The organism is Cellulomonas sp. ATA003, from assembly GCF_031582905.1.
Classification (GTDB): Bacteria; Actinomycetota; Actinomycetes; order Actinomycetales; family Cellulomonadaceae; genus Pengzhenrongella.
On sequence record NZ_CP133990.1, the window covers coordinates 1 to 56307 of the forward strand.

A 56307-nucleotide genomic window follows, 5' to 3' on the forward strand; every position below is an offset into this window, starting at 1 on the left:
GGTGAGAGTGACAGCCTGATGTGGCCCCACTTGGGGCCGTAGTGATGGCTTGATTTGGCCCCACCCCGACCTGCCTGTCCCTACGTTCGTGACGTCGACCAAGACGATCACGAGGGGCGTAGGTGGAAGCGAGATCGAGGGTGGAGATGTTCGAACGTATCCGCAGAGACCATCGAGTTGAAGGGTTGTCGATCCGTGCGTTGGCGGATCGGCACGAGGTGCACCGGCGCACGGTGCGGCAGGCGCTGGCCGACGCGACACCGCCGCCGCGCAAGGTCCCAGTCCGGCAGTCGCCGGTGCTCGGGGCGCACGAGGCGCAGATCCGGGCGTGGCTGGTCGAGGACCTGACCGCGCCGCGTAAGCAGCGCCACACGGCCCGGCGGGTGTGGCAGCGGCTGCGTGATGAGCACGGTGCGCAGCTGGCGGAGTCGACTGTGCGCGGCTTGGTCGGGCAGATCCGGGGAGATCGCGGCGAGCACCCGGGTGGTGCCGATCGCCCAGGAGCACCCGGCCGGGGTCGAGGCGGAGGTGGACTTCGGGGAGTTCATGGCCTGGATCGACGGTGTCTACGTGAAGCTGTGGATGTTCGCGCTGCGGTTGTCGCACTCCGGGCGGGCGGTGCATGTGGCGTACGCGAACCAGGCGCAGGAGTCGTTCCTGGATGGCCACGTGCACGCTTTCGCGGTGCTGGGTGGGGTGCCGACCGGGCAGATCCGGTACGACAACCTGCGCCCGGCGGTGGTGCGGGTGCTGCTGGGCCGGGAGCGGCTGGAGAACGAGCGGTTCATCGCGTTGCGCTCGCACTACGGGTACGACTCGTTCTTCTGCGAGCCCGGCATCGGCGGGGCGCACGAGAAGGGCGGGGTCGAGGGAGAGATCGGCCGGTTCCGCCGCCGGCACCTGACCCCGGTCCCCCGAGCGGGGAGTCTGGCGGAGTTGAACGCACAGCTCGCCGCCGCCGACCTGCTGGATCAGGACCGGCACATCGCCGCCCGGGTCGAGACCGTCGGGCAGGCCGCGGCCCGCGAGCAGGTGACGCTGCGGGCGTTGCCGGGCGAGCCGTTCGACGTCGCGACCGCGCTGACGTGCCACGTCGATGCGAAGGCGCGGATCTGCGTGCGCCAGTCGTACTACTCCGTCCCGGCGCACCTGGCCGGCGCGCGGGTGTCAGTCGCGTTGGGGGCGCGGTCGTTCACCGTCCGCGACGCCCGACCTGGCCGGCCGGCGGTGGTGGTCGCCGAGCACGTGCGCAGCCTGCACAAGAACACCCAGACCCTGGTGCTGGACCACTACCTGGAGGTCCTGGCCCGCCGTCCCGGGGCGCTGCCGGCCGCGACTGCCCTGGCCGGTGCACGGGCGGCGGGGTTGTTCACACCGGGCCACGACGAGTTCTGGGCCGCCGCCCGCCGCGCCCACGGCGACGCCGTCGGCACCCGGGAGCTCATCGGGGTGCTGCTGCTGCACCGCCGGCTGCCGAGCGAAGCGGTCCTGGCCGCGATGGCCACCGCGGTGAGGCTGGGACGGCTCGAGGCCGACCTCGTCGCGGTCGAGGCCCGCCGACACCTCGAACCCACCCGGCTCGCCCCCGACACCCCCGACACCCCCGACACCCCCGACACCCCCGACACTGTCCGGGACGCGGCTGAGCTCCTTCGCCCGGTCCCGACGCTGGGCGGCTACGACAGCCTGCTGGCACCGTTGGCGGCCACAGCATGAGCGCCGCCACGAGCGTCCCGGACGCCGACCAGCGGCCGGTCACTGCGCGGTCGGAGCAGGCCGCCGACCTGGCAATCGCGGCCGGGGCAGCAGCGCTGCACCTGCCCACGATCCGCACCGAAGCGACCCGGATCGCGGCCGCCGCGGTCAAGGAGCGCCTCACCCACAAGGCGTTCCTCGCCGAGGTCCTCACCGCCGAACTCGACGACCGCGACGCCCGCCGCCGCACCAGACGGATCCACGAGGCGAAGTTCCCCCGCCTGAAACGCCTCGAGGACCTGGACCTGCGTCAGCTGCCCGGCCTACCGGCGCCGCTGCTGGCCGCGCTGTCCGCGGGGGCGTGGATCGACCGCGGCGAACCCGTCGTGCTCCTGGGCGACTCGGGCACCGGCAAGACGCACCTGCTCATCGGCCTGGGCGTCGCGGCCGCCGAAGCCGGCCGCAGGGTCCGCTACGTGACCACCGCCGCACTGGTCAACGAGCTCGTCGAGGCCGCCGACGCCAAACAGCTGTCCCGCGTCGTGGGCCGCTACGCCCGCCTGGACCTGCTGTGCCTGGACGAGCTCGGCTACGTCCACCTCGACCCCCTCGGCGCCGAGCTGCAGTTCCAGATCATCACCGAACGCGAAGAGAAAGCGTCCATCGCCTGCGCGAGCAACGCCCCATTCAGCGAGTGGGGCACCACCTTCACCGACCCCCGACTGGCCGCCGCGATCGTCGACCGGCTCACGTTCAACGCCCACATCATCGCCACCGGCACCGACTCCTACCGGCTGCGATCCAGCCGCGCAGCGCGCGAAGGAGCCGCCCCTGGCTGACCCCCACAGCGACGTCCCGCACGCGTCACCCGAAGTGACGCTGCAGGACCGTGGCACACCGCAGATGACCGCGGGGGTGGGGCCAAATCAGGCCATCACAGTGGGGCCAAATGGGGTTGTCATTCTCATCCACGGCGAATCGGGTGGTCGACCGCCCGCCAGCGCCGTCGTACTCCATGGGTCTGTCCGAGTAACGGTGTAAGTGCTGTCCGGCCTGACACGCCGAGCGTGGGCTTGGCGGGAAGGCAGCATGATGACCGAGACGATTGATCCTGTGACGACGACGCACACGGTGATGGACGAGGACGCTCAGCGTGAGCTGGCGGTACGGATGGTGGAGCAGGCCCGCGCGGCCGGCATCGACCTGGTCGGCCCGACTGGTCTGTTGACGGGGCTGACGAAGCAGGTGCTCGAGACGGCTCTGGAGGAGGAGCTGTCCGAGCACCTGGGCTACGACAAACACGACCCGGTGGGACGCAACGGGGAGAACTCCCGCAACGGCACCCGCGCCAAGACGGTGCTGACCGAGATCGGTCCGGTGGAGATCGAGGTCCCGCGCGACCGGGACGGCACGTTCGAGCCGGTGATCGTCAAGAAGCGGCAGCGCCGGCTGGACGGTGTGGATCAGATCGTGCTGTCCCTGACCGCCCGGGGCCTGACGACCGGGGAGGTGGCGGCGCACTTCGCCGACGTGTACGGCGCCACGGTCAGCAAGGACACCATCAGCCGGATCACCGAGAAGGTGGTCGGGGAGCTGGCGGAGTGGCAGAACCGGCCGTTGGACCGGGTGTACCCGGTGATCTTCATCGACGCGATCGTGGTCAAGGTCCGCGACGGGCAGGTCACGAACAAGCCGTTCTACGTGGTCATCGGCGTCACCACCGCCGGTGAACGCGACATCCTGGGGATCTGGGCCGGTGACGGCGGGGAGGGCGCCAAGTACTGGCTGAGCGTGCTGACCGAGATCAAGAACCGCGGCGTTGCCGACGTGTGCATCGTGGTGTGTGACGGCCTGAAGGGGCTGCCGGACGCGCTCACCACCACATGGGAGCTGGCGGCGGTGCAGACCTGTGTGATCCACCTGATCCGTAACACCTTCCGGTACTCCGCCCGGCAGGACTGGGATCAGATGGCCAAGGACCTGCGCCCGGTGTACACGGCGGTCAACGCCGACCAGGCGCAAGCACGGATGGACGACTTCGCCGAGAAGTGGCAGGGCAAGTACCCGGCCGCGGTCAACTTGTGGCGGTCCGCCTGGAACGAGTTCATCCCGTTCCTGGACTACGACGTGGAGATCCGCAAGATCATCTGCACGACCAACGCGATCGAGTCCCTCAACGCCCGCTACCGGCGCGCGGTCCGAGCCCGGGGGCACTTCCCGAACGATGCCGCGGCGCTGAAGTGTCTGTATCTGGTGACCCGGTCCCTGGACCCCACCGGGCGCGGTCGGGCACGCTGGGTCATCCGATGGAAGGCCGCCCTCAACGCCTTTGCCATCACCTTCGACGGGCGCATCAACCCGTCGATCAACTAGAACGCCGGACGGCACTTACACCGGAAATCTGACAGTCCCACGCTCGGCACAAGAAGAATTAAGAAAAGACCACCCGATTGGCCGCAGGAAGCCGGATGCGGCACACCCGCTACAACGAAATCCGCGTCCGGCCGGGCGAGAATGAGCGCTATATCCCATTCGTTCCGCGCGGCGAGTATGGGCGGAGGTGACATCTGGTCGTGCGGTTCTGAGGCAAGTCGCCGGGGCTTGTTTTGGATCTGGCGGCGAAGGTCACCCGAGCCAGGCTTACTCAAGGCCTTCGTGGTCGGCCTGACGTGTGCCGGGCAGGCAGCGTTGGTAGCGGTGGAGGAAGGGCAGTGCAGGCAGGTCGGGGAGGTAAGGGCAGGGCTGGTCCGCGGCGAGTTGGGTGTAGAGGGTGGCGGTGTGGTCGGCCCATCGGTCGGCGGTTGGTGGGTCGAGTGCGCCGGGTTGGCCGGTGCGGCGGGTGAGGACGGTGCGCGCGGCGTCGGCGGGGTCGTGTCCGGGTGGGAGGTGGTCGGGCAGGGTGAGGACGGCGTGGGCGACGACGAGGCCCTGGGCGGCGATCTCGAGGGTGGGGCCGTGGGGCGGGGTGGGCTGGTAGCTGAACCCGCCGGCGCTTCAAGGGGGCCGCCAGGTCAGGGGTTTGCCCAGGCGTAGGGGGCTGGAGCGGTCGAGGATCTGGAACGCGGCGTCGAACTGCTCGGTGTAGGCGGCGTCTGTGTCACCGCGCTGCTGCGCCCAGTGGGGGTATTGGTCGGCGCTGATGTTGAGGGGCTCGGGGGCGTAGGTGGCGTCGCCGCCGGTGAACAGCTCCCAGAAGCGCCGCCGGGCGTCGATGCGCGTTGGGCCGGGGTGGGCGGTGGTCAGGGCCTGGTCGAGGAGGTCGAGGTCGTCGGCGAGGACGCGCCGGTTGCGGTAGTCGATCCAGGGCGGGTTGGCGCGCAGGTGCTCCAGGACGTGGTCGAGCTTGGTCAGGAGTTGTGGCCAGGTGCCGTCGGAGCGCCGGGCTCGGGTGCGGGCGACGATCTTCGCGTGGAACGCGTGGGGTAGGCCGAGCTCGACGGTAAGTATCGACCAGGGCCGGGTGGTGCCGAGGTGGGCCAGGAGCAGCGCCACCTCGGCGCGTGCGATGGGGTCCTCGCCGAGGTCGGGGACGGTGCCGGGCCACAGGACCTGCGGGATCCATGCTGCTGAGGGGATGGGGAGGTCGGGGCGGTGCTCGGGCAGCTGCAGGTGCCGGCGGGTGGCCGGGGACTGGCCGGCTTGGAGGGGGTACTGAGCGTGGTGGGCGCTGGTGCGGAAGGTGAGCTGGCTGGTGGCGGTCATGGCGTGACGGTGGTGGTCGAGCTGCAGGGCGCCGAGCAGCGGGTTCTTGGGCGGCGGGGTCAGGGCGGCGGCGATGGTGCCGGGTGCCTTGCGGCTGGTGGGCAGCAGCAGGCCCTGCAGGTGGTGCCCGGCCCGGTCCGGTGAGGTCGCGTCCAAGACGTCGAGGGTGTCGGCCAGGGCGGTGGCGATCTCGTCCGGTGGTTCTGCGAGGTCGAGGAACCCTGCACCGCGGGAGTGCAGGGGGCCGGTGGTGAGCTCGACCATGGCGTCGAAGGCGATGCGTCTGGTGGCGGTGATCCCGCACACCTCGAACGTCTCGTCGGGCCTGCGGGCGAGGTCGAGCAGGAGTCGTTGGGCACGCGACTGGGCGGGTGTGGCGTGCTGGGTGGGGGCGGTGCGCAGGTCCTGGCTGCACCAGGGGCGGACCTGGCGGCGAGGCGAGTGCGCGGGGGTCGTGCGGGCGGCGCAGCGCCACGGCTCGATGGGGGCGGCGAGCCATGTCGGGCTGGCGTAAGGGGCGGCGTCGCAGACGGGGCACCGGTCGAGCAGGAGGACGTCGTGGTCGGGGCACAGGGCGAGCAGGGGGTTGGCCCAGTCCTTGGCCCAGTAGGGCTCGGTGCCGGCCAGGCACGCCGGGCAGTAGCGGCTCGTGGTGGCTGCCTCCCAGTCGTCGGGCCGCTGGTAGAGGCGGGCGTAGGCGCGCAGCGCCGTCCCGAGCGGGGTCGGTGCGCGCAGGGTCGCCTGGTCGTCGTCGGACAGGCCCAAGCGGGTTGTGAAGCCGTTGTGGGGGGACAGCGTGCGGGTGATGGCGGCTCGGGTGGAGGTGATCTGGCGTACGGCGCCGCCCTCGCGCAGGACGTCGCGGGGGCTGATCTGGTAGCGGACGGCAGTGCGCCGCAGCCAGGAGACCGGGCTCTCGGCGGGGATGGGGGCGACGTGGATCGGCGGGGTGTCGAGGTCGTACCCGCCGGGGATGCCCCGCAGCGAGGCCAACCATGGCGGGGGCGGGTCAGACGGAGCTGGCGAGGGTCTGCGCGGCATTGTCGGTCGTGACCTGGGTGATGAGCTCGGTGGTGATGGTCTCGGCGCCGGTGGCGATCGCGAGGTAGCAGACTCGGTCCAGGAGGTTGGTCAGGGAGCCGATGCACCCTTGGGTGCGCCGGTGGAGCTGGGTGGCGTGGTCGGTGAGCATGCCCGGGCGGGGCTCGGCGAGCAGGACGTGCTGCTCGAGCGCGGCCAGGAGCGCGGTCCAGGCCCGCGCGCCGGCAGTGGTGTGGATGGCGAACGGGGCGACCTCGCAGCGGGTGGCGCGCCGTGAGGTCTGGGCGTAGGCGGCATCCTGGCCGAGGAGTCCTTCGTCGAAGAACTTCTTCTCCCGCAGGCGGACCCCGACGTAGATGAACGTCACGGGCATCTCGTTGGCCAGGCCCTTGAGGTGGTTGGAGACCTCGTGGCCGTTGCGGTGCTTGAAGTCGATGAAGTGCAGGTCGTCGATGACGATGACCTGGGTCTGGCAGGACTGCACGCAGTCCACCGCCAGGGCGCCGAGCTCGCCGCGGGTGGCCCGGGTCGCCGCGGGGTGGCCGTAGAAGCGCAGCAGCTTGAGGTTCAGGTCTTTGAGGGTGGTACCGGCGTTGAGGGGCACGTAGACCACGGGCAGGCGCTGGTGGCCGTCAGGTGTGCGGTTACCCAGTCGCCGGATGGTCTTGCGGTGGAAGTCGCGGGCGTAGCGGGTGGCGATGGTCGTCTTGCCCAGTGCGGGCGCGGCGTCGATCACGACCGCGCCGCGCAGCTTGTCGCTGTCGCGGCGGTTGGAGGCCATGACCTGGTCGATCACGCCGTAGGCGCGGGTGAGCTGGGCGGTCTGCACGGTCGGGGGTTGGCGTTCCACAGGCCCCTGGCGTCGTTGTAGTCCTCGAGCTCGTACGTGCTCAGCCGGGTCATCTCGGCGCGGTTGAGCTGCTGCAGGGGTGTGCGCGCGGCGGTGTGCACGAACGCGTCCCATCCCTGCTTGGTGGCCAGGTTGTACCGGGTCGGTTCGTTGTGGCGAAGCCACACCGCCCACGGGTTGCTCGCCGCGGTCACTCGTCGAACACCTCGAAGGCCGCTTCGTCGGGATGCTCGGCGTAGTAGCGCTCGAACACGTCCACGTCGTCGCTGACCTGCGGCTCGTGACGGCGCCGCTCGAGGTGGGCGAGCAGGTCGATCACCCCGGCGTGGACGCGGCGTCCGGGGCTGTGGTGGCCGTGGCGAGGTCGTTGGTGGGCCTCGCGGCGAGGCGGCGGGCGATGTTCTGGTCGCGCCGGCTGGTGACCGCGCCCTTGCTGTACCGCTCCAGCAGGTCTGCCAGCGCCGCCCCGGGGTCGACGTGCCGGTCGTTGTCCACGCTCAGCCGGCGGGTGTAGTCGGCCGCCTCGGCGCTGAACGGGGCGTCCAGGCCTGCGGCGTGCTCCCAGACCAGGTCGTGCCAGGACCGGGTGTCGGGGTCCTGGAAGAAGACGGTGCGCACGTCGTCGCGGTCGACCATGATCGGCCACCGGCCCGGGTGGGCGCCCCCGTAGGAGGACTTGGTGCCGCGGTGCAGGTTCAGGCCCGGCCCGTCGTAGCGGCGCCCGTCGATCTCGACGCCGTAGTGCTGGATGGTGCGCCAGGCGACGTCGAGGAACTCCATGCGCAGGTCCTGGGTCGCCGGCAGCCGCAGGACGCCTGCGACGGCCATGCCGCGGGCGAACATCTCTGCCGGGGACAGCTCCGCTTCGGGGAGCCGTGGGTCGCACAACCCCTGGTGGGGGTGTGGTGGTAGATCCCGACCCACTCGCGGATGATCGCCTCGAGCTCGGTGACGTAGTAGAACGCGCCCTTCTCCACGTCCTTGCGACGTGAGTAGATGTCCGGGCCCTTGTAGGCGGGCAGGTGCTCAAGGAGCTGCTGGCGCAAGGTGCGGAAGAACCGCTCGATCGTGGGCTTGTCCGTCGGCTTGTGCGGGGTCGCGGGCTGGAGGTTGATCCCCAGGCGGTGGCAGACGGCTTTGGTGTGGTTGGCGAGGTAGACCTTGCCGTGGTCGACCACGATCGTGTCGGGCAGCGCCCCGGTCTGTGAGGTGATCAGGTTCTGCGGTACGCCGACGTACGGCGCGGGGACCTCGTCGTCGACGGCCGGTCCCCAGTGCTGGGCGGTGACCATCTGGAACAGGACCGCCGCGACGTCTTGAGCCGTGGTGGACACCGCGCGCAGGGCCAGGCCGAGGACGCATCGTGAGTACAGGTCCATCGCGACCGTCAGCTCGGTGTTCAGCCACCGGCCGGTCACCGGTTCCATCGCGAACACGTCCAGCCGGGTGGTGTCCAGCACGACGTACTGACCGGGCCGGTCGGCGCGCAGACGCCCCAGCACGCCCTCGGGTCGCTCCGCCACCGACCGTCGCTGCTTGGCCGCACCGAAGGTGTATCGGCCCTTATCCAGCTCGCGAACACGACGGTAAGCGACCGCCCGGGAGGGGAGGACCCTCTGAGGATGCCGGGTGAGGTAGAGGGCGTTCGCCTTGCTCAGCACCGACTTCATCGTCGGGTTCGACGCGTCTCGATAGCTCCGGAGAACCTCCAAGCACGCAGCGTCCCACTCCGGGGCGACGGTGGGCCGGCGGGGCTGGATCCGGCGCGTGTCGACCAGTCCGACGAGTCCCTTGTCCGCGTACCGCTGCCCGCGGCGGTAGGCGGTGCGAAGGAGATCCCAAGCTTGTCTGCCGCGGCTTGGTACCGGTCATTGGCTGGCGTCTCAGTCTCGGAGGGGGCCAGGACGAGTTCGTCGAACACTCTCGCCTGCTGCTCGATCTCTGCTCGCTGCTTCGGACTCAGGGCGGCGAGAAGGATCGCGTCCAGCTCCGTATCCGCGTCTTCAACGGGATGATCGTCGAGCGGCTCGGCGACGCCGACCAACGAGGGGGCGTGAACCACCTTGAAGTGCTCACCGGAGCGAAGTGTCACGCCGGCGCCATCGTGCTCGACCACGGTCCATACCGCTCCCTGGTGCCAGAGCCGGGCACCGACGGAGACGTCCAGGGTTTCCACCTTCATGCCGCTACTCCCGTCGAGGGGCTCAGGATCGTCTCCGCGCTCAGGGCTTGTCGGGGATCGAAGGCGGTCTCCCAGGACCACAGGCAGGCCAGGACCGCCACGCGCCAGGAACTCTCGTCGCAGGCCACAGGCTTGTGGGCAAGGACCTCGCCCAGGGCGACCTTGCCCTTGCCCAGAGCGGCTCTCGCCTGGTCGAGTTGGCCCGGTGGCAATCGCCCGGGGCGGCGGCCAGTAGCCAAGAACTTGATGTTGCGCAGCACCGTGGCATCGGCGCCGGAGAAGACCTCGTACTGCCACCCCTTGACTCGGCACAACCCGCGCGTCCAGTCGAACTGGGCCCGGACCGCTGGCTTCTTCAGGAAGGCGGCCGGCTTCACGTCGACCAGCGTGACGCGCCGGTCCGCGTGGACCAGCAGGACGTCGGGCACATGCGAGCGCTGGGCGGCGCCGTCGCGACCGGTGATCTGGAACGGCTGGGTGGCGATGCCGGTGACCGTCGGGTCGAAGTCGGCCAACCACAGCCGGTCCAGCTCGAGCAGGCTCTCGTACACCAGCGTGCGGCAGTTCGTCGCGGTCCAGAACAGCCCCGGATAGCTCCGCTGGCCCTGGTAGGTCGGAGGGATTCGGATCGGGAGGCCGTCGATGATCAGATCAGCGCGCGCCTGCTCCCACGTCGTCGTGACCACGTCGCCGGCGACGTTGCAGTACTGAAGAGTGACGCCGCATCCGCCCACGTGGCCATCGTCGCCCACTGACAGATAGATGAGACTACTGACACGCCGCTGTCAGATAGGTGAGACCACTGCCAACTTCGCGAGAACCTACAGCGGGAGACAGCCGGGCGTGCCCTCCCGGCGGGAATGTCACCGTCCGCTGCGAGGTTGAGCCATGCAGACTCAAGTTGACCCGTCCGAACTTGCGCACAGCGGCTCGGCCGCGCAGACTTGAGCCAGCAAGACTCAACACGAGGCGCCCGCGTCGCCACGAACGGCGTCGGGCACATCACCGGTACGGAAAGAGGCATCCCCATGGCACGAGCAGTCGGCATCGACCTCGGCACCACCAACTCCGTCGTCTCCGTCCTCGAGGGCGGCGAGCCCACGGTCATCGCGAACGCCGAGGGCGCCCGGACGACGCCGTCGGTCGTCGCGTTCTCCAAGACGGGTGAGGTGCTCGTCGGCGAGGTCGCCAAGCGCCAGGCCGTCACGAACGTCGACCGCACCATCAGCTCGGTCAAGCGCCACATGGGCACCGACTGGAAGGTCGGCATCGACGACAACAGCTACTCCGCGCAGGAGATCTCCGCGCGCATCCTCGGCAAGCTCAAGCGCGACGCCGAGGAGTACCTGGGCGAGCCCGTCACCGACGCGGTCATCACCGTCCCCGCGTACTTCAACGACGCCGAGCGCCAGGCCACGAAGGACGCCGGTCAGATCGCCGGCATGAACGTCCTGCGCATCGTCAACGAGCCGACCGCGGCGGCCCTGGCCTACGGCCTGGAGAAGGGCAAGGAGGACGAGCTCATCCTCGTCTTCGACCTCGGCGGTGGCACGTTCGACGTCTCCCTCCTCGAGGTGGGCAAGGACGAGGACCAGTTCTCGACCATCCAGGTCCGTGCGACCTCGGGTGACAACCGCCTCGGCGGCGACGACTGGGACAACCGCATCGTCGAGTTCCTCATCAAGCAGGTGAAGAACAACAACGGCGTCGACCTCTCCAAGGACAAGATCGCCCTCCAGCGCCTGCGCGAGGCGGCCGAGCAGGCCAAGAAGGAGCTCTCGTCCGCGACGAGCACCAACATCTCGATGCAGTACCTGTCGATGAGCGAGAACGGCCCGATCCACCTCGACGAGAAGATCACCCGGGCGCAGTTCCAGCAGATGACGTCCGACCTGCTCGACCGCACCAAGGCGCCGTTCCACGCGGTCATCCGCGACGCCGGCATCTCGGTCAACGACATCGACCACATCGTGATGGTCGGTGGCTCCACGCGGATGCCGGCCGTGGCCGACGTGGTGCGTGAGCTCACCGGGGGCAAGGAGCCCAACAAGGGCGTCAACCCGGACGAGGTCGTCGCCGTCGGCGCCGCGCTCCAGGCGGGCGTCATCAAGGGTGAGCGCAAGGACGTCCTGCTCATCGACGTCACACCCCTGAGCCTCGGCATCGAGACCAAGGGCGGCGTGATGACCAAGCTCATCGAGCGCAACACGGCCATCCCGACCAAGCGCAGCGAGATCTTCTCGACGGCGGACGACAACCAGCCGTCGGTGCTGATCCAGGTGTTCCAGGGTGAGCGCGAGTTCGCCCGGGACAACAAGCCGCTGGGCACCTTCGAGCTGACCGGCATCGCCCCCGCCCCGCGCGGCGTGCCGCAGATCGAGGTCACCTTCGACATCGACGCGAACGGCATCGTGCACGTGTCCGCCAAGGACCGCGGCACGAACAAGGAGCAGTCGATGACGATCACCGGTGGCTCCGCGCTGCCGAAGGACGAGATCGACCGCATGGTCAAGGAGGCCGAGGCGCACGCCGCCGAGGACAAGGCCCGCCGCGAGGAGGCCGAGACGCGCAACTCCGCCGAGCAGCTCGTCTACTCGACCGAGAAGCTCCTGACGGACAACGCCGACAAGCTCCCCGAGGACGTCACCACCGACGTCCGCACGGCCGTCACCGAGCTCCGCGAGGCGCTCGAGGGCACCGACGTCGAGCAGGTCAAGGCCAAGCAGGCGGCCCTGGTGACCGTCAGCCAGCGCATCGGTGAGGCGCTCTACTCCGCGCAGGCCGCGGACGGTGCGCCCGCCGACGGCGGCGCCGACGGCAGCGCCTCGTCCAACGGCACGCCGTCCGGCGCGGCCGACGACGACATCGTCGACGCCGAGATCGTGGAGGAGGACGAGGCCAAGTGACGGACACCCCGACGGGCGCCGCGGCTCCCGACCCCACGGGCGATCCGGCAGGGGAGCCGCGTTTCACCGACAAGCGACGGATCGACCCCGAGACCGGCGCGGTGCGCGAGAGCGCACCGGCCGGGACCGGTGGCGAGGGCGCACAGGAGGCGAGCACCGTGCAGGACAGCAGCGCGAACGAGAGCAGCGCGGCCGGCGACGCCGACCCGTTGGCCGGCCTCGACTTCGAGCCGTCGACCGACGACGCCGAGCTGATCGCCGCCCAGACGACGGCGGCCGAGCGGCTCGAGGACCTGCAGCGTCTGCAGGCCGAGTACGTCAACTACCGCAAGCGCGTCGACCGGGACCGCTCGGTCGCCCGTGACCAGGCGGTGGCCGGCGTCCTCGAGGCGCTGGTCCCCGTGCTCGACGACGTCGAGCTGGCACGCCAGCACGGCGAGCTGGAGGGGACGCCGTTCGCGGCGATCGCCGACAAGCTCGAGACGACGCTCGGCCGCTTCGGCTGGGAGCGGTTCGGGGCGGTCGGCGAGGCGTTCGACCCGCAGGTGCACGAGGCCCTCATGCACCAGCACTCCGGTGACGTCACCGAGCCGACCGTCTCGATGGTCATGCAGCCGGGGCACCGGGTGGCCGGCCGTGTCGTGCGGGCAGCCCGGGTCGGCGTCACCAGCCCCGACGCCTAGCCCGGTACCACCCGGACGCCGTCCGCCCGCGCCCGTCGGGGCGGACGGCGTCCGGAACCACCGGCGACGCACACGGCCGACGGTGACGGCCGACGCGTCCGGTGGACCGGCCAGCAGATCGACGGCCTGCACTGCCCGACAGCTCGCACCACCCACACGACCCGTACCGAGAGGAGGCGTCATGACCGGCCAGGACTGGTTGGAGAAGGACTTCTACGCCGTGCTCGGCGTCTCCAAGACCGCCGACGCGGCGGAGATCAAGAAGGCGTACCGCAAGCTCGCCCGCACGCTGCACCCCGACCACAACCCCGGGGACGCGCGCTCGGAGTCGCGGTTCAAGGAGGTCGGCGAGGCCTACGCCGTGCTCTCCGACCCCGAGCAGCGCCGCCAGTACGACCAGCTGCGCGCGATGGCAGGCGGCGCACGGTTCTCGGCCGGCAGCGGCGGCGCAGGTGCCGGCGGGGCCGGGTTCGAGGACCTGTTCGGCGGGATGTTCGGCGGGGCCGGCGCCGGGGCCGGGCCGCGGATGCGGTACCAGTCGACCGGCGGGGGCGGGCCCCGCGGCGGCGCTGGACCGGCCGGGTTCGAGGACATCCTCGGTGGTCTGTTCGGCCAGGGGGGCGGCGGTTTCCGCCAGCCCCAGCCCGGCATCGACCTGTCCGCGACGGCCACGCTGGCATTCCGGCAGGCGGTCGAGGGGTCCACGGTGACGCTGTCCGTCGACGGGCAGAACCTCACCGTCCGCATCCCGGCCGGGGTGCACGACGGCCAGAAGATCCGCATGCGGGGCAAGGGGCGCGCCGCCGAGCCCGGCGGCCAGCCCGGCGACCTCATCGTCACCGTCACGGTGCAGCCCCACCCGGTGTTCTCCCTCGAGGGCAACGACCTGCGCGTCACCGTGCCGGTGACCTTCCCCGAGGCAGCGCTGGGGGCGACGGTCGACGTCCCGACCCTGGACGGCTCGACCGTCCGCATGCGCGTCCCGGCGGGCACGCCGTCCGGCCGGGTGCTGCGTGCCCGCGGCAAGGGCGTCACCACCACCAAGGGCACCGGGGACCTCCTGGTCACGGTGCAGGTCGCGGTGCCGCAGCGGCTCGACGGCGCCGCGCGTGAGGCCGTCGAGGCCTTCGCGACCGCGACCGCGGGCCAGGACCCGCGCGCCGAGATGGCGGCCCGCGCCCGGGAGTGACGACCGACGAGACCTGACGACGGCCCGACGGCGGCCCGACGGCGGGCCGACGGCGGGCCGACGACAGGGAAGGTGGAGGGCATGCAGGACGACGCGCAGGTCTTCGTCATCTCGGTCGCGGCCGAGCTCGCCGGCATGCACCCGCAGACGTTGCGGCAGTACGACCGCCTCGGCCTCGTCTCACCCAGCCGGGCCCGCGGGCGCGGCCGGCGCTACTCGCTGCGGGACATCGCGACCCTGCGCGAGGTGCAGCGGCTCTCCCAGGAGGAGGGCATCAACCTGGCCGGCATCAAGCGGATCCTGCGCCTGCAGCAGCAGGTGGAGCGGCTCGAGGCGCAGGTCGAGGCGCTGCGCGCCTTCGCCGAGCCCGGCCATCGCGTCTTCACGGCCGGCCCGGGCGGTGAGGTCGTCGCCGTCCCGCGCGGCACCCGCCGACGTCGCGACGAGCGGTCGACCGCCGGAGCCCTGGTGCTGTGGCGGCCGAGCGGCCGGTAGCCCGGCGCGCTCGGGCCGCAGGCCGGCCGGCCGCTGGCCGCACAGCGGCGGGTCAGCCGCGCACGCCGCCGTCGGGCACCGCTCCGTCGTGGGGCACCGCTCCGCCGTCGGGCACCCGGCCCGCGAGCCGCTGCCACAGGAACGTGTAGGCGAGCGCGGTCATGTGCGCCGCCTGCGCGTTCGTGGCCGCGCCGCCGTGCCCGCCCTCGATGTTCTCGAAGTACGTGACGTCCTTGCCGAGCTCGAGCAGCCGGGCGGTCATCTTGCGTGCGTGACCGGGGTGCACGCGGTCGTCCCGGGTCGACGTCGTCAGCAGCACCGGCGGATACGCCCGTTCGGCGTCGACGAGGTGGTACGGGGAGAAGGTCCGGATGAACCCCCACTGCGCGGGGTCGTCCGGGTCGCCGTACTCGGCCATCCACGACGCGCCGGCGAGCAGGTGGCTGTAGCGCTGCATGTCGAGCAGCGGCACCTGGATCACCGCGGCGCCGATCAGCTCGGGGTAGCGCACCAGCATGTTGCCCGTCAGCAGCCCACCGTTGCTGCCGCCCTGCACGCCGATCCGTGCGGGGAGGTGACGCCGGTCGCGACGAGGTCGCGCGCGACCGCGGCGAAGTCCTCGTACGCGCGGTGCCGGTTCTCCTTGAGGGCGAGCTGGTGCCAGCGCGGCCCGTACTCACCCCGCCGCGGATGTTCGCCACGGCGTACACGCCACCGCGCGCGAGCCAGCCGCGCCCCAGCCCGCCGGAGTACGACGGCGTCAGCGAGATCTCGAACCCGCCGTACCCGTACAGCAGGGTGGGTGCGGTCCCGTCCAGGGGGAGGTCCGTCGGCCTGACGAGGAAGTACGGGACGCGGGTGCCGTCGTCCGACGTCGCCATGTGCTGGCTCACGGTGTGCGTGGCGGCGTCGAAGAAGGTCGGCGTCGACTTGAGCGCCTCGGGCTCGCCGCCGACCGTGACCAGCGACAGCGTCGTGGGCGTCAGGTAGCCGGTGGTGGTCATCCACAGGTCGTCGAGCTCGTCCGGGTCGACGCCGCTCACGGACACCGTGGTGAGCTCCGGCACCCCAGGCAGGTCCGACGACGCCCACCCCGCCTCACCGGGCGTGAGCACCCGGAGCCGGTGCCGGACGTCGTCGAGCAGGGTCAGCACGAGGTGCGACCGCGTCCAGGTGACGCCGGCGAGCGACGTCGTCGGCGTCGGGTCGAAGAGGACCTCCAGGTCGCGCGACCCGGCGAGGAAGTCGTCGAGTCGGATCGCCAGCAGGGACCCGGCCGGGTAGCTGTGCCCCTCGACCACCCACTCCTCGCGCGGCTCGACGAGCAGCCACTCGCGCTTGAGGGTCACCTCGGCGCTCTCGGGCACGTCGATGAGGGTCAGGGCGTCGTCGTCGCCGAGCAGGAAGACCTGCTGCCGGTAGAACGCGATGGCGCGGACCACGAGGTCGCGCTCGAAGCCCGGCGTCCGGTCGTGGTGGGCGGAGATGTACAGGTCGTCCGGCTCGCCCTCGAAGACGACGGGCGCGTCGGCCAGCGCGGTCCCGCGCGTCCACCGGCGCACCGTGCGGGGGTAGCCGGACGTCGTCATGGTCCCCGGGCCCAGGTCGGTGTAGACGAACACCGTGTCCGGGTCGACCCAGCCGAGGCCGCCCTTGGCCTCCGGGCGGACGAAGCCGTCGGTCACCCACTCGAGCGTCTCGAGGTCGAGCTCGCGCGTGACGTCGGCGTCCGAGCCGCCGCGGGAGAGCGACACCAGCGCCCGGCGGAAGTCCGGCCGCCGCACCTGCGCGCCGTGCCACACCCAGCTCTCGCCCTCGGTGGCGCTCAGCGCGTCGAGGTCGAGCAGCGTCTCCCACGCGGGGTCGTCGGTGCGGTACTCCTCGAGCGTGGTGCGTCGCCACAGCCCGCGCTCGTGCTCGGCGTCGCGCCAGAAGTTGTACAGGTGGTCGCCGGCGCGGCCGACCATCGGGATCTTGGCGTCGGAGTCGAGGACCTCGAGCACCTCCCCGCGGATCTCGGCGAAGCCGGGGCTCTCGGCGAGGCGGTCCAGGGCGTCGGCGTTGCGCTCGCGCACCCAGGCCAGCGCGTCCGCGCCCTCGACGTCCTCGAGCCATGCATAGGGGTCGGTGTCCACGCCCCGCATCATTCGTGGGCCGGGACGCAGGGGCAAACGCCCGCGCGTCGCGGCGCGGGGCTTGCCCGCCCCCCGGCGGTCCCGACGCCGCCCGACGCCGCCTGACGCCGCCCGACGCCCCCGCAACCGCCCGACGCCGCTGCGCCGCGGCGACTACCGCGGCAGCGCCGCGGCGAAGACCTCGGCCACCTTGCGGTGCCCCTGACCATTCGGGTGCAGGCAGTCCGCCCCGCCGACGAAGTCCCCGGCGCCGAGCGAGCCGAACGTATCCACCGCGGTGGCGCCGTACCTCGCCGAGACGTCGCGCACCACGTCGTTGAACCCGTCGACCATCGGCCCCAGCCCGATGTCCCCGCCCTCGAGCACGAAGTCCCCGATCGCCGTCGCGCCGGCCGGGTCGGCGGCGCCCAGGACGCAGAACGGGAGCGGGTTGTCGTACGTCGTGGTGAGGATCGGCACGTCGGGCCCGGCCGCCTCGCGCAGGCCGGCGAGGATCCGGTCGTACCGCGCGGCGACGTCGGCGAAGGTCGTCGTCAGCGTGGGCACGCACGCGGCCGTGGCGGGGACGCAGGCGGCCACGGCCGGACCGAAGATGTCGTTCCCGCCGACGGTCAGCGAGACCACCTCGACGTCGTTGCGCGGCGACGCGTCGCCGTTGCGCTCGGTGAGGATCGCCACGGCACGGTCCAGCTGGTCGCCGGGCTGCAGGACGGTCGCGGTGGTGACGCCGCCCGCAACACCCGGGATGCCGGTCCGGGAGAGGTTCACGACCTGGAGCCGGCGGCAGCCCTCGCGCGGGTTTCGAGGTCGCTCGGGGCCGCAGTCCAGGCGGTCGCGCAGCACGTCGTGGAACTGCGCGACGAAGCCGAACCGCTTCCAGCGCGTCGTCGTGCTCACGTACCCACCCGTCGCCGGCACGGACGCCTGACCCGCGGCGAGCGAGTCGCCGAGCGCGAGGTAGACGGGACGGTTGGAGGGCGCGTCCGGCGGAGCCGCGGACGCCGGGGACCCGGTGAGCCCGACGGCGACGGCGAGGGCGACGGCTGCCGCGGTGGAGGTGGCGATCGACACGATGCGCTTCACGGTGGGTCCGTCCCTCGTGGGTGGGCGGCGTCGTCGCCGCCCACGCGTGACCGTACGCCCGGGCGCTCCGGGTGCGGAAGGGCCACGGAGCACGGCTGCCGCGCCTGGTCGTGGCCCGCCGCGCCGGGGCGACACGCGGCCCGGTGGACCGGTCGACGGCTCTTCCGGCGGCGTGCGCCGATGGGACGGGCCTGTGGGTCCGCCTGTGCGTGTACCGGGGTGGGCCTGGGGACGGCCGGGCGCCGGTGGCATCGGTGCAGCGGTGATCCTGCAGGTGAGCGGCCTGCGGTCCGCTGTCCCCAGGCTGGGGACGGGCCCGTCCACAGTGACCACTACACCTAGTGGTCGAGGGGGCGGCCGACCCCCAGGTCTGGTGTTGCACCGTTGTGATTACCCGGGAGTCGGGCTAGGGTGGAGGCATCGCGGGACCTGCCGCGCACACCGATTCCGTGGGGGAAGACGATGAGCATCACCGTGTACAGCAAGCCCGCTTGCGTCCAGTGCAACGCGACCTACCGCGCGCTGGACAAGGCCGGCCTGGACTACACGATCGTGGACATCAGCACCGACCCCTCCGCCCGTGAGTACGTCATGTCGCTCGGGCACATGCAGGCCCCCGTCGTCGTCGCCGGCGCCGACCACTGGTCGGGCTACCGCCCCGACCGGATCCGGTCGCTGGTCGAGGGCGCGGCCGTCGCCGTCGCCTGACCCGCCGTCCGCGCCGGAGCTGCTGACGCGCTCGCCGTCGCGCTCCGGCCGCCCCTCGAGGGGCACCCGTCGTCACGAGGAGAGGGGCTCGCCATGGGCTCGCTGGTGTACTTCTCGAGCGCGTCGGAGAACACGCACCGCTTCATGCAGAAGCTCGGGCTCCCCGCGCAGCGCATCCCGCTGCTCCCCAAGGACCCACCGCTACACGTCACCGAGCCGTACGTGCTCGTCGTCCCCACCTACGGCGGGGGCAACGGCGCCGGCGCGGTCCCCCGCCAGGTCATCAAGTTCTTGAACGACGAGGCGAACCGTTCGCTGATCCGCGGCGTCATCGCGGCCGGCAACACCAACTTCGGCGAGGCCTACTGCCTCGCCGGTCGAATCATCTCCGCCAAGTGCTCGGTGCCGTACCTCTACGGCTTCGAGGTCATGGGCACACGTGAGGACGTCACCCGCGTCCGCGAAGGATTGGGACACCTGTGGCAACAACGACAGCAGATACCGGCGTAGACGCGGGGCTCGACTACCACGCGCTCAACGCGATGCTGAACCTCTATGGCCCGAACGGTGAGATCCAGTTCGACAAGGACCGTGCGGCGGCTCGCCAGTACTTCCTGCAGCACGTGAACCAGAACACCGTCTTCTTCCACAACCTGCAGGAGAAGCTCGAGTACCTGGTCGAGAACAAGTACTACGAGCCGGAGATCCTCGCGAAGTACGACTTCGCGTTCGTCAAGACCCTCTTCGAGTACGCCTACTCCAAGAAGTTCCGGTTCCAGACGTTCCTCGGCGCGTTCAAGTACTACACCTCGTACACGCTGAAGACGTTCGACGGGAAGCGTTACCTCGAGCGCTTCGAGGACCGCGTGTGCATGGTCGCGCTCACCCTGGCCGACGGCGACCAGGACTTCGCGGTCAGCATGGTCGACGAGATCATCGCGGGTCGCTTCCAGCCGGCGACGCCGACGTTCCTCAACTCCGGCAAGGCGCAGCGTGGCGAGGCCGTCTCGTGCTTCCTGCTGCGCATCGAGGACAACATGGAGTCGATCGCACGCGGCATCAACTCCGCTCTGCAGCTGTCCAAGCGTGGCGGCGGTGTGGCCCTCCTGCTGTCGAACATCCGTGAGCACGGCGCGCCGATCAAGCACATCGAGAACCAGTCCTCCGGCGTCATCCCCGTGATGAAGCTGCTCGAGGACTCCTTCTCCTACGCCAACCAGCTCGGTGCCCGCCAGGGCGCTGGTGCGGTGTACCTGCACGCCCACCACCCGGACATCCTGCGGTTCCTGGACACCAAGCGTGAGAACGCGGACGAGAAGATCCGCATCAAGACGCTCTCCCTCGGCGTCGTCATCCCGGACATCACGTTCGAGCTGGCCAAGCGGAACGAGGACATGTACCTGTTCTCGCCGTACGACGTCGAGCGCGTCTACGGCAAGCCGTTCGCGGACATCTCGGTGAGCGAGAAGTACCACGAGATGGTCGACGACCGTCGCATCCGCAAGACGAAGATCAAGGCGCGCGAGTTCTTCCAGACTCTCGCCGAGATCCAGTTCGAGTCCGGCTACCCGTACCTCATGTTCGAGGACACGGTGAACAAGGCGAACCCGATCGCCGGCCGAGTGACGCACTCCAACCTGTGCTCGGAGATCCTCCAGGTCTCCACGCCGTCGGAGTACAACGAGGACCTGTCCTACAGCCACATCGGCAAGGACATCTCGTGCAACCTCGGCTCGATGAACATCGCCCTCGCGATGGACTCGCCCGACCTCGGGGCCACCGTCGAGGTCGCCATCCGTGCGCTCACCGCGGTGTCCGACCAGACGAGCATCGAGTCGGTGCCGTCGGTCAAGCGCGCGAACGACGCCGGTCACGCGATCGGCCTCGGGCAGATGAACCTGCACGGCTACCTCGCCCGCGAGCGGGTCCACTACGGGTCGGCCGAGGGCCTGGACTTCACGAACATCTACTTCTACACGGTCGCCTACCACGCGATCCGGGCGTCCAACCGCCTGGCGATCGAGCGCGGTCGCGCGTTCGAGGGCTTCGAGGACTCCGCGTACGCGAGCGGCGAGTACTTCGCGAAGTACATCGACCGTACGTGGGAGCCCGAGACCGAGCGGGTGCGCCAGCTGTTCGCCGAGGCCGAGGTGCACATCCCGACGCAGGACGACTGGCGCGCACTGGCCGAGTCGGTCCAGCAGTTCGGCATCTACAACATGTACCTGCAGGCCGTGCCGCCGACCGGGTCGATCTCGTACATCAACAACTCGACGTCGTCGATCCACCCGGTCGCGTCGAAGATCGAGATCCGCAAGGAGGGCAAGATCGGGCGCGTCTACTACCCGGCGCCCTTCCTGACGAACGACAACCTGGAGTACTACCAGGACGCGTACGAGATCGGCTACGAAAAGATCATCGACACCTACGCGGCGGCGACCCAGCACGTCGACCAGGGACTGTCGCTGACGCTGTTCTTCAAGGACACCGCCACCACGCGTGACATCAACAAGGCGCAGATCTACGCCTGGCGCAAGGGCATCAAGACGCTCTACTACATCCGGCTGCGGCAGATGGCGCTCGAGGGCACCGAGGTCGAGGGCTGCGTGTCGTGCATGCTCTGAGCCGTTCCCTGGTGGGGTCCGCGAGCCGGCGGCGGCCTCGACTCTGCCCGGCGCCTCCTTCGTCGGCGCTTGACGCCCACCACACCGGAGCCGAGCCCGCCGCCGGCTCGCTCGTGCAGGTGTCGCCCTCGCGCCCCGCACCCCTCGACTCGATGGAAGTTGGACTGTCATGACGGAGAAGCTCAAGCTGGTCAGCCGGGTCTCGGCGATCAACTGGAACCGGGTCGAGGACGAGAAGGACTCCGAGGTCTGGGACCGGCTGGTCGGGAACTTCTGGCTCCCCGAGAAGATCCCGGTCTCCAACGACATCCAGTCGTGGAACACCCTCACGATGGACGAGAAGGTGCTCACCAGCCGGGTCTTCACCGGCCTGACGCTGCTGGACACCATCCAGGGGACCGTCGGCGCGGTGTCGCTGATCCCGGACGCGCTCACGCCGCACGAGGAGGCGGTGTACACGAACATCGCGTTCATGGAGTCGGTGCACGCCAAGTCGTACTCGTCGATCTTCTCGACGCTGAACACGACGGCGGAGATCGACGACGCCTTCCGCTGGTCGGAGGAGAACCCGAACCTGCAGCGCAAGGCCGCGATCGTCATGGACTACTACCACGGTGACGACGCGCTCAAGCGCAAGGTCGCGAGCACGCTGCTCGAGTCGTTCCTGTTCTACTCGGGCTTCTACCTGCCGATGTACTGGTCCTCGCGGGCGAAGCTGACGAACACGGCCGACCTCATCCGTCTGATCATCCGTGACGAGGCCGTGCACGGGTACTACATCGGCTACAAGTACCAGAAGGGCCTCGAGCGGGTGGACGCCACCCGTCGCCAGGAGCTCAAGGACTACACGTACGAGCTGCTGTTCGAGCTGTACGACAACGAGGTGGAGTACACCCAGGACCTCTACGACGGCGTCGGGCTCACCGAGGACGTCAAGAAGTTCCTGCGCTACAACGCCAACAAGGCGCTGATGAACCTCGGGTACGAGGCGCTCTTCCCGCGGGACGAGACCGACGTCAACCCGGCGATCCTCTCGGCCCTGTCGCCCAACGCGGACGAGAACCACGACTTCTTCTCCGGCTCCGGCTCGTCGTACGTCATCGGCAAGGCCGTGAACACCGAGGACGAGGACTGGGAGTTCTGACCGGAGCGTCCCGACGCGGATGACACGACGCAGCGCCCCCGCTCTCGACGAGAGCGGGGGCGCTGCGTCGTGTCGGGGGTGGCGGCGCGGTCACGCGGCGCGGTGCGGCCGCCCGGTCAGACGGTCAGATCGAGCAGAAGTGCCGCACGAGCTCGGCAGCGGGTGCGACGAGCGCGGTCTCGCCCGGCACGATCGACGGGTCGTCGAAGCGGATCCGCGCGGCCGCCTCGAGGTGGGGGACCGGATCGCCGTCGGCGGCGGCGAGGAAGGCGGCGAGCAGCGCACGCGCCGCCTTGGAGTACTCGACGTCGTCCTCGTCGACGGCGACCTCGGCGATGATCACCGCGGTGACCGCGACGTCGAGCGCCGCGGGACCGGTGCGGGCGGTCGCCCAGTCGATGAGGACAGGGCCACCGTGGCGCTCGCTGAGGATGACGTTCGCCGGGTGCAGGGCCAGGTGGACGACGACGTCGTCGCCCGCGCCCTCGGGCGGTGGCACCGCGTGCAGACGCTGGTGCAGGTCCGCGAGGAGCTGACCCGCCTCGGGGATGCCGGTCTCGCCGGCGGCCAGGGACTGCAGGAGCGTCGGGCCGTGCAGCCGCTCCATCTCCAGGTCGAGGCCCTCGCCGGAGTAGGCCTGCGGGACGGGGAAGTCGTGCGCGCGCAGGTGCTGCATGATCGCCACCTCGCGGGAGAGGTCGTGCTGCTCGCGGTATCGGCGCAGGACGCGATCGTCGTCCAGCAGGTAGATCACGGCCGTCGTGCCCACCGTGAGCACCGGCCCGGGGCCGGTGTCGGTCTCTGCGGCTTCCGGTGACGTCATGTCACGACCGTAGTACGGGCGCCCGACGTTGTCCGGTCAGCGCCCGAGGTGCTCGAGCAGCTCCACGGCCCGCAGGCGGGACTCCGGCAGGGGCTCGAGCCACACCCGGGGTGGCTGTCGGACGAGGTCCTGGGCGCCGTGCGAGCGCGCGTGGTCGGCCAGACGGGTGCGCAGCTCGAGCGCCTGCGCCCCCAGCTCGTCGGTGCGCTCGACCAGGATCGCGAAGACACCGCGCCCGAGCGCGGCCATCGGGTGCCCCTCGCCGTAGAGGAGCGAGAGCCCCTCGCCGACGATCGCCGACCGCACGATCCGCGACCACGGCGCGAGCGGTTGCGCCTCGACGTCGACGACGAGCAGCGCGTGCGTGTCCACCGCGCGGACGCCGGCGCGGTCGGCCCGGCCGTAGGTCTCGCCCAGCCGGACGCCGAGGTACTCGACGGTGGGCAACCCCGAGTCGGGGTCGATGCAGTGGGTGAGCACCGGCGCGGCGGCGTGCTCCGCCGCCCAGCCCTCGCAGAGCGCCCGGACGAGCTCGAGCGGCGGCACCTGCGCCCCCAGCTCCGTGAACAGGCACGCGAGGTCGTCGATCGCCTCGCTGATCCCGACGCCCGCGGCGGCGCGGGCGGCGCCGAGCCGCTCGGCAGCGGGAACGGGGTCGGCGCCGTCGAGGACGGCCTCGACGAGGGCGTCCACCGCGGGGTGGTACCAGTCGGTCGGGCGCAGCCAGACGGACGCGGCGCTGCTGGACTGCCAGCGGTCGCGGACGTGGGGCGGCGGATCAGCCGACCGGTAGGTGGTCGTCACAGGGGATGAGAGTGTCCGAGCGGTCCGGTATGACGCGACTTGGAGGCCGAGATTTCACCATGTAGGCGCATCGCCACCAGGAGCGGTTCCATGGCACCCTGACGGGTGACGTGCCCGGCTGGGGTGGACGGGGCGGAAGGGCGGCAAGGGTGAGCGAGACAGCCGCGGTGTGGGGGGACGACTCCTCCGACGCCGAGCTCATCACCGCTGCCCGCGGAGGCGATTCCGAGGCGTTCGGCGCGCTCTACACCCGCCACGCCGGTGCCGCCCGGACGGTCGCCCGGCAGTACACGCGGTCGAGCGCCGACGCCGAGGACGTCGTCGGCGACGCCTTCGCCAAGGTCTACGCGGTCGTACGCGGCGGCGGCGGACCCGATGTCGCGTTCCGCGCGTATCTCTTCACCGTGGTCCGCCGGCTCGCCCACGTGCGCGCCGAGGGTGGGCGGCGGGTCCAGCCGACCGATGACATGGCCACCTTCGAGACGGCGTTCGGCCCCGTCAGCGGCGTCGACGACCCGGCGCTGGCCGGATTCGAGCGAGGCGTCGTCGCCCGGGCCTACGGATCGCTCCCGGAGCGGTGGCAGGCCGTGCTCTGGTACACGGAGATCGAGCGCCTTCCCCCGGCCCAGATCGCGCCGCTGCTGGGCCTCACGGCGAACGGCGTGGCGGCCCTGGCGTACCGGGCGCGTGAGGGACTGCGGGAGGCGTACCTGCAGCAGCACCTCGTCGGCGCCCCGACCGAGGCGTGCCGTGCGGTCAACGGCAAGCTCGGCGCGTACGTGCGCGGTGGCCTCGCGAAGCGTGAGACGGCTCAGGTCCGCTCGCACCTCGAGACGTGCGCCGACTGCCGGGACCTCGTGCTCGAGCTCGGCGACGTCAACCACGGCCTGCGCGGGATCATCGCTCCGCTCGTGCTCGGCGTCGCGGGCCTGGGGGTGCTCAACGCGCCGCTCCCGGTCGGAGTGCTGGGCGCGGTGGGGGCTGCAGGCCTGGGTTCGACCGCCGCGGGGTCCGGGGCCGCCGCCGGTGCGGGTGCCGGAGCGGGTACGGGCGGTGCCGTCGCCGGATCGGCTGCGGGTGGTGGTGCCGCGGGTGGTGGTGCGGCCGGTGGCGGGGTGGCCGCGGGCTCCACGACGGCGGCGGCCGGGACCTCGGGCGCGGCCGCCGGGTCCCTCACGGGCGTCGGAGGAGCGGGCGTCGGTGGAGCGGGCGCGACAGGCTCCGTGGTCGGAAGCGGCGCGACCGCTGGGGCGGCCGCCGGTGGGGCCGGTGCCTCGGGTGCCGTGGCCGGTGGCGCCGCCGGGACCGCGGGCGCCGCTGCAGGCACGACGGCTGCGGGTGCGACTGCTGCCGGCACGACGGCTGCAGGTGCGACGGCTGCGGGTGCGACGGCTGCGGGCACGACGGGTGCCGCCGCATCGGTCGCTGGGACAGCGGGTGCGGCGTCGGCCGTGGGGGGCGCCGGCGTGGCCGCCGGTTCCGCGGGCGCGGGCGCTCTGGCGGGCGGTGCCGGGACGGCCGTGGGTGCGGGTGCCGCGCTCGGTGCGACCGCGGGCGGAGCGACCGCGGTCGGCGCCGGCGCCGTGGGTGCAGGCGCGGCGGGGATGACGGCCGCCGGGGCAGGAGCGGCCGGCGCTGCGGTGGTCGGTGCCGTGGGTGCGACGGCGGCCGGTGCGACTGCTGCGGGGGCGACAGCTGCCGGGGCGACGGCGGCTGGTGTGACGGCGGCGGGGGCGACGGCGGCCGGTGCGACTGCCGTGGGCGCGGGCGCAAGCGCCGGCGCTCTCGCCGGTAGCGGTGTCGGTGCGCTCGTCGCGGCCCTCCCGGGTGGAGTGGCCGGAGCGGTGACCGCGGGTGTCGTCGGTGTCTCGCTCGCCGTGGGCGGGGCGGTCGCGACCGAACCTGTGCCGCGGCCTGCGGTGAGCACGTCCCAGGGGGCGGCGCAGGGATCCGGCCAGGGCTCGGGCGGCCGGGGCTCGGGCGACCAGGGGAGCGGGCAGGGCTCGTCCCAGGGGACGATGCCCGCACCGGGCGCCACCACGCCTCCGAAGGACGAGTCCGCTCCAGGGCGGGCGGAACCGAGCACCCCGACCCCCGTGCCGGCGCCCCTCGTCCCGCCCGTGGTGCCCACGCCTGCGCCCGCCCCGGCGCCCACGCAGGCGGCCCCGGCCCCGGAGGTCGTCCCTCCTGTCGACGTGGCGCCGAACCCCGCCCCCGATCCCCAGCCCGAGCCGCAGCCCGAGCCCGCCCCCGATCCCCAGCCCGAGCCGCAGCCCGAGCCCGAGCCCCAGCCGGAACCGCAGCCCGAGCCCGAGCCGGAGCCCGTCCCCGAGCCGGAGCCCGTGGTGGGGAGCCTGGTCCTCGCCGGGTCGACCGAGTCCGTCGTCCTGGTCCCGGGTTCGTCGCAGCGGGTCCGGGTGACGGTCACGAACACCGGCTCAGGCGGTGCGACCGACCTGCGCGCCGCGCTCGAGGTCCCCGCAGGCATCCGGGTGGACGGCGCGACCTCCGGCGGGACGGACGGCTGGGCCCCGTGCGCGGACGACGCGCCCGGTGGGTCGGTGGACTTCTGCCTCCCCGAGCTCGACGCGGGTGAGGTCACGGTGCTGACGGCCGTGGTGCGACCGCGCGACGGCGCGACGCTCGAGCCGGGGGCGGCGATCGGTGTGCGGGTGCACGGTGTCGGCGTGACGCCCGCGCAGGCGTCGGTCGCCACCGGGCTCGTCTCGCCCGCGTTCAGATTGTCCGGGCTGGACCCGGTGGCGATGGTGGTGAACGAGCCGGGGGCGGTCCGGTTCGCGGTGGCGAACACCGGCGACGCTGCTGGTCGCGACGTGGTGGCCACCGTGACGCTTCCCGACGGCGTGCGGTGGTCCGGGTCGGCGGACGAGTCGCCGCCGTGGCGGTGCAGCTCGGACGGACAGCGGGTGCTGTGCCGTCTGGACGCGCTGGGCGCACCGGGGCAGGCCGTGTCCTCGGTCGATCTGCGGCTGACCCTCGTCGCCGAGCCGCAGGCCGTCGGGAGCGCGGGCATCGTCCTCACCGTGAGCGACGCGAGCGGGGCGTCCGTCGCCGGGCACCTGCCGGTCTCCGTCACCGCGCGCGATGTGGCCGCCGCGACCGACCCCGAGGGGTCGGGGACGTCCTCCGTCCCGGATCCCGCAGGGACTCCGGGCTGAACCCGACGGGCCGGGCCACCGCCCGGCCGCGACGCGCGTCGCGGCACGGCCGACGCCGGTGACTCAGGCTCCGGCGTTGCCCGTCCCGTGGGTGCGCACGAGGTCCGCCACGGCGGCGTCGGCGGGCCAGTCACCGCCGACGAGCTCCAGCACGAGGCCCGCGGTCCGTGGCTCCTCCAGGAGGTGCGTCAGGACGAGCGCGACGTCGTCGCGGGGGATCTCACCCTGCGGGACGCTCGGCTGCAGGCGCACGCGGTCGGCGCCGGCGTCGTCGGTCAGGCCGCCCGGTCGCAGGACCGTCCAGTCCAGGTCCCGCGCACGCAGGTCCTCCTCCGCTGCCGTCTTCGCGTCCAGGTAGGCGACGAAGGTCTCGTCGGTCCCGGCGGGCGGCTCGCTCCCCGCGCCCATCGAGGACACGAGCACGTAGCGCCGCGCGCCCGCGATCTCGGCCGCGTCGGCGAGCAGGACGGCGCCGCCGCGATCGACGGTGTCCTTGCGCTCCGGTCCGCTGCCCGGCCCGGCGCCCGCGGCGAACACCACGGCGTCGGCGCCGGTCAGGTGCGCGGCGAGGTCGTCCGCCGTCGCGGTCTCGAGGTCGCAGACGGCGGCGGTGGCACCGGTCGCCTCGACGTCGGCGGTGTGGTCGGGGTTGCGGACGAGGGAGACGACCTCGTGGCCGCGGTCGGTCAGGAGACGGGACAGGCGCAGGGCGATCTGGCCGTGTCCACCGGCGATGGCGATCTTCATGACCTCCACGCTAGGTCGGTGCGGCGCTCCCCGCTGGCCGAGGCCGCGTGGACGTCGTCCCCGACCACGGCGGGGCGTGTGATGCAATGGAGCACATGTCCGGCCCGTGCACGTCCCGCTCCTCGCTCGCGCACGTCGCGACGCGGCCGGGCTGCATGACCGGGCGCTCCAGCTGTCGCAGCTGAGCGCGCCCCGCGGCTGCCCCGACCGGGCCGCCCTCGCGGTCCCGGTGACCGCACAGCCCCCGCACCTGGCACCGCCGCCGCGCCCGTCTGCCGCGGCCTTCCGCGCCGCCTGCGCGGGCCGTCCCGAGGAGTCCCATGGCCCCCGCTCACATCGAGCTCTCCGCGCTGCGCAAGGTCTACCCGACCCGCGGTGGCGGGGACGTCGTCGCGCTCGACGGCATCGACCTGGCCGTCCCGCGGGGCGCGATCCACGGCATCGTCGGGCGCTCCGGGGCCGGGAAGTCGACGCTCATCCGGTGCCTGACGGTGCTCGAGCGACCGACGTCCGGCACGGTCGCCGTCGACGGCGAGGTGCTGTCCGACCTGCCCGAGGCGCGCCTGCGCAGCGCCCGCCGACGCATCGGGATGGTGTTCCAGCACGTCAACCTGCTGGACTCGCGCACCATCGCGGCCAATGTCGCCTACCCGCTCGAGGTCGCCGGGGTCCCGCGCGAGGAGCGTGCCGCCCGGGTCGCCCAGCTGCTCGAGCTCGTCGGCCTCGGCGAGCGTGGTGACGCCTACCCCGCGCAGCTGTCCGGCGGGCAGAAGCAGCGCGTCGGCATCGCCCGTGCGCTCGCGACCGAGCCCGCCGTGCTGCTGTGCGACGAGCCGACGTCCGCGCTGGACTCGGCGACGACGCGGCAGATCCTCGGGCTCATCCGCGACCTGCGCGACCGCCTCGGGATCACCGTGCTGATCATCACGCACGAGATGGCGGTGGTCCGCGAGATCTGCGACTCCGTGACGCTGCTCGAGCACGGCCGGGTCGCGGAGAGCGGACCGGTCGGCGACGTCGTCGCGGTGTACGGGTCGAGGCTCGCGCGCGAGCTCATCCCGGTGCCGGACCTCCCGCTCGGGGAGGCGCGCTCGCTGGTCGAGGTGTCCTACACCACCGACGACGTCGCGACCCGTGACGTGCTGGCCGCCGTCGCGGGGCTCGGGCCGGGCGTCGAGATCGCCGCCGGGACGATCGAGACCCTGGCCGGGCGTCGCGTCGGGCGCCTCCAGCTCGACGTGCCGGCCGGTGACGTGACGGCGGCGATGGCCCGGCTCGGCGCGGCCGGCGTGCACGCGGAGGTGACCCGATGAGCTGGTGGGACGCGCTGGTGACCAACCGGGTCATCCTCGAGCGGCTGCCCGAGGCGACCTTCGAGACCATCGCGATGGTCGCGGTGTCCTCGGTGCTGACCGCGCTGCTCGGGCTGCCGCTCGGGCTGCTCCTGCACGCGACCGCTGCCGGCGGCCTGGCCCCGCAGCGCACGGTCAACCGGGTGATCGGGGTCGTGGTCAACATCGGCCGCTCGCTGCCGTTCGTCATCCTCATGATCGCGGTGCTGCCCTTCACCCGATGGGTCGTGGGCACGACCCTGGGCTGGGAGGCCGCCGTCGTGCCGCTGACCCTCGGCGCGGTGCCGTTCTTCGCCCGGCTCGTCGAGTCGGCGCTGCGCGAGGTGAGCCCCGGCAAGATCGAGGCGGCCCGCGTCATGGGCTCCACGCGGCGCAAGATCATCGGCGCGGTGCTCGTGCGCGAGGCGCTGCCCGCGCTCGTCGCGGCCGGGACGGTGACCATCGTCTCGCTCATCTCCTTCTCCGCGATGGCGGGCGTCATCGGCGGCGGGGGGCTCGGCGCGCTCGCCATCTCCTACGGCTACCAGCGCTTCGACCCGCCCGTGATGGTGGCGTGCGTCGTCGTGATCCTCGTCGTCGTCCAGGTCGTGCAGACGATCGGGGACGCCGTCGCCCGCCGCCTCGACCACCGCTGACCCACCCGACCCACGGCCCCCGGGCCGCGACAGACCCACGGCCCCCGGGCCGCGACAGACCCACGGCCCCCGGGCCGCGACAGAGAGGGACACCCATGAAGAACCGGACCCACGCGTCCACCCGCGTCGCCCTGCTGGCTGCCACCGCGCTCGCGCTCACCGCGTGCGGCGGCGGCGAGGCGGAGCCGGCGGCCGGCCCCACGGCCGAGGGCGGCATCACGACGCTCACCGTCGGTGCGAGCCCCACGCCGCACGCCGAGATCCTCGAGTTCGTCGACACGGAGCTCGCCCCGGACGCCGGTCTCGACCTCGAGATCGAGACGTACGACGACTACGTGCTGCCCAACACCGCGCTGGACGAGGGCGACCTGGACGCCAACTACTTCCAGCACCTGCCGTACTTCGAGTCGCAGGTCGAGGCCCAGGGCTACGACTTCGACCACTTCGAGGGCGTGCACATCGAGCCGTACGCGCTGTACTCCGCGAGCCTGGAGTCCCTCGACGACCTGCCCGACGGCGGCGTCATCGGCATCACCAACGACCCGGGGAACCAGTCGCGCGCGCTGGACCTGCTGGTCGAGGCCGAGCTCATCACCCTCGAGGACACCGGCGGCGAGCTCGCCACGCTGCTCGACGTCGCGGACAACCCGAAGAACCTCGAGTTCATCGAGACCGCGCCGGAGCAGCTCGTCCGGGCGCTGGAGGACGTGGACGCCGCGATCATCAACGGCAACTACGCGCTCGAGGCCGACCTGAACCCCGCCACGGACTCGCTGCTGCTCGAGTCCGGCGAGGACAACCCGTACGCGAACTTCCTCGCGGTCCGCTCGGCCGACGCGGACAACGAGGCGATCCTCGCGCTCGACGAGCTGCTGCACTCCCCGGAGGTCAAGGCCTTCATCGAGGAGCGGTGGCCGGCGGGCGAGGTGCTCGCGGCGTTCTGACCGACGCGCGGCACTCGCACTGCTCGCTCGGTGCGCGACGACGGGGCGTGACCTCCACCGCGGAGGTCACGCCCCGTCGTCGTCGGGCAGGCCGGTCGTGCGGGCCGCGTGCACCGGGCCCCGTGCGCCGGGGTCAGACGACGCCGTAGAGCCGGTCGCCCGCGTCGCCGAGCCCGGGGACGATGTAGGCGTTCTCGTCCAGCCGCTCGTCGACGGCGGCGACGACGACCTTGACGTCGACCCGGTCGCCGACCGCCCGCTCGAGGACCTCGAGCCCCTCGGGTGCGGCGAGCAGGCACACCGCGGTGACGTCCCGGGCCCCGCGGGCGAACAGGAAGTCGATCGCCGCGACCAGGGTGCCGCCGGTCGCGAGCATCGGGTCGAGGAGGAAGCACTGCCGCCCGGACAGGTCCTCGGGCAGGCGGTTGGCGTAGGTGATCGCCTCGAGCGTCGTCTCGTCGCGCTGCATCCCCAGGAAGCCGACCTCGGCCGTGGGCAGCAGGCGCGTCATCCCCTCGAGCATGCCGAGGCCGGCGCGGAGGATCGGCACGACCAGCGGGCGCGGGTCGGCGATCTTCGTGCCGACCGTCTCGGTGACCGGGGTGACGATGGGGTGCGGCTCCGTGTGCACCTCACGCGTCGCCTCGTACGCGAGCAGCGTGACGAGCTCGTCGACGAGCAGACGGAACGTGGGCGACGCGGTGTCGCGGTTCCGCAGGACGGTGAGCTTGTGGGCGACGAGCGGGTGGTCCGCGACATGCAGGCGCATGGCGCCAACCTACCGCCCGGGCCGGTGCGGGCCGCCCACGTGCCGGGCCGGGCGCTCGGGGTGCGCGAGGATGGGCCCGTGCTCGGGACCCCCCACGACGCCCGCTGGATGGCCGCCGCCCTCGACGAGGCCCGCGCGGCGACCGCCACGGGCGACGTGCCGGTGGGCGCCGTCGTCGTCGGGCCGGACGGCGCCGTCGTGGGACGCGGGCGCAACCGGCGCGAGGCGACCGGTGACCCGACCGCGCACGCGGAGGTGCTCGCGCTGCGGGAGGCGGCCGCCACCCTCGGGCGCTGGCGGCTGGACGACTGCGTCCTCGTGGTGACCCTCGAGCCGTGCCTCATGTGCGCGGGCGCCACGGTGCTCGCGCGGGTCTCGCGGCTCGTGCTCGGTGCGTGGGACCCGAAGGCCGGTGCGTGCGGGTCGCAGTGGGACGTGGTCCGCGACCGACGGCTCAACCACCGCGTCGAGGTGGTCGGCGGGGTGCGCGAGGACGAGTGCGGCGCGGTGCTGCGGGACTTCTTCGCCGAGCACCGCTGACGCCGAGCACCGCTGACGCGGCGGTCAGCCCGCGGTGGGCAGGGTCAGGCCGGGCTCGGCAGGGTGCGCGCGAGCGCGGTGAGCGTCTGGGAGGTCCCGGCGTCCACGCGGACCGTGGCCAGCGGGTCGCCGCGCGTGGCGCCCCGGTTGACGACGACGACCGGCTTGTCGCTCTTCGCGGCGTGCCGCACGAACCGCAGCCCCGACATCACCGTGAGCGAGGAGCCCGCGACCAGCAGCGCGCCGGCGTCGTCGACCATGGCGTACGCCCGCGCGACCCGCTCCTTGGGGACGTTCTCGCCGAAGTAGACGATGTCCGGCTTGAGCATCCCGCCGCACCGCTCGCACGGGGCCACGACGAAGCGCGCCGTCGACTCGATGACGGCGTCGGCGTCCGGCGCGATCTCGACGTCCGCGACCGCGCCGACGGACTCGACGAACCCGGGGTTGAGCGCCTCGAGGCGCCCGGCCAGCTCGGCCCGCGGGATCACGGTCCCGCAGTCGAGGCACACGACGCGGTCGTACCGGCCGTGCAGGTCGATGACGTGGCGCGACCCGGCTTCCCCGTGCAGCCCGTCCACGTTCTGGGTGATGAGGCCGCCGACGACGCCGCGCTCCTCCATCGCCGCGAGCGCGCGGTGCCCGTCGTTCGGCCGGGCCCGGCGCACGTGCGCCCAGCCGACGTGGTTGCGGGCCCAGTAGTGCCGGCGGAAGGCGGGGTCGCCGACGAACTGCCCGTAGGTCATGGGGTTGCGCGGTGGGGAGTCCGGGCCCCGGTAGTCCGGGATCCCCGAGTCGGTCGAGACCCCGGCCCCGGTGAGCACGGCGAGCCGGTGACCGCGCAGGGCGTCGACCGCCGCGTCGACGGCGTCGGCGAGGGCCGCGTCGTCGGTGGTGGCACCCGTGGCGATGCTGAGCCGGGCGGCGGCGGTGTCGAGCGGGGCGGCCGGCTGGGTCACCGCACGAGTCTAGGCAGGGGGCCCGGCCGCGGCGCGGCGCGGGGCTGCGGATGCCGCCGGGGGTGCGGGTACGGCATGCTCACGGAGGACCGCCGGCCACCGGACCTGGGGCGCGACCAGGAGAAGGACCACGGTGCCGAGGGCGCCGATGGGTGCGAGCGGTGCGCACAGGGCGTCGGGCGAGAGGGCGGGGGCGGGATGAGCGAGCGCACGGACGCGGGCCGCACCGCGGCGTACCTCCCCGGCGCCGACGTCGACCTGCTCGCGGTCGTCCTGGACGCCATCGCCGCGGTCGGCACCGACTCCCTGACCGTGCTGCGGCCGGTGCGCGGGCCGGACGGGACGGTGGACGACTTCGTCGTCGTGGCGGACGCCGGCCTCACCGCCCAGCTGGCGCAGGCGCCCAGCCTGGGACGGACGCTGCGCGAGATCATGCCCGGGCCGTTCGCGGAGCGGCTCGTGCGCCGCAACCGCGACGTCCTGACCACCGGGCGCGTCCTGCGGGAGGACTTCATCCTGAGCGCGGACGCCGACGGTGGCGCCCTCCCCACGACCCCCGACCCCGACGACCACGTGGCCGAGGCGGCCGCGCGCGTGGGCGACGTGCTGCGGGTGCCGGTCGCGGACCACGTCGTCGTGCTCTGGCGCGACGTCACGGAGGCCAGGTCGGCCCAGCGTGACCTCCTCGCGGCGCGTGAGCGGTTCGAGCGCATCCTCGAGCACGCGAGCGACACGCTCGTCGTGACGACGGCCGACCGCGTCATCACCTACGCCAGCCCGTCGCTGGCGGCGGTGCTGAACATCGACCCGGAGGCGCTCATCGGCACCCGGTTCGGCAACTTCTTCAGCGACCGTCAGGACGTCACGGTCGGCGCCGAGCTGTTCGAGCGGGTGCTCGCGGTGCCGACCGGGGGCACCGCGCGCGCCGAGGCGGAGGTCCTCAACGGTGCCGGGGAGACGCGGCGGGTGGCGTACGTCGCGACCAACTGGGTCGACGACCCGGTGGTCGGTGGCGTCGTGATCAACGCGCTGGACATCACCGAGCAGCACGAGGCCCAGCGCCGGCTGCGGATCCAGGCGCTGTCGGACTCGCTGACCGGGCTGCCGAACCGGCGCTGGCTGAACCGGGCGCTCGACCGGGCGCTCGACCGCAGCCGACGGACCGGAGCGGCGTTCGCGCTGCTCATGCTGGACGTCGACAACTTCAAGGTGCTCAACGACAGCCTCGGCCACTCCGCGGGGGACCGGCTCCTCGTCGAGATGTCGAGCCGGATGGCGTCCGTCCTCGGCGCGTCCGAGTCCATCGCCCGGCTGGGTGGCGACGAGTTCGTCGTCCTCGCCGAGGGGGTCGACGGTCCCGACGGTGCCACCGCGGTCGCGGACCGGATCGCCGCCGCCGCCGGGACGCGCTACGACTTCGGGTCGCTCGCGACGCACGTCACGGTGTCGATCGGCGCGGTCACGAGCGACGGCCGCGACATCGAGGTCGCCGGCGCCCCCGGGCCGGTGGCCGCGCCGCCGCGTGGTGCGACAGGCATCCCCGTCACCGACCTGGAGGAGCCGCCGAGCGCCGAGGCGGAGGCCCTGCTCGCCCACGCGGACGCCGCCCTCTACGAGGCCAAGCGCCGCGGGCGCAACCGGGTCGAGGTGTTCGACCCCGAGCTGCGCGCACGGGTGCTCCACCGCGTGCACCTGGAGAGCGAGCTGCACCGCGCGCTCGAGCGCGACGAGCTCACGGCGTACTGGCAGCCGATCGTGCGGGCCGAGGACGGGCGGCACGTCGCGGTCGAGGCGCTCGTGCGCTGGCAGCACCCCGCGCGCGGGCTGGTGGCGGCGGCCGAGTTCCTGCCGGTCGCCCTCGAGGTGGGCCTGGTCCCCAGCGTGTGCACCCGCGCGGTCGACCTCGCACTGGCCCAGGCGGCGCGCTGGGAGGGAACCCCGGGGCACCGGAGGTCTTCATCAACCTCGCGACCGTGCAGCTCGGGCGCCCCGCGCTCGCAGACGAGCTCGCCGAACGGGTCGCGCGCTACGGCGTCTCCCCGCAGCGCATCCAGTTCGAGGTGGCCGAGGACGTGCTCGGCGCCGACGTCGCCCGCCTCGCCGACCAGCTCACGCGCCTGCGCGAGCACGGCTTCCGCGTCGCGCTGGACGACTTCGGTGCGGGCAACACCGCCCTGACCTGGCTGCGCCGCCTGCCGATCGACACGCTCAAGCTCGACCGGGCCTTCGCGGCGACGCTCGCCGAGCCGGCGACCCGCACGATCGTCCGGTCGATCCTCCAGCTGGCGCGGGACCTCGGCGTGCGGACGGTCGCCGAGGGGGTCGAGACCGCCGAGCAGCTCGCCTTCTTCACGGACGCGGGGTGCGACTTCACCCAGGGGTACCTGCACGGGTGCCCGGCGCCCGCGGACGCCGTCTGGCCCCCGCCGGGCGGCGTCCTGCGCTGAGCGAGCCCGCCGATTCGGACCTCACCGGCCGACCGGGTATGGTCTGCGGCGAGGTAGCGTGTCCGAGCGGCCTAAGGAGCACGCCTCGAAAGCGTGTGTGGGTGAAAGTCCACCGTGGGTTCAAATCCCACCGCTACCGCTGGTCACAGGGGTCGCCCCTGTCGCGACAGAGCCCCTCGTCGGGCGCCCGGGAGGGCGTCCGACGAGGGGCTCGTCATCGTGCGGGCCGGCCGTGCGCGACCCGCCGGCCGATCACGGACGTGAGCAGCACACCGGCGACGACGAGCGTCACCACCCGCACCAGGCCGGCAGCGTCCCAGCCGTCGCCGGCACCGCCCGGGAGGCCGCCGCCGGTCACGGCCCGGACCCCGAGGGTGAGCAGCAGCGCCGGCTGCAGCACGAGCTGCGTGGTCAGCACCGACCGCCCGACCCGCCCCGCGACGGCCCACTCGACCCGGCTGCGCCACGGCGTGTGCACGGCGAGGGCGACGGCGCGCAGGGTGAGGTCGAGGACCGCGAGCACGGCGGCGAGGCGCGCCGCACCGACGACGTCGACCGCGGCGCCGCCCGCGGCTCCGGCCCCCTCGCCACCGCCTGCGCCCGCGCCACCGCCCCCGACGGCGAGGGCGTCCGGCCCGACCAGGACCAGGAGGCCCACCAGGAGGACGAGCGGCGGACCGACGAGCCAGCCCGGCCGGACCGTGGCGAGCACCGCGACGGCGCCCAGGGCGGCCCACACGACCTCGTGACCCGCGAGGAGCAGGCCGAGCACGGCGACGAGCACCGCCGGCAGCACGCGGACCAGGGCTCCGGGCAGCGTCGGTCCGAGGTCGACCTCGACCCGCGGCGGGTGCCGCGGGGCGGCCGGAACGCCGCCGTCGCCGACGCCGACCAGGCGCTCCCGGAGAGCACGCAGGGCGCGCAGCACCGTGCCGCCGGTCATGCCGACCTCCGCGAGCCGGCGTGCTGCGGCGCGCGCAGGGACCGGCGCGCGATCTCGTCGAGGTGCGTCGCCGCGTCGTCGTCGGCCCACCGGACGACGTCGATCCCGGCCCCGCGCACCGCGGCGAGCCGATCGGTGCGGTCGAGGAGCACCATCCGCAGGGCGAGGCGCAGGCGGACGTCGGCCGTCGGTCGCGGCGGGGGCAGGACGTCCACTGCGACCACACGGTGCCCCGTGCCCTGCCACGTCCGCGCGAGCTGGACCGGCTCGTCGTCCAGGAAGGTCGAGAACAGGTAGACCAGGCTCCCGGCGGGCACCTGCGGCGGCCGGAGGCGGGCCGCCGGGCGACCCTCGGGGCGCAGCAGCGCGAGCCCGTGCATGAGCCGGTTGAGCTGGCGCCGCCCGGTCCCCACCCGCAGGGCGCGGCGGCGCACGCCGAGGTCCTCCATGCCGACCCGGTCCCCGAGCACGAGGTGGCCCTCGGCGACCGAGGTGGCGGCCTGCCGGGCCAGGTCGAGCGACGTCGAGTCGTCGGGGCGCACCGGTCGCTCACCGCTCCACGTCGCGGGGTCGGGGCCCAGGTCGTCCCGGGAGTCGACGACGAGGGTCGCGGTCGCCTCGGCGAGGGCGAGCGTCCGGCGGACGTAGAGCTGCTCGAGGCCGGGGGACCGGCGCGCGGTGACCCGCCAGTCGACCCGGCGGGGCGCGTCGCCCGGGCCGAGCGGGTGGACGTCGCGCAGGTCGCCGCCGTCGCCTGGGCGGCGTGAGCGGTGCTGCCCGGTGGACCCGCGCAGGCGCGGGGGCAGCGGCAGCCCGCCGAGGTCGCGGCCGCGGGGCAGCACGACGACGTCGCGCGGCGGCACCGTCAGCGTGGGCGCGGTGCGGTCCCCGCCGCTCGCGAGCGCCTGCGCCTGCACGCCCAGGAGCGGCAGGCGGCCGGTGCGGACCGAGGCGGCGCGCACGGCGATCTCGCGCTCGCGGTCGACGGCGACGAGCGCGTCGACCGCCCGGTGCCCGGGCCGGTGCACGCGGACCCGCACCGCGTCGGTCCCCGCCGGAGCGGCCAGGCGCAGCGCGCCGCGCAGCGTGCCCGGGGCGGCGCCCGGCTCCGGGACGTGCTCGACCTGCGCGGTCACGTCGACCGGGACCTCCCCACGACCGCGCGCGGCGACGAGAGCGGCCAGGACGCCGAGCAGGGCGACGTCGGGCCGCCCGGTCAGGAGGCCGACCACCACCAGCAGGACGCCGGCGCGTGCCGTCCACGCGGTCGCGGGGCCGGTGCGCCAGGCGCCCCGCACCGCCGCGCCCCCCATCACCTCGTCGTCCGTCACCGGCCCGCCGGCACCGTCGCCGGTCCGGCGACCTCGACGAGCACCTCGCGCACGACGTCGTCGGCGGACACCCCGGCCGCCCACGCCGCGGGCGTGAGGGTGAGGCGGTGCGCGAGCGCGGGCACCGCGACGGCCTTGATGTCCTCCGGGGTCGCGAACCGCCGACCCGACAGCACCGCGAGCGCGCGCGAGACGAGGAGCAGCGACTGCGACCCGCGCGGTGACGCGCCGACGTCGACGGAGCGGTGCGCCCGGGTCGCCGCGGCCAGGTCGACGCAGTACCGCGCGACGTCCGGGTCGACCTGCACGTCCTCGACGCCGGCCTGCATGGCCAGGACGGTCGGCTCGTCCACCACGCGCCGCACCGGGGCTGCCTCGCGGCGGCGGTCGACGCGCCGCAGCAGCACGTCGGTCTCGGCATCCCGGTCGGGGTAGCCGACCGCGAGCCGGACGAGGAAGCGGTCCAGCTGCGCCTCGGGCAGCGGGTAGGTGCCCTCGTACTCGACCGGGTTGGAGGTCGCGAAGACGTGGAACGGCGCCGGCAGGGGGTAGGTGGTGCCCTCCGCGGTGACCTGGCGCTCCGCCATTGCCTCGAGCAGCGCGGACTGCGTCTTCGGGGCGGTGCGGTTGATCTCGTCGGCGAGGAGCAGCCCGGTGAAGACGGGCCCCGGGGTGAACCGGAACCGGGCGTCGCCCGGGTCCCACACCGACGATCCCGTGATGTCGGACGGCAGCAGGTCCGGCGTGCACTGGATGCGGCGGAAGTCGAGCCCGAGAGCCGTCGCGAGGCTGCGCGCGGCGAGGGTCTTGCCGAGCCCCGGGACGTCCTCGAACAGCACGTGGCCGCCGGCGAGCACCGCGGCCAGCGCGGTGCGCAGCGCGCCCTCCATGCCGACGACGACGGTGCCCACCTCGGTGAGGATCGCGTCGGCGAGACGGGCCACCTCGGCGGGCGGGAGTGCCGCGGGCGGCGGGGTGGTGCGTGGGGGTGTGGTGGGTGGGGGTGTGGCGGGCGGGGATGCGGTGGGTGCGGGCCCGTGGTCGGGGTGCGTGGTCATCGACGCCTCTCGGGGTGGTCGGGTGCGAGCTGCTCGAGGGCGTCGACGCAGCGCGCGACGTCACGGATCGTGGGCAGGTCCCCGCGGGAGGTGAGGACCGCCCAGGCGTGGTCGCCCAGCAGGGCGCGGGGTCCGGCGTCGTCGTCCGCGGTGCGGTCACCGGCCGGCAGCAGGTAGCCGCGACCGTCCTCGAGGACCACGCCGTGGGGCGCCAGTCGTCGCCCGGCCTGACGACGGAGCGCCCGCAGGGCGGCCTCCGACACCGTGCCGTCCCGCCCCGCGAAGCCCCACATGAGAGAGGAGACGGCGGACCGGGCGCCGTCCGGCTCGGCGGGCACCGGGCGCGGCCAGGGGTGGTGCGCGCCGACGTCGCGCGAGGCCGCCACCGCGGTGAGGACGGTGGCGAGGACGCCCGCGACGACGGAGTCGAACGGGCGCAGCACGAACACGAGCGACACGACGGTCACCCCGGTCCCCACGGCGAGCGCCAGGAGGACCTCGCGCCGGGTCACCGGGCCGGCCCCGGCGCAGATCCCTGCCACCGCTGGGGAGGCGCCGGCGGTGGGGTGGCGGTCAGCGTCCGGACGAGGGTGCGTGCGGCGTCCGCGGCGGACACCGCGTCGTCGTCACCGAGCGGGACGTCGTCGAAGCGTGCCCGCAGGTACAGCGCGAGCAGGGTGCGGGCGGCGTCGTCGTCGGCCGCGGTGCGCCGGAGGACCCCGAGGGTGAACTCGGTCGCGGTGGCCGACGGCAGGCGGGTCATGCCGGAGCGCGCCGCGGCCTCCTCGAGCGCGACCCACGCCGCGATGACGCCCTCGGCCGGGGCGACCGAGCGCTCGAGGTGCTGCTCCGCGGCCCGGGCGCCCTCCTCGAGGACCCGGGCGTCCGGCGCGGCCTCGTCGGCGGCGGCCACGGCGACGCCGGGGTCGGTGAGCGCGGGCCCGGGCGCGGACAGCCGGGGGAGCGCTGGCGCCGCAGCAGCCACCGGGCGAGCAGCACGAGCGCCACCACGACGCCCACGACCACGAGCGTCCGCCACAGCCACGTCAGGTCCGGCGGGGCGCCCCGGTCGGCGAGGTCGCCCTCGAGCTCGGGCAGCGGCGGCGGGGTCGCCCGCGGCGGCGCCTCGACCGGTGCGGGCGCGATCTCCCCGCCGTTGCGCTGCTGGGGCTGCCACGGCCCGATCACCCCGGCGGCGAGGACGCACACCACCGCGATCACGACCGTCGCGGCGCCCGCCCGCGTCCTGGCCGTCAGCCCGCGGGCGGGTGGGTCGCGGTGCGGCATGCGAGCACGCTACGCGAGCGGGGTCAGATGATCCCGAGGGCGAGCATCGCGTCGGCGACCCGGCGGAAGCCCGCGATGTTCGCGCCGACGACGTAGTTGCCGGGCATCCCGTACTCCTCTGCCGTCTCGGCGCAGCGGTCGTGGATGCCGGCCATGATCTCGGCGAGGCGGTCCTCGGTGTGCTCGAACGTCCAGGAGTCGCGCGACGCGTTCTGCTGCATCTCGAGCGCGGACGTCGCCACGCCGCCGGCGTTCGCGGCCTTGCCCGGGCCGAACAGCACGCCCGCGCCCTGCAGGGCCGCGGCCGCCTCGGGGGTCGTGGGCATGTTGGCGCCCTCGGCGACGGCGACGACGTCGCTCTTCAGCAGCGCCCGCGCGTCGGCCTCGGTGAGCTCGTTCTGGGTCGCGCACGGCAGGGCGACGTCCACCGGGACGTCCCACACGGAGCCGTCGGTCACGAGTCGGGCCGAGGAGCGGGCCGCGACGTAGTCCGCCGCCCGGCCGCGGCGCACCTCCTTGATCTCGCGCAGCAGGTCGAGGTCGATCCCGGCGTCGTCGACGACGTAGCCGGAGGAGTCGGAGAACGTCACGACCCGGGCGCCGAGGTCCTGCGCCTTCGCGATCGCGTAGATCGCCACGTTGCCGCCGCCGGAGACCGACACCCGCAGGCCCTCCATCGCCATGCCCCGGGTCGCGAGCATGCGCTCCGCGAACAGCACGGTGCCGTACCCGGTGGCCTCGGTCCGCACCAGCGACCCGCCCCACGTGAGGCCCTTGCCGGTCAGGACGCCGGACTCGTACCGGTTGGTGATCCGCTTGTACTGGCCGAAGAGGTACCCGATCTCTCGCCCGCCGACGCCGATGTCACCCGCCGGGACGTCGGTGTGCTCACCGATGTGCCGGTAGAGCTCGGTCATGAAGGACTGGCAGAAGCGCATGACCTCGCCGTCGGACCGGCCGCGGGGGTCGAAGTCGGACCCGCCCTTGCCGCCACCGATCGGCATGCCGGTGAGCGCGTTCTTGAAGATCTGCTCGAAGCCGAGGAACTTCACGATGCCCAGGTACACCGACGGGTGGAACCGCAGGCCGCCCTTGTACGGGCCGAGGGCCGAGTTGTACTCGACCCGGAAGCCGCGGTTGATCTGGACCCGCCCGGCGTCGTCGACCCACGGCACCCGGAAGATGATCTGACGCTCCGGCTCGCAGATCCGCTCGAGCACGCCGGCGTCGACGTAGTGCGGGTGCTTGACGAGGACGGGGCCCAGGCTGTCGAAGACCTCACGGACGGCCTGGTGGAACTCGGCCTCCCCGGGGTTGCGGCGCAGCACCTGGTCGAAGACGGGCTCGAGGGAGCTGTCCATGGCGATCTCCTGGCGGGTTCGGACGCCGGTCGGCGTGGTTCTGGCGGTCGCCAGCCGACCATCGCCGGGGGACCGCTCGTCGTGGCAGTCCGGTGTGTGGACGCCGCCGTACGGTAACCCGGCGGGGTCTACTCGAGCATCGCCTCGACCTCCTGGGTCAGCCCCGCCGCGGCGTCCTGCGGGCTCATCGACCCGAAGTACACCTCCGACGTGTAGCGGCGCAGCGTGTTCTCGAGCTCCGCGGAGCCGGCGGGCGCGAGCTCCGCGACGCCGGGCGACAGCACCGGGACGCGAGCTACACCGGTGTGCGCGGCGGCGCCCGGGCGGCATCCGGGGCCCTGGCGTAGCGTCGTCGACCGTGCCAGAGGGACACACCGTTCACCGGATCGCCCGCCAGCTCCGGGCGGACTTCGTCGGCGAGCGCATCGCCGCCAGCTCGCCGCAGGGCCGGTTCGCCGCCGGTGCGGCGCTGCTTGACGGGTCGGTCATGACCGAGGCGCGCGCGGTCGGCAAGCAGCTGCTGGTGGCGTTCGAGGGTGAGCGGTGGCTGCGGGTGCACCTGGGCCTGTACGGCGCCTGGGACTTCCACGGCCGCATCTCACCGATCGATGCCGACGGCGGGGTGGTGCGGGAAGCCTCGGCGCCCCGCGCGTGGACCGGGCCCTGCGCATGGGTGAGGGCGAGTACCCCGTCGCGGCGCCCGAGGCACCGTTCCCGCCAGCGCCGGTCGGTGCGGTGCGGGTCCGGCTGCTGACCGCGGCGAGCCTGGCCGACCTGCGGGGCCCGACCGCGTGCGAGGTCCTGGACGCGGAGGCGGTCGGGGCGGTGCTCGCGCGGCTGGGCCCGGACCCGGCGTCCGACCCCGGGCCGGAGGCGGAGGCCGAGTTCGTCCGCCGGCTCACCGCCCGCGCCGTGCCCGTCGGGCAGCTGCTCATGGACCAGGGCGTGGTCGCCGGGATCGGCAACGTCTACCGCGCCGAGATGCTGTTCCGGGCCCGGATCGAGCCGCACACCCCCGGGCGCCGCATCCCGGTCGACGTCGCCCGTGCGCTGTGGCGGGACTGGGCCGCGCTGCTCGCGGACGGCATCGCGACCGGCGCCATGCTCACCCGCGACGAGCACGACCCGGCCGCCCGCGCCCGCGCCCTGGCCGACGTGTCCGAGCGGCACTGGGTCTACAAGCGCACCGGGCAACCGTGCCACGTGTGCGGCACGGCGGTCGCGGTGGAGACGATGGCGACGCGCAACCTGTACTGGTGCCCGACCTGCCAGGCCGGTCCGTAGGCCGTCGCTCGAGCGCTACACGCCCAGCAGCCGGCGCCACGCGCGGTGCGCCTTGACCGCGACGCCGTCGAACCCGGGGACGTCGGCCAGCGCGGCGGCCACCGCCCCGCACTCGCGGATGAGGGCGACCGGTCCCTCGTCGAAGAAGGTGTGCTCGGTCCCGCCGGCGAGCTCGGGGACGTCCGTCTGCACGCCGATCGTGAACGGGCGCCCCGCGGCGACCAGCAGCTCGACGGCGGGTGCGGCGAGCTCGAGCACGCCCCCGGGGCCGTGCGCGCTCGCGCCGGGCGCGGCGAGCGCGACCCGGGAGGCGCCGGTCAGCACCGGCTCGAGGAGCGGGTGCCCGTCGTCGGTCGTGGCCGTCGCGAGCCACCACGGCACGCACGCGTCGACCGGGACCCCGGCCGCGGCCGCGGTCACCGCGCCCAGCGCGTCCGTGACGGACCGGCCGACGTCGGCGGGCGTCCGGCCCTCCCCGGGCGTCGTCCACGGCACGACCGCGACCTGCAGGCGGTCCCACGGGGCGACCGCCAGGGTCGCCTCGACCCACCCCGGCGTCGCGCCCCGCGTGCCGGCGACCGCGCTGACCGTGAGCCCCGCGTCGTGCAGCGCGGCGACCACCTCGGCCAGCCAGGCGTCGACCGGCCCGCCCGCCGTGCCCGACGGCGCCAGCACGTGCACCTCGCGCAGCCCGCCCGCCCGGGCGAACGCGGCGAGGCGGTCGGCGGCAGCCGGTGCGTACCCGCGGCCGCGCGGGTCGTGGGCCGGGTCGACCGGGTTGTCCCACGCCCACATCGCGGTGATCGCCGAGCCGGGGCGGTGCGCTGTCATGCCCCGATCCTGCCCGGTCCGGCGCCCCGGCGTGCACACGGGCTCTGCCGCCGTGCCCGGCGACCACGACACCGTGCGCGGCGAGCCCGCCGTCCGGCACCGTCCGGCCCCGTCCAGCACCGTCCGGCCCCGCCCCGCGGTGCGTGCCAGGCTGGGCGGCATGGATCTGCGCATCTTCACCGAACCCCAGCAGGGCGCGACGTACGACGACCTCCTCGCGGTCGCCCAGGCGACCGAGCGCCTCGGCTTCGACGCCTTCTTCCGCTCCGACCACTACCTCCGGATGGGCGACGGCGACCCGCTGCCGGGCCCGACCGACGCCTGGACGACGCTCGCCGGTCTCGCGCGCGAGACCTCGCGGATCCGGCTGGGCACGCTCGTCACCTCGGCGACCTTCCGCCACCCCGGCGTGCTGGCGATCCAGGTGGCGCAGGTGGACCAGATGTCCGGCGGGCGCGTCGAGCTCGGGCTGGGCGCCGGGTGGTTCGCCGAGGAGCACGCCGCGTACGGCATCCCGTTCCCGTCCCGGCGCTTCGGTCTGCTGACGGAGCAGCTCGAGGTCGTCACCGGCCTGTGGGGCACGCCGGTGGGGGAGACGTTCGACCACGCCGGCGAGCACTACACGCTCACAGACTCCCCGGCGCTGCCCAAGCCCGTGCAGCGCTCGCCGCTGGACCCGTCGCGGGCGGGCGTTCCGGTGATCGTCGGTGGCAACGGGCCGCGCAAGACGCCGGCGCTCGCGGCGCGGTTCGCGTCGGAGTACAACGCGGCCTTCCCGCAGAACGAGGACATCCCGGCGCGCTTCGCCGCCGTGCGGTCCGCGTGCGAGGACGCCGGTCGGGACCCCGGCAGCCTCACGTACTCCGTCGCCCTCGTGCTGTGCGTCGGGGCGGACGAGGCCGAGGTCGGCCGCCGTGCGGCGGCCATCGGCCGCGAGCCGGCCGAGCTGCGCGAGCACGGGGTCGCGGGGACCGTCGCGGAGGCGGTCGACACGCTCGGCGCGCTGCGCGAGGCAGGCGCGGACCGGGTCTACCTGCAGGTGATGGACCTGGCGGACCTCGACCACCTCGAGCTCGTCGCCGCGGAGGTCATGCCGCAGGTCGGCTGACCCGGCGCGGCCCGCCGACCGCGCGCAGCGCGCCGACCAGGAGGGCGACCAGCCCCAGGTTGCGCGCCACCAGGGCGGCGGTGACCCACGGGTCCCCGCCGACGACACCGTCGGCGCCCCACGGGAACACCACCTGGGTCAGCGCCGCGAGGGTGAGGACCCCGGCGGCGGCCGGTGCCCACGCCCGCCGGTCCGGTGCCACCGTGAGGGCCACCGCGACCGGCGCGGCGAGCCAGCCGACGAGCTGCGGCGACCCGACCGCGTTCACGACGAGCAGGGTCGCCGACGCGGCGAGGGCGCCCCGGAGCAGCACGTCGACCGGGCTCGCGGCGCTCCGCACCAGGAGGGCCGCGAGCCCGGCGAGCGCGACCGGCAGCGCGAGGGCGAGCGCGCGGGCGGTGGCCGCCGTCCCGGGCCCGGTCACCTCCCAGGTCGACAGCACGGTGTCGAAGACGATGCGCACGCGGTCGTCGACCAGTGCCGTGATCACCCACGGCGTCGCGGCCACCGACTCCACCTGCAGGCCGCGCCCGCCCTGGGTGGTGACGAAGCCGGCGATCCGGGACAGCCCGCCACCGAGCGCCACCGCGCCGACGACGACGGCGCTGACCGCGGCGGCCGGGAGCACGACGGTGCGCCCCGGCCGCCGGACGGCGACGACGAGCGGCAGCAGCAGGGCGCCGGGGGCCACCTTGACCCACGCCCCGGCGGTCAGCAGGGCGGCGGCCACCCGTGGCCGGCGCAGCCCCACGGCCAGCGCGACCACGCACAGCGGGGCGACGACGGCGTCGAGCCGCCCCATCGCGACCGGTCCGAGCGCGAGCTGGAACGTGACCCACCACCAGGCACCGGCCGGTACGCGGCGTCGTCGGCCCGCCCGCAGCAGGACGGCCACGGCGAGCGCGTCGAGGACGGTGATCCCGACGCTCCAGCCGGCCGCGTAGTCGACCGTCGAGCGGGCGCCGGTCAGGGCGGGGGCGAGCACGGGGACCAGCGCGCCGGCCGGGTAGACCCACGGGTCGTCGAGGACGGGCCAGCGGCCGCCGTCGAGGGCGAGCGTCGCCCACCACCGGTAGAGGTCGACGTCCCAGAAGGCGCGGCCCGGGATCGCCACCACGCCGAGCCAGGCGAGCCAGCCGTGCACCGCGGCGAAGGCCGTCCACAGCGCGGCACGGCTCGCGAGGAGCCTGCCCCCAGCGCCCGGCTCACGGCGCCGAGCATGGCACAGCGACGCACGCCGGGCGGGCCGGTCGCTAGCCTGCCCCCCGGTCCGGCGGCGGGCCGGTCCGCACGAGGCGCACCCGCGCGTCGCGGGCCACAGGACGAGGGAGGCCCGCGATGAGCGGCATCGGATGGCGGCTGCACGGGGACGGCCGGACGATCGGCGTCGGCGAGGTCGTCCGGCCCGAGGAACGGCTGTCGTGGCCCCGGACCATCGGCATCGGGCTGCAGCACGTGGTGGCGATGTTCGGCGCGACCTTCCTGGTCCCGATCATCACCGGCTTCCCCGGCGACGACGCTGTTCTTCTCCGCGGTCGGCACGGTGCTGTTCCTCGTGCTCACCGGGAACCGGCTGCCGAGCTACCTCGGGTCGTCGTTCGCGTTCCTCGCCCCGATCGCGGCGGCGCAGAGCTCGGGGGCGACGCGGTCGCGCTCGGCGGGGTCCTGCTCGCCGGTGTGCTGCTCGCGGCGGTCGGGCTGGTGGTGCACGCGGTCGGCTCGCGGTGGATCGACCTGGTCATGCCGCCGGTCGTGACCGGCACGATCGTGGCGCTCATCGGGCTCAACCTCGCGCCCACGGCGCGGACGAACTTCGAGGCGGCGCCTGTCACGGCGGTGCTCACGCTCCTCGCGATCATCCTCGTCACCGTCCTCTTCCGCGGCATCCTCGGCCGGCTCGCGATCCTCGTGGGCGTGCTCATCGGGTACGGGATCGCGGTCCTGCGCGACGAGGTCGAGTTCACCACCGTCGGTGACGCCGCCTGGGTCGGGCTCCCGCAGTTCACCACCCCGGAGTTCGACCTGTCCGTCCTCGGGCTGTTCGCACCGGTCGTCTTCGTGCTGGTCGCGGAGAACGTCGGGCACGTGAAGTCGGTCGCCGCGATGACCGGGCGCAACCTCGACCCGCTGACCGGGCGCGCGCTCCTGGCGGACGGCCTCGCGACCACCTTCGCCGGTCTGGGCGGCGGCTCCGGGACGACCACCTACGCCGAGAACATCGGCGTCATGGCCGCGACCCGCGTCTACTCGACCGCCGCCTACTGGGTCGCGGCCGGCGGTGCGCTCCTGCTGAGCATGTCCCCGAAGTTCGGCGCCGTCATCGCGACCATCCCGGCGGGCGTGCTGGGCGGCGCGACCACGATGCTCTACGGGATGATCGGCATCCTCGGTGCCCGGATCTGGGTGCAGAACCGGGTCGACTTCTCCGACCCGGTCAACCTCACGACGGCGGCGGTCGCGCTCGTCGTGGGAATCGCGAACTTCACGTGGTCACCGGGCGAGGTCGCGTTCGAGGGCATCGCGCTCGGGACGGCCGCCGCGATCGGGATCTACCACCTCATGCGCACGCTGGCCCGGTGGCGCGGCACGGACCAGGAGCCGGCGAGCCCGGCATCGGTCCCGGGCGGCGCCGAGCTGCGGCACTGAGGGCGGCGAGCCGCGGCACCGAGCCAGGGCTGCCGAGGCGCACTCAGCCGGCAGGCTGCTCGGGCTCGGGGGCTGTCTCGGCGGGCTCCGCGCTCACCTCGGCCTGGTCGAGAGGCAGGCAGCCCTCGCGGCCCGCGAGGGGGCGTTCGGGTCGAGCGGGATGAGGCCCGGGTCGAGCAGACCCACGAACTCGCTGCCCAGGGCGAGGTCCACGGTGGCGTCGGTGCGCTCGTCGAGGGTGAGGCGAGCGCCTTCGAGGTGCGCGGCGAGGGTGTACGCGGCGCCCACCCCGGGGGCGCCGAAGCTGATCCGCGCGGGGCCGACGACGGACGACGTCGCGTTCCCGACCGCGGCGACGGCGAAGCCGCGTGCGGTGAGCGCGTCCGCGGTCTGACCGGCCAGGCCCCGGCGGTCGGTCGCGTTGAGCACCCGGACCTGCACCTCGCCGTAGGCCACCGGGAGCGTGCCCTCCGGGGGCACGGTGGTGCCTCCACCGTCGGCATGGCCGTGGGGGCGCGAGTGGTGAAGGGGCGGCTGAACGGCGCCTCGATGCCGCCGGTGAAGATGGCGACGGCGCCCAGGGCACCGACCGCGAGCGTGGCGATGAGCAGGCCGAACACCACGGCCTGGCGTTCACGCTTGTGGCGACGGCGCAGCGTCCGCTCACGGTCGGGGTCCGTCGGCGCACTCACGCAGGCGAACCTAGCCGATGCCCGGTGCCGCGCGGCGCAGTCCGCCGGAGGTCAGCGGGTGAGGGGCGCGGGCATCACCCGATGGGGGTGTCACTCGATGACGAGGACGCGCGCGTGCAGCACCGGCCGCTGCTGGAGCGCCGCACGCACGGCCCGGTGCAGGCCGTCCTCGAGGTACAGCACGCCCCGGTAGGACACGACGTGGGCGAACAGGTCGCCGTAGAACGTCGAGTCGTCGGAGAGCAGGTTGTCGAGGCTGAGCGTGCGCTTGGTCGTCACGAGCTCGTCGAGGCGCACCTGGCGCGGCGGCACCTGCGCCCACTGCTTGGGCGTGACGAGGCCGTGGTCGGGGTAGGGGCGCCCGTCGCCCACGGCCTTGAAGATCACGGGCGTCAGTCTAGGTCGCGACTGCTGTGACTCGATCCGGTGACGCGCCCTCGTCGTCCGGTGCGTTCCACTCCTTGACCACCGTCCAGGCGACGGCCGCGATCGGCACGGCGAGCAGCGCGCCAAGGATGCCGGAGAGGATCGTGCCCGCGGTCAGCGCGATGAGGATGGCGAGCGGGTGCAGCGACAGCGCCTTGCCCATGACGACGGGCTGGAGCAGGTCGCCCTCGAGCTGGTTCACCAGGACGACGACGCCGAGCACGATGAGGGCGGTCGTCGGGCCGTTCGACACCAGCGCGACGAGGCCGGCGAGGATGCCCGCCACCGTCGCACCGACGAGCGGGATGAACGCGCCGAGGAACACCACGGTGGCGAGCGGCAGCGCCAGCGGCACCCCGAGGATGACCAGGGCGATGCCGATCACCACGGCGTCGACGGTCGCGACGATCGCGGTCCCGCGGACGTAGCCGCCCAGGACGTCGACCGACCGGTCGCCGATGCGGTGCGCGCGGCGCGTGCGGGGCGCGTCGAGGGGCTGGAGGAAGAACTCCCAGATGCGGCGGCCGTCCTTGATGAGGAAGAACAGCACGACGGCGCCGAGGAACATCCCGGCGAGCACCTCGGCGACGGCGGTCGCGCCGGCGATCGCGCCGCTGGTCACCTGGTCGCTCGCGAGCAGGTCGGTGGCCGCGTCCCGGGCCTGGTCGATCTGGTCCTCGGTGATCTCCAGCGGGCCGTCGGTGAGGTAGGCCTGGAGCTCGTCGAGCCCCTCGCTGGCCGAGGCGGCGAGCTCGTCCCAGCCGTTGCGGATCCCGCGGACGACGAGCCAGACCACGACCCCGAGCGTCCCACCACCGAGCAGCAGGGCGATCCACGTCGCCAGGCCGTTGGGCACGCCACGGCGGCGCAGCCACCGCACGAGCGGCGCGACCGCAGCGGCGATGATCGCGGCGATCAGCACCGGGATGACGATGAGCTTGAGCTGCGTCAGCGCGTACACGACGACCGAGGTCAGGACCAGCACCAGCAGGAGCTGGGCGCTGCGGATCGCGGTGCGGCCGAGGAAGTCCTGCCAGATCGGCCGCCCGGTGGCCGGGCTGACGGGCGTGGGGGTGGGGTTGGCCATGCGGTCAGCGTAGGGAGCGCACCCTGGACCGGCGCGGTGAGCCGCGCGCCGAACCGTGCAGCGGACGGGCAGGCGGGTGGGCGCGGGAATGCGCGCACGGCGGCGCGGGCCGCGTCAGGGCGGACCGGGCAGGCCCGCCAGCGCGAGACCGGCCGCGCACGCGGCGACGCTGAGCACCAGCGTGCCCACCGACGTCAGCACGGCGGCGGCGTACCGGCCGGCCTGGAGCAGTCGGACCGTCTCGGTGCTCGCCGTGCTGAACGTCGTGTAGCCGCCGAGGAAGCCGGTGCCCAGGACGGCCGCCCACGGTCCGGCGAGCCCGTGCCGGAGCGTGAGGCCGGCCAGCAGCCCGAGCGCCAGCGAGCCGGTGACGTTGACCGCGAGCGTCGTCGCGACGGACAGCCGGGCGCGCAGGGCGCCGTCGACCACGAAGCGGGTGGCCGCACCGAGCCCGCCGGCGAGGGCGACGGCCACCGCGACGAGGACCCCGGTCACGCGCGCGCCGTCCGGCGCCCGACCGCGAGCCCGGCGGCCGCCGCGACGACGCCCAGGACGAGGCTCGACCCGGCGTACAGCAGCGCGGTGCCGAGCGCGGCCGTCCCCGCGCCGACGCCCGCGTTCGTGCCCACGAGCGTCACGGTGTCCAGCGCGAGGGTGCTGTAGGTCGTGTACCCGCCGAGGAAGCCCGTGCCGGCGAGGAGCCGGACGTCCCGGCGGCGTCCGTCGTCCGGACCGGACCGCACGAGGCGCTCGAGCAGCACCCCGAGCACGAACGCGCCGCTGACGTTCACGGCCCACGTCGCCCACGGCGCGCCGTCCCAGCCGCCGGCAGGCGCGGCGACGCCCACGCGCACCGCGGTCCCGAGCGCCCCGCCGACGGCGACCAGCGCGATCGCGCGTGGCCGGGTGTGCAGCGGTCGCTCGGGCCGGATGGCTGGGTCGGTGCTCACGGAGCGACGGTAGAGCCGCACCGGGCGCCGCACTGCCACCGACGTCCCCGCCGGGCATCATGGAGCCATGCCGTCGTCCCACCCGCCCCTGCCCGTGCGCCCGGCCACCGTCGACGACGCGGAGGCGGTCGCGGACCTCGTGCACTCGGCCTACCGCAGCGAGGAGAGCCGCCGCGGCTGGACGACCGAGGCCGACCTGGTGGGCGGGCAGCGCGCCGACGCGGCGATGGTCCGGCACGTCGTCGGGCTCGAGGGCCACGTCGTCCTGGTCGCCGTCGGCGTCGACGGCGTGCCGTACGCGTGCTGCCACCTCGAGCAGCGCGACGGCGCGGCGTACCTCGGCATGTTCGCGGTCCGGCCCGGCCGGCAGGGACGCGGCGTGGGCCGTGGCATGCTCCGCGCCGCCGAGGCCTTCGCCCGGGAGCGCTGGGGCGCCACGACGCTCGAGATCACCGTGCTCGATCACCGGCCCGAGCTGCTCGCCTGGTACGAGCGCTGCGGCTTCACGCCGACCGGCGAGCGGCACCGCTTCCCGTACGGCGACGACCGCTTCGGGGTGCCTCGCCGCCCGGACCTGACGCTCCTCGGGATGACCAAGCCGGTCGAGCCCGCCGCCGCGCCGGCGGTGTGACGTCCCGCCGTGCCGGCGGTCCGACCGACCGGCGACCGCGCGGCGGCCGGGGGCGGCCGCACCGGCTGCTAGCGTCCGCGGCGTGGTCGAGCGACGGCGTGCCCTCATCGTCAGCACCGGCCGTGACCGGGGCGCTCTCGCCGGCGCGCGCGCTGCACGCGGCCGGGTGGTTCGTCGGGATCGGGACGCCGGACGGCGGCGGGATGCCCGGGGCCTCGCGTGCCTGCGACGCCCGGCACGTCGTGGCGCGCCCCCGCGGGGACAGCGCCGAGTTCATCGCCGGGGTCCGCGCCGCGGTGACCGCGGGCGGCTACGACGTCGTCTTCGGGGGCGGCGACGACTGGATGGCCGCGCTCGCGACCTACCGCGACGCGCTCGGCACCCGGGTCGCGCACCCACCCGCCGACGTCGCGCAGGCCGCGCTGGACAAGGTCACGCTGGCCGGGCTGGCGGACGAGGTCGGTCTGGCTGCGCCGCACACGCGGGCCGCGACCGACGAGGTCCTCGCCGCGTGGGACGGCCCCGCCGTCGTCAAGTGCCGAGCGCACTGGTCACCCGGGCAGACCCACCCGCACCGCATCGACGCCCGCCTGTTCCCCGCCGCCGCCGCCGCCCGTCCCCAGGTCGAGCGGATCCGGCGCGCGGGCGCCGAACCCGTGCTGCAGGTGCCCGTCCGCGGCGACCTCGGTGCCCTCGTCGGGGTGTTCCACGACGGACGGCTGCACGGCCGCGTGCAGCAGGCCAGCCCCGGCTCTGGCCGACCCCCTACGGTGCGTCGGCGCGCGCCGAGACGGTCCCGGTCGACGCCGACCTCGTCGCGCGGTCCGAGGCGCTGCTGACCCGGCTCGGGTGGTCGGGTCTCGTCGAGCTGCAGTTCCTCACCCCCGACGACGGCGCCCCGCACCTCACCGACCTCAACGGCCGGTTCTACGGGTCGCTGGCGCTCGCGGAAGCGGCGTGCCCGGGGCTCGTGGACGCGTGGGGACGGCTCGTGGTGGGCGAGCCCGTCCCCGAGCTCGGCGACAGCCGGGTGGGCGTGCGCTACTCCTGGATCGCCGGGGACCTGCGGCGGGCCGGGGTCGAGCGGCGCGGTGGTCTGGCCGCCGACGTGCGCGAGACGCTGCGGTGGGCCCGTGGCGCCCGGCACAGCGTGTGGGACCCGCGCGACCCCGGCCCCGCTCGGTACCTCGCCGCCGCCCGGCTGCGCCCGGGCGCGGCCGGCACGACCGACGCCGTGCGCGTCCCGGGCGCGGGGCCCGCCCGCGCGCGGGGCTGACGCGTCAGCGGCGGCGCGCGGCGCGCAGCATCTCGCCCGGCAGCCGGCGCTCCGGGGCGCGCAGCAGCACCAGCCCGAGGGCGTGCACGGCGGCCACGACCGCCGCCACCACGACGACCTGGGCGAGTGCCGGCAGCTCGACGGCGACCGCCCGGACGGCGAGCCCGGCTGCCGTCCCCGCGGCGGCGAGCACGACCGCGCGCAGCAGCAGCGCGATGACGGGGCGACCGTCCAGCCCGCGGTGCCGACGACGCAGCAGCCACCCGTTGGCCACCGCGGCGGCGACGAGCGACACGCTGGTCGCGAGCGCGATCCCGCTCAGCCCCATGACCGGGGTGAGGACGACGTTCCCGACCACGTTGAGCACCATCCCGCCCACCGCGACCGTCACCGGGGAGCGGGAGTCGCCCACCGCGTACGACGCCCGGACGACGACCTGGCGGCACCCGAGCGCGAGCAGGCCCGGGGTGAACCACACGACGGCGGTCGCGGTAGCCGCGACGTCGTCGGCGTCGAAGGCGCCGTGCCCGAACGCGACGTCGACCGCGGGCACGGCGACGAGCGCGAGCACGACGCACAGGGGCACCAGCAGCGTCACGGTCACCGACAGGCCGCGGCCGACCAGCCGGCGCACCTCCGCGGGATCACCCGCCGCGGCACCGAGCGCCGGGTAGAGCGGGACGAGGAGGGACGCGATGAGCAGCGCCTCCGGGAGGTTCACCAGCCGCCACCCGTAGGAGAGCGCGGTGATGCTGCCGTCGGTGAGGGTCGAGGCGAACGCGCGGTCGACCAGGGTGTTCACGTTGGCCAGCGCGCTGCCCACCATCATCGGCGGGGCGAGCCGGGCGATCTCCCGGAACGCCGCGTCGCGCGTGTCCCACCGGGCCCGGACCGGCGTGCCGAGCGCGCGCAGCGGGATCACCTGGAGCAGCAGCCGTGCGCCCGAGCCCACCACGAAGCCCACGGCGAGCGCGGTCACGCCGTACCGGGGGCCGAAGAGCCCGGCCGCGGCGACCATGACGAGGTTGAACGGCACGCCCTCGAGCGACGACCACGCGAACCGGCCGTGCGCCTGCGCCAGCGCCGCCAGCAGGTTCGTCCCGGCGACGAGCACGGTCGCGACCAGCACGATGCGGGTCAGGCTCTGCACGGTGGCGGCCTGGGCGTCGTCGAAGCCGGGCGCGAGCACCGCGGTCACCGGCCCGACGAAGATCCCCATGAGCACACCGCCGACGCCCAGCACCGCCAGCGTGAGCGTCAGGGCGACGTCGAACCCGCGGTGGCCGGTGCAGCCGTCGGTCTCGGCGGCCGCCTCGCGCGCGGTCACCGGGGTCACCGATCGCGCCATCGCACCGGCGATCAGCGCCAGGACGATGCTCATCAGGCCCTGCGCGACGAGGTAGGCGTCGAGCCCCGCACCGGCACCGAACACGGCTCCGAGGACGACGTCGCGGGCGAACCCGAGCAGCGTCGATAACGCCGTCAAGCCGGTGACCAGCACCGCGGCGCGCGCGATGCTCCACCGTCCACGCGGCCTAGCCACGACCGCTCACACCCACGTCCTTCGCCTCGCGCACGGCCGGTCAACCTAGCAGCGCCGCCCCCGCCGCGGCCCGGGCGCGGACCCCACCGCGGCCCGGGCGCGCGCCTGACCGCGGCCGTGGCCGCGTTAGCCTCGCACCGTGCAGCGTCGCCCGGACCGCCTCATCGAGGTCGAGCTCGTCGAGGACGACGCCGATCTCGCCGCCGCCGATGACGCCGCTCCCTCCGACGTCGTCGCGGGGGACGGTGGCCGCGGCTCGGGAAGCCGCTCGGCCGGGTCGCCCCGACCGACCCGGGCGCGCATCCCGCGCGAGGTCGTGCTCACCGCCGTGGGAGCCGTGGCGCTGTGCGCTGCGGGGGTCGCCGTCGCGCAGGTGGGTGCGGAGCGCGCGCGTGACGCCCGGCTCGCCGAGGTGCCCGGGCTGACCGCGTCCCTCGCGGCCCCGCTGCACGAGGCGTGGCGCACGCCCGGCGGCGAGGTCGTCGCGGTCCTCGACGACCTCGTCGTGCACTGGGACTCCGGGTTCGGCGGCGTGGTGGGGACCGACCTGCGGGACGGCTCGCCCCGGTACACGGCGCCGGGGGACTGCCGGCTGGAGGCGCTCGAGGGGGACGCGCGGGCCTCGCTCGCCGGCGGGTCGAGCTCGGTGAGGCAGGCGGGCCCCGGTGACGTGCTGCTGTGCGTCGTGGGCGGGGGCGCGGCATGCTCGGCGGCGGGGAGGGCACCGCGCGGGTCCTCGACCCCGCGACCGGCGACGTCGACCTGACGATCGCGCTGGCGGCGGGCGACGCGTGGCACGTCGTCGACGGCGACCTGGTGACCATCGGGCTGGACGCCGACGGGCGGGCGGCGGCGGGGCGGTGGTCGCTGACGACCGGTGAGCAGCAGTGGGCGTACCACGGCGCCGAGGCGATCGCCGTCGACGCGTCCACCGGGTGGGGGACCTGGCTGGACGGCCGGACCGTGGGGCTGGAGGTCGGGGACTGGTCGGTGACGCTCGACGTCGGGACCGGCGTCGAGACCGCCCAGGGCGGCGGCGAGAGCCTCGCGGGGGGCGGCGACGCCGAGAACGTGCAACGGGTCGAGCTCGCCGACGGCCGCGTCCTGGTGTACGGCCCGACGCCGTCCGGTGACGTGCGGACCACGGTCCACCCGGCCGACGGCGGCGAGCCGGCCACGGTGCCCGGGATCGTGCCGCCCCTCGCCGTCGACGACGGCTCCGTGCCCGGCGCGGTCGTCGCGATCGACGTCGAGAGCACCGGGCCGTGGGGGCTGGGGATGGTGGACCTCGACTCCGGCGAGTGGCGCTGGACGTCGGAGGCGGAGGGTGCCGGGGTGGCGGTGCTCGCCGGGGTCGTGCTGGTGTCCGACGGGTCGCGGGTCACGGCGCTCGACGCACGCACCGGGCAGACGCGGTGGAGCTCCGCGCCGTCCTCGTCGCCCAGCTTCTCCGGCTGGGAGGTCGCCACCGACGGACGGCGCGTGCTCGTCCTGGACGGGCAAGGATTCGAGCGCGAGCTGGTCGCCCGGGACGTGCGGACCGGCGAGCGGGTGTGGGCGACCGAGCCTCCGCTGAGCGACGGCGCGCTGGTGCCCCTGCCGGACGGCACCGTGCTCATGGTGGGTGCCGGCGACCTCGCCGCGCTGCGTCCCTGACAGCCGGGGCGCCCCCGGCGGACCGGGGCCGCCCTACGCGTCGAGGACGCCGCGGATGATGCTGTCGCCGGAGTGCGCGGGGTCGCCGTCGAGGGGCTCGTCGGAGACGTCCACGACCGGGAACTCGCCGAGGTCGAGGCCGGTCGGCACGGTGAAGCGCCCCTCGGTGCCGGTGAGGATGCCGACGCTCACGAGCCGGGTCACCTCGCGGTCGATCAGCCAGACCTCGTGGTACCCCTCGTCCGTGCCGTCGCCCTCGAGCGTCACGACCAGCACACGCTCGCCGTCCGCCGCGACCTCGACGCGGGCGGCACCGCTCGACGTCCATCCCGGCAGGGGGTCGAGCGTGGTCTGGGCGACGACGTCGGCCGGCGCGACGTCGTCACGTCCGGCCCACCACGCGCCGCCCACCCCGCCGAGGACGACGCCGCACGCGGCGGCGGCCGCGAGCCACGGCGTGACGCGACGGCGCAGCGGGATCACGGGCGCGAGCTGTGGTTCGACGTGGTCGGGTGCGGGTGCGGGTGCGGGTGCGGGGGCCGGTGGTGCGACCGGGCCGGG

At 74.0% G+C, this 56307-nt stretch carries 52 protein-coding genes, 1 tRNA gene and 5 pseudogenes (1 of these 58 only partly in view); 27 read left to right on the forward strand and 31 right to left on the reverse strand.

Going from position 1 to position 56307, the window contains the following annotated elements; genetic code table 11:
• The first annotated feature begins 146 nt into the window (after positions 1-146).
• The 3 genes and pseudogenes from istA to REH70_RS00020 all read left to right on the forward strand — a co-directional run bounded on the left by istA (position 147) and on the right by REH70_RS00020 (position 4068).
• A pseudogene (gene istA / locus REH70_RS00010) lies at positions 147-1716 on the forward strand (IS21 family transposase).
• Entirely contained in the window at positions 1713-2534 is an 822-nt protein-coding gene (istB, locus tag REH70_RS00015) for an IS21-like element helper ATPase IstB (protein ID WP_310750269.1), read from the forward strand. Before istA ends, istB begins: the two are co-directional and overlap by 4 nt.
• Positions 2535-2829: 295 nt before the next feature.
• Positions 2830-4068 (forward strand): IS256 family transposase, encoded by a 1239-nt coding sequence (locus REH70_RS00020; RefSeq protein ID WP_396134784.1) that lies wholly within the window; start codon positions 2830-2832, stop codon positions 4066-4068.
• A gap of 621 nt (positions 4069-4689) precedes the next feature.
• On the opposite strand, the gene REH70_RS00025 is transcribed toward REH70_RS00020, so the two are convergent.
• The 8 genes from REH70_RS00025 to REH70_RS00060 form a co-directional block, all read right to left on the reverse strand.
• Positions 4690-6390 carry a TniQ family protein gene (locus tag REH70_RS00025; RefSeq protein ID WP_310750272.1) on the reverse strand — a complete coding sequence of 567 codons (1701 nt, stop codon included), beginning with the start codon at positions 6388-6390 and terminating at the stop codon, positions 4690-4692.
• A 16-nt stretch (positions 6391-6406) separates the two neighbouring features.
• Entirely contained in the window at positions 6407-7267 is an 861-nt protein-coding gene (locus tag REH70_RS00030) for an AAA family ATPase (RefSeq protein ID WP_310750275.1), read from the reverse strand.
• On the reverse strand, positions 7231-7482 hold the full coding sequence (locus REH70_RS00035) for a hypothetical protein (RefSeq protein ID WP_310750278.1): 252 nt from the start codon (positions 7480-7482) through the stop codon (positions 7231-7233). Before REH70_RS00035 ends, REH70_RS00030 begins: the two co-directional genes overlap by 37 nt.
• The gene (locus tag REH70_RS00040; protein WP_310750280.1) at positions 7479-7607 is read right to left on the reverse strand and encodes a hypothetical protein; all 129 of its coding nucleotides are present in this window, start codon (positions 7605-7607) and stop codon (positions 7479-7481) included. Before REH70_RS00040 ends, REH70_RS00035 begins: the two co-directional genes overlap by 4 nt.
• Positions 7604-8068, reverse strand: a complete 465-nt coding sequence (locus tag REH70_RS00045) for a hypothetical protein (RefSeq protein ID WP_310750283.1) — start codon at positions 8066-8068, stop codon at positions 7604-7606. The genes REH70_RS00040 and REH70_RS00045 overlap by 4 nt, the downstream gene beginning before the upstream one ends.
• Positions 7984-8811: a DDE-type integrase/transposase/recombinase gene (locus tag REH70_RS00050; protein WP_310750287.1), complete on the reverse strand. Its 828-nt coding sequence runs from the start codon at positions 8809-8811 to the stop codon at positions 7984-7986. Before REH70_RS00050 ends, REH70_RS00045 begins: the two co-directional genes overlap by 85 nt.
• A gap of 143 nt (positions 8812-8954) precedes the next feature.
• The gene (locus tag REH70_RS00055) at positions 8955-9470 is read right to left on the reverse strand and encodes a hypothetical protein (protein WP_310750290.1); all 516 of its coding nucleotides are present in this window, start codon (positions 9468-9470) and stop codon (positions 8955-8957) included.
• Positions 9467-10204, reverse strand: a complete 738-nt coding sequence (locus tag REH70_RS00060; protein WP_310750294.1) for a TnsA-like heteromeric transposase endonuclease subunit — start codon at positions 10202-10204, stop codon at positions 9467-9469. Before REH70_RS00060 ends, REH70_RS00055 begins: the two co-directional genes overlap by 4 nt.
• Before the next feature lie 294 nt (positions 10205-10498).
• Here REH70_RS00060 and dnaK point away from each other — a divergent pair, with 294 nt between their 5' ends.
• The 4 genes from dnaK (at position 10499) to REH70_RS00080 (ending at position 14743) form a co-directional block, all read left to right on the forward strand.
• On the forward strand, positions 10499-12376 hold the full coding sequence (gene dnaK, locus REH70_RS00065) for a molecular chaperone DnaK (RefSeq protein ID WP_310750297.1): 1878 nt from the start codon (positions 10499-10501) through the stop codon (positions 12374-12376).
• The gene (grpE, locus tag REH70_RS00070) at positions 12373-13059 is read left to right on the forward strand and encodes a nucleotide exchange factor GrpE (RefSeq protein ID WP_310750300.1); all 687 of its coding nucleotides are present in this window, start codon (positions 12373-12375) and stop codon (positions 13057-13059) included. The genes dnaK and grpE overlap by 4 nt, the downstream gene beginning before the upstream one ends.
• A gap of 181 nt (positions 13060-13240) precedes the next feature.
• The gene (locus REH70_RS00075; RefSeq protein ID WP_310750303.1) at positions 13241-14248 is read left to right on the forward strand and encodes a DnaJ C-terminal domain-containing protein; all 1008 of its coding nucleotides are present in this window, start codon (positions 13241-13243) and stop codon (positions 14246-14248) included.
• An 81-nt stretch (positions 14249-14329) separates the two neighbouring features.
• Positions 14330-14743 (forward strand): heat shock protein transcriptional repressor HspR, encoded by a 414-nt coding sequence (locus tag REH70_RS00080; protein WP_310750306.1) that lies wholly within the window; start codon positions 14330-14332, stop codon positions 14741-14743.
• A 52-nt stretch (positions 14744-14795) separates the two neighbouring features.
• Here the strand turns inward: REH70_RS00080 and REH70_RS00085 are convergent.
• Both REH70_RS00085 and REH70_RS00090 read right to left on the reverse strand, forming a co-directional pair.
• Positions 14796-16890 (reverse strand): annotated as a pseudogene (locus REH70_RS00085) (prolyl oligopeptidase family protein).
• Between the two features lie 141 nt (positions 16891-17031).
• Positions 17032-17961 (reverse strand): GDSL-type esterase/lipase family protein, encoded by a 930-nt coding sequence (locus REH70_RS00090; RefSeq protein WP_310750310.1) that lies wholly within the window; start codon positions 17959-17961, stop codon positions 17032-17034.
• A 462-nt stretch (positions 17962-18423) separates the two neighbouring features.
• On the opposite strand from REH70_RS00090, the gene nrdH reads away from it, so the two are divergent.
• From nrdH to nrdF, 4 genes are all read left to right on the forward strand, one after another.
• Positions 18424-18669: a glutaredoxin-like protein NrdH gene (gene nrdH, locus REH70_RS00095; protein WP_310750314.1), complete on the forward strand. Its 246-nt coding sequence runs from the start codon at positions 18424-18426 to the stop codon at positions 18667-18669.
• A 93-nt stretch (positions 18670-18762) separates the two neighbouring features.
• Positions 18763-19179 carry a class Ib ribonucleoside-diphosphate reductase assembly flavoprotein NrdI gene (gene nrdI, locus REH70_RS00100; protein ID WP_310750318.1) on the forward strand — a complete coding sequence of 139 codons (417 nt, stop codon included), beginning with the start codon at positions 18763-18765 and terminating at the stop codon, positions 19177-19179.
• Positions 19149-21293 carry a class 1b ribonucleoside-diphosphate reductase subunit alpha gene (nrdE, locus tag REH70_RS00105; protein ID WP_310750320.1) on the forward strand — a complete coding sequence of 715 codons (2145 nt, stop codon included), beginning with the start codon at positions 19149-19151 and terminating at the stop codon, positions 21291-21293. The genes nrdI and nrdE overlap by 31 nt, the downstream gene beginning before the upstream one ends.
• 169 nt (positions 21294-21462) lie before the next feature.
• A complete protein-coding gene (gene nrdF, locus REH70_RS00110) occupies positions 21463-22437 on the forward strand; it encodes a class 1b ribonucleoside-diphosphate reductase subunit beta (protein ID WP_310750323.1) in 975 nt (324 codons plus the stop codon).
• A gap of 124 nt (positions 22438-22561) precedes the next feature.
• Here the strand turns inward: nrdF and REH70_RS00115 are convergent, their stop codons facing one another.
• Both REH70_RS00115 and REH70_RS00120 read right to left on the reverse strand, forming a co-directional pair.
• Entirely contained in the window at positions 22562-23260 is a 699-nt protein-coding gene (locus tag REH70_RS00115; RefSeq protein ID WP_310750325.1) for a phosphotransferase, read from the reverse strand.
• A 36-nt stretch (positions 23261-23296) separates the two neighbouring features.
• Positions 23297-24064 (reverse strand): hypothetical protein, encoded by a 768-nt coding sequence (locus REH70_RS00120; protein ID WP_310750329.1) that lies wholly within the window; start codon positions 24062-24064, stop codon positions 23297-23299.
• 149 nt (positions 24065-24213) lie between these two features.
• On the opposite strand from REH70_RS00120, the gene REH70_RS00125 reads away from it, so the two are divergent.
• Positions 24214-27243: a sigma-70 family RNA polymerase sigma factor gene (locus REH70_RS00125; RefSeq protein ID WP_310750332.1), complete on the forward strand. Its 3030-nt coding sequence runs from the start codon at positions 24214-24216 to the stop codon at positions 27241-27243.
• Positions 27244-27306: 63 nt separating this feature from the next.
• On the opposite strand, the gene REH70_RS00130 is transcribed toward REH70_RS00125, so the two are convergent.
• Positions 27307-27990 (reverse strand): SDR family oxidoreductase, encoded by a 684-nt coding sequence (locus REH70_RS00130; protein WP_310750335.1) that lies wholly within the window; start codon positions 27988-27990, stop codon positions 27307-27309.
• A 320-nt stretch (positions 27991-28310) separates the two neighbouring features.
• Here REH70_RS00130 and REH70_RS00135 point away from each other — a divergent pair, with 320 nt between their 5' ends.
• The 3 genes from REH70_RS00135 (at position 28311) to REH70_RS00145 (ending at position 30921) form a co-directional block, all read left to right on the forward strand.
• Positions 28311-29303 carry an ATP-binding cassette domain-containing protein gene (locus tag REH70_RS00135; protein ID WP_310750338.1) on the forward strand — a complete coding sequence of 331 codons (993 nt, stop codon included), beginning with the start codon at positions 28311-28313 and terminating at the stop codon, positions 29301-29303.
• Entirely contained in the window at positions 29300-29977 is a 678-nt protein-coding gene (locus REH70_RS00140) for a methionine ABC transporter permease (protein ID WP_310750341.1), read from the forward strand. The genes REH70_RS00135 and REH70_RS00140 overlap by 4 nt, the downstream gene beginning before the upstream one ends.
• Positions 29978-30072: 95 nt before the next feature.
• Positions 30073-30921, forward strand: coding sequence for a MetQ/NlpA family ABC transporter substrate-binding protein (locus REH70_RS00145; protein ID WP_310750344.1), 849 nt, complete (start codon positions 30073-30075; stop codon positions 30919-30921).
• 133 nt (positions 30922-31054) lie between these two features.
• On the opposite strand, the gene upp is transcribed toward REH70_RS00145, so the two are convergent.
• Entirely contained in the window at positions 31055-31690 is a 636-nt protein-coding gene (gene upp, locus REH70_RS00150; RefSeq protein ID WP_310750347.1) for a uracil phosphoribosyltransferase, read from the reverse strand.
• Between the two features lie 108 nt (positions 31691-31798).
• On the opposite strand from upp, the gene REH70_RS00155 reads away from it, so the two are divergent.
• Positions 31799-32230, forward strand: a complete 432-nt coding sequence (locus REH70_RS00155; RefSeq protein WP_310754453.1) for a nucleoside deaminase — start codon at positions 31799-31801, stop codon at positions 32228-32230.
• Between the two features lie 44 nt (positions 32231-32274).
• Here the strand turns inward: REH70_RS00155 and REH70_RS00160 are convergent, their stop codons facing one another.
• Positions 32275-33141 (reverse strand): NAD-dependent protein deacetylase, encoded by an 867-nt coding sequence (locus REH70_RS00160; protein WP_310754454.1) that lies wholly within the window; start codon positions 33139-33141, stop codon positions 32275-32277.
• Between the two features lie 480 nt (positions 33142-33621).
• Here REH70_RS00160 and REH70_RS00165 point away from each other — a divergent pair.
• The 3 genes and pseudogenes from REH70_RS00165 to REH70_RS00170 form a co-directional block, all read left to right on the forward strand.
• Positions 33622-35118, forward strand: a pseudogene (locus REH70_RS00165) (diguanylate cyclase domain-containing protein); the annotation flags it as partial.
• A gap of 44 nt (positions 35119-35162) precedes the next feature.
• The gene (locus REH70_RS20200) at positions 35163-35636 is read left to right on the forward strand and encodes an EAL domain-containing protein (protein WP_396134601.1); all 474 of its coding nucleotides are present in this window, start codon (positions 35163-35165) and stop codon (positions 35634-35636) included.
• Between the two features lie 52 nt (positions 35637-35688).
• Positions 35689-35775: transfer RNA gene (locus tag REH70_RS00170), tRNA-Ser, on the forward strand.
• 75 nt (positions 35776-35850) lie between these two features.
• Here REH70_RS00170 and REH70_RS00175 read toward each other — a convergent pair.
• The 7 genes from REH70_RS00175 to REH70_RS00205 all read right to left on the reverse strand — a co-directional run bounded on the left by REH70_RS00175 (position 35851) and on the right by REH70_RS00205 (position 41900).
• The gene (locus REH70_RS00175) at positions 35851-36579 is read right to left on the reverse strand and encodes a hypothetical protein (protein ID WP_310750350.1); all 729 of its coding nucleotides are present in this window, start codon (positions 36577-36579) and stop codon (positions 35851-35853) included.
• Positions 36576-37910 carry a DUF58 domain-containing protein gene (locus tag REH70_RS00180; RefSeq protein ID WP_310750353.1) on the reverse strand — a complete coding sequence of 445 codons (1335 nt, stop codon included), beginning with the start codon at positions 37908-37910 and terminating at the stop codon, positions 36576-36578. Before REH70_RS00180 ends, REH70_RS00175 begins: the two co-directional genes overlap by 4 nt.
• Positions 37907-38968, reverse strand: coding sequence for a MoxR family ATPase (locus tag REH70_RS00185; protein ID WP_310750356.1), 1062 nt, complete (start codon positions 38966-38968; stop codon positions 37907-37909). The genes REH70_RS00180 and REH70_RS00185 overlap by 4 nt, the downstream gene beginning before the upstream one ends.
• On the reverse strand, positions 38965-39480 hold the full coding sequence (locus tag REH70_RS00190) for a hypothetical protein (protein ID WP_310750359.1): 516 nt from the start codon (positions 39478-39480) through the stop codon (positions 38965-38967). Before REH70_RS00190 ends, REH70_RS00185 begins: the two co-directional genes overlap by 4 nt.
• On the reverse strand, positions 39477-39953 hold the full coding sequence (locus REH70_RS00195; protein WP_310750363.1) for a DUF4129 domain-containing protein: 477 nt from the start codon (positions 39951-39953) through the stop codon (positions 39477-39479). The genes REH70_RS00190 and REH70_RS00195 overlap by 4 nt, the downstream gene beginning before the upstream one ends.
• A 325-nt stretch (positions 39954-40278) precedes the next feature.
• Positions 40279-41616: an NADP-specific glutamate dehydrogenase gene (gene gdhA, locus REH70_RS00200; RefSeq protein WP_310750366.1), complete on the reverse strand. Its 1338-nt coding sequence runs from the start codon at positions 41614-41616 to the stop codon at positions 40279-40281.
• A 128-nt stretch (positions 41617-41744) separates the two neighbouring features.
• The gene (locus REH70_RS00205; RefSeq protein WP_310750369.1) at positions 41745-41900 is read right to left on the reverse strand and encodes a hypothetical protein; all 156 of its coding nucleotides are present in this window, start codon (positions 41898-41900) and stop codon (positions 41745-41747) included.
• Positions 41901-41974: 74 nt separating this feature from the next.
• Here REH70_RS00205 and REH70_RS00210 point away from each other — a divergent pair.
• Positions 41975-42900: pseudogene (locus REH70_RS00210) on the forward strand (Fpg/Nei family DNA glycosylase).
• Between the two features lie 15 nt (positions 42901-42915).
• Here REH70_RS00210 and REH70_RS00215 read toward each other — a convergent pair.
• On the reverse strand, positions 42916-43731 hold the full coding sequence (locus REH70_RS00215; protein WP_310750372.1) for a hypothetical protein: 816 nt from the start codon (positions 43729-43731) through the stop codon (positions 42916-42918).
• A gap of 160 nt (positions 43732-43891) precedes the next feature.
• Here REH70_RS00215 and REH70_RS00220 point away from each other — a divergent pair, with 160 nt between their 5' ends.
• Positions 43892-44839: an LLM class F420-dependent oxidoreductase gene (locus REH70_RS00220; RefSeq protein WP_310750374.1), complete on the forward strand. Its 948-nt coding sequence runs from the start codon at positions 43892-43894 to the stop codon at positions 44837-44839.
• On the opposite strand, the gene REH70_RS00225 is transcribed toward REH70_RS00220, so the two are convergent.
• Entirely contained in the window at positions 44820-45983 is a 1164-nt protein-coding gene (locus REH70_RS00225; RefSeq protein WP_310750377.1) for a hypothetical protein, read from the reverse strand. The genes REH70_RS00220 and REH70_RS00225 overlap by 20 nt on opposite strands.
• Before the next feature lie 194 nt (positions 45984-46177).
• On the opposite strand from REH70_RS00225, the pseudogene REH70_RS00230 reads away from it, so the two are divergent.
• Positions 46178-47485: pseudogene (locus tag REH70_RS00230) on the forward strand (uracil-xanthine permease family protein).
• Between the two features lie 93 nt (positions 47486-47578).
• Here REH70_RS00230 and REH70_RS00235 read toward each other — a convergent pair.
• From REH70_RS00235 to REH70_RS00255, 5 genes are all read right to left on the reverse strand, one after another.
• Entirely contained in the window at positions 47579-47965 is a 387-nt protein-coding gene (locus REH70_RS00235) for a LytR C-terminal domain-containing protein (protein ID WP_310750380.1), read from the reverse strand.
• Between the two features lie 302 nt (positions 47966-48267).
• On the reverse strand, positions 48268-48564 hold the full coding sequence (locus REH70_RS00240) for a type II toxin-antitoxin system VapB family antitoxin (protein ID WP_310750382.1): 297 nt from the start codon (positions 48562-48564) through the stop codon (positions 48268-48270).
• Between the two features lie 10 nt (positions 48565-48574).
• Positions 48575-49690, reverse strand: coding sequence for an AI-2E family transporter (locus REH70_RS00245; RefSeq protein WP_310750385.1), 1116 nt, complete (start codon positions 49688-49690; stop codon positions 48575-48577).
• A gap of 114 nt (positions 49691-49804) precedes the next feature.
• Positions 49805-50185, reverse strand: a complete 381-nt coding sequence (locus REH70_RS00250; protein WP_310750388.1) for a CrcB family protein — start codon at positions 50183-50185, stop codon at positions 49805-49807.
• On the reverse strand, positions 50182-50640 hold the full coding sequence (locus REH70_RS00255) for a CrcB family protein (RefSeq protein WP_310750391.1): 459 nt from the start codon (positions 50638-50640) through the stop codon (positions 50182-50184). The genes REH70_RS00250 and REH70_RS00255 overlap by 4 nt, the downstream gene beginning before the upstream one ends.
• A 67-nt stretch (positions 50641-50707) precedes the next feature.
• On the opposite strand from REH70_RS00255, the gene REH70_RS00260 reads away from it, so the two are divergent.
• The 3 genes from REH70_RS00260 (at position 50708) to REH70_RS00270 (ending at position 52547) form a co-directional block, all read left to right on the forward strand.
• Entirely contained in the window at positions 50708-51271 is a 564-nt protein-coding gene (locus tag REH70_RS00260; RefSeq protein WP_310750394.1) for a GNAT family N-acetyltransferase, read from the forward strand.
• Positions 51272-51393: 122 nt separating this feature from the next.
• Entirely contained in the window at positions 51394-52110 is a 717-nt protein-coding gene (locus tag REH70_RS00265) for a hypothetical protein (RefSeq protein WP_310750397.1), read from the forward strand.
• Positions 52111-52262: 152 nt separating this feature from the next.
• Complete coding sequence (locus tag REH70_RS00270) at positions 52263-52547, forward strand: hypothetical protein (protein ID WP_310750400.1); 285 nt, start codon at positions 52263-52265, stop codon at positions 52545-52547.
• Positions 52548-52551: 4 nt separating this feature from the next.
• On the opposite strand, the gene murJ is transcribed toward REH70_RS00270, so the two are convergent.
• Positions 52552-54090 (reverse strand): murein biosynthesis integral membrane protein MurJ, encoded by a 1539-nt coding sequence (murJ, locus tag REH70_RS00275; protein WP_310750403.1) that lies wholly within the window; start codon positions 54088-54090, stop codon positions 52552-52554.
• Positions 54091-54229: 139 nt separating this feature from the next.
• Between murJ and REH70_RS00280 the strand changes: the two genes are divergently transcribed.
• Both REH70_RS00280 and REH70_RS00285 read left to right on the forward strand, forming a co-directional pair.
• Positions 54230-54856: a hypothetical protein gene (locus tag REH70_RS00280; RefSeq protein WP_310750406.1), complete on the forward strand. Its 627-nt coding sequence runs from the start codon at positions 54230-54232 to the stop codon at positions 54854-54856.
• Entirely contained in the window at positions 54793-55746 is a 954-nt protein-coding gene (locus REH70_RS00285; RefSeq protein WP_310750409.1) for a PQQ-binding-like beta-propeller repeat protein, read from the forward strand. The genes REH70_RS00280 and REH70_RS00285 overlap by 64 nt, the downstream gene beginning before the upstream one ends.
• A 33-nt stretch (positions 55747-55779) precedes the next feature.
• Here REH70_RS00285 and REH70_RS00290 read toward each other — a convergent pair whose 3' ends face one another.
• Positions 55780-56307: the 3' portion of an anti-sigma factor gene (locus tag REH70_RS00290; RefSeq protein WP_310750412.1), read on the reverse strand. The gene runs 294 nt beyond the window's last position; only the last 528 of its 822 coding nucleotides appear in the window; its start codon lies beyond the right edge, outside the window; its stop codon occupies positions 55780-55782.

Coding starts and splice junctions, on each gene's coding strand:
- REH70_RS00020 (WP_396134784.1), top strand. CDS start 2,830: ATGGACGAGGACGCTCAGCGTGAGCTGGCGGTACGGATGGTGGAGCAG.
- REH70_RS00130 (WP_310750335.1), bottom strand. CDS start 27,990: ATGAAGATCGCCATCGCCGGTGGACACGGCCAGATCGCCCTGCGCCTG.
- nrdF (WP_310750323.1), top strand. CDS start 21,463: ATGACGGAGAAGCTCAAGCTGGTCAGCCGGGTCTCGGCGATCAACTGG.
- REH70_RS00185 (WP_310750356.1), bottom strand. CDS start 38,968: ATGACCACGCACCCCGACCACGGGCCCGCACCCACCGCATCCCCGCCC.
- istB (WP_310750269.1), top strand. CDS start 1,713: ATGAGCGCCGCCACGAGCGTCCCGGACGCCGACCAGCGGCCGGTCACT.
- REH70_RS00080 (WP_310750306.1), top strand. CDS start 14,330: ATGCAGGACGACGCGCAGGTCTTCGTCATCTCGGTCGCGGCCGAGCTC.
- nrdH (WP_310750314.1), top strand. CDS start 18,424: ATGAGCATCACCGTGTACAGCAAGCCCGCTTGCGTCCAGTGCAACGCG.
- REH70_RS00075 (WP_310750303.1), top strand. CDS start 13,241: ATGACCGGCCAGGACTGGTTGGAGAAGGACTTCTACGCCGTGCTCGGC.
- REH70_RS00285 (WP_310750409.1), top strand. CDS start 54,793: ATGCTCGGCGGCGGGGAGGGCACCGCGCGGGTCCTCGACCCCGCGACC.
- REH70_RS00175 (WP_310750350.1), bottom strand. CDS start 36,579: ATGACCGGCGGCACGGTGCTGCGCGCCCTGCGTGCTCTCCGGGAGCGC.
- REH70_RS00155 (WP_310754453.1), top strand. CDS start 31,799: ATGGCCGCCGCCCTCGACGAGGCCCGCGCGGCGACCGCCACGGGCGAC.
- nrdI (WP_310750318.1), top strand. CDS start 18,763: ATGGGCTCGCTGGTGTACTTCTCGAGCGCGTCGGAGAACACGCACCGC.
- REH70_RS00215 (WP_310750372.1), bottom strand. CDS start 43,731: ATGACAGCGCACCGCCCCGGCTCGGCGATCACCGCGATGTGGGCGTGG.
- REH70_RS00245 (WP_310750385.1), bottom strand. CDS start 49,690: ATGGCCAACCCCACCCCCACGCCCGTCAGCCCGGCCACCGGGCGGCCG.
- REH70_RS00145 (WP_310750344.1), top strand. CDS start 30,073: ATGAAGAACCGGACCCACGCGTCCACCCGCGTCGCCCTGCTGGCTGCC.
- REH70_RS00115 (WP_310750325.1), bottom strand. CDS start 23,260: ATGACGTCACCGGAAGCCGCAGAGACCGACACCGGCCCCGGGCCGGTG.
- REH70_RS00135 (WP_310750338.1), top strand. CDS start 28,311: ATGGCCCCCGCTCACATCGAGCTCTCCGCGCTGCGCAAGGTCTACCCG.
- REH70_RS00045 (WP_310750283.1), bottom strand. CDS start 8,068: ATGGAGTTCCTCGACGTCGCCTGGCGCACCATCCAGCACTACGGCGTC.
- dnaK (WP_310750297.1), top strand. CDS start 10,499: ATGGCACGAGCAGTCGGCATCGACCTCGGCACCACCAACTCCGTCGTC.
- gdhA (WP_310750366.1), bottom strand. CDS start 41,616: ATGGACAGCTCCCTCGAGCCCGTCTTCGACCAGGTGCTGCGCCGCAAC.
- REH70_RS00055 (WP_310750290.1), bottom strand. CDS start 9,470: ATGAAGGTGGAAACCCTGGACGTCTCCGTCGGTGCCCGGCTCTGGCAC.
- REH70_RS00140 (WP_310750341.1), top strand. CDS start 29,300: ATGAGCTGGTGGGACGCGCTGGTGACCAACCGGGTCATCCTCGAGCGG.
- REH70_RS00220 (WP_310750374.1), top strand. CDS start 43,892: ATGGATCTGCGCATCTTCACCGAACCCCAGCAGGGCGCGACGTACGAC.
- REH70_RS00260 (WP_310750394.1), top strand. CDS start 50,708: ATGCCGTCGTCCCACCCGCCCCTGCCCGTGCGCCCGGCCACCGTCGAC.
- upp (WP_310750347.1), bottom strand. CDS start 31,690: ATGCGCCTGCATGTCGCGGACCACCCGCTCGTCGCCCACAAGCTCACC.